General features: G+C 68.3%; 53 protein-coding genes (2 of these 53 only partly in view). 4 read left to right on the top strand and 49 right to left on the bottom strand.

The features are described 5' to 3' along the window. The 6 genes in view from ACIQ0W_RS02850 to rpe are tightly spaced (at most 44 nt apart) and all read right to left on the bottom strand, a layout consistent with a single transcriptional unit that may run on beyond the window. Positions 1-261, bottom strand: the 5' end (the start) of a protein-coding gene (locus ACIQ0W_RS02850) for a Trp biosynthesis-associated membrane protein (RefSeq protein ID WP_396641351.1). It extends 387 nt beyond the left edge of the window; 261 of the gene's 648 nt are visible here — the first part of the coding sequence; the start codon lies at positions 259-261; its stop codon lies beyond the left edge, outside the window. Continuing rightward, complete coding sequence (hisI, locus tag ACIQ0W_RS02855; RefSeq protein WP_396641352.1) at positions 258-674, bottom strand: phosphoribosyl-AMP cyclohydrolase; 417 nt, start codon at positions 672-674, stop codon at positions 258-260. The genes ACIQ0W_RS02850 and hisI overlap by 4 nt, the downstream gene beginning before the upstream one ends. Continuing rightward, on the bottom strand, positions 671-1,435 hold the full coding sequence (gene hisF / locus ACIQ0W_RS02860; protein WP_396641353.1) for an imidazole glycerol phosphate synthase subunit HisF: 765 nt from the start codon (positions 1,433-1,435) through the stop codon (positions 671-673). The genes hisI and hisF overlap by 4 nt, the downstream gene beginning before the upstream one ends. Before the next feature lie 4 nt (positions 1,436-1,439). Next, positions 1,440-2,282 (bottom strand): ATP phosphoribosyltransferase, encoded by an 843-nt coding sequence (hisG, locus tag ACIQ0W_RS02865; RefSeq protein WP_396641354.1) that lies wholly within the window; start codon positions 2,280-2,282, stop codon positions 1,440-1,442. Between the two features lie 44 nt (positions 2,283-2,326). Further along, on the bottom strand, positions 2,327-2,590 hold the full coding sequence (locus tag ACIQ0W_RS02870) for a phosphoribosyl-ATP diphosphatase (protein ID WP_036296246.1): 264 nt from the start codon (positions 2,588-2,590) through the stop codon (positions 2,327-2,329). Positions 2,591-2,607: 17 nt separating this feature from the next. Further along, positions 2,608-3,291: a ribulose-phosphate 3-epimerase gene (rpe, locus tag ACIQ0W_RS02875; protein WP_396641355.1), complete on the bottom strand. Its 684-nt coding sequence runs from the start codon at positions 3,289-3,291 to the stop codon at positions 2,608-2,610. Between the two features lie 178 nt (positions 3,292-3,469). Between rpe and glsA the strand changes: the two genes are divergently transcribed. Then, positions 3,470-4,642, top strand: a complete 1,173-nt coding sequence (glsA, locus tag ACIQ0W_RS02880) for a glutaminase A (RefSeq protein WP_396641356.1) — start codon at positions 3,470-3,472, stop codon at positions 4,640-4,642. Between the two features lie 30 nt (positions 4,643-4,672). Here the strand turns inward: glsA and ACIQ0W_RS02885 are convergent, their stop codons facing one another. From ACIQ0W_RS02885 to ACIQ0W_RS03050, 34 genes are all read right to left on the bottom strand, one after another. Beyond that, entirely contained in the window at positions 4,673-6,040 is a 1,368-nt protein-coding gene (locus tag ACIQ0W_RS02885) for an RsmB/NOP family class I SAM-dependent RNA methyltransferase (RefSeq protein ID WP_396641357.1), read from the bottom strand. After that, a complete protein-coding gene (fmt, locus tag ACIQ0W_RS02890) occupies positions 6,037-6,957 on the bottom strand; it encodes a methionyl-tRNA formyltransferase (protein WP_396641358.1) in 921 nt (306 codons plus the stop codon). Before fmt ends, ACIQ0W_RS02885 begins: the two co-directional genes overlap by 4 nt. An 8-nt stretch (positions 6,958-6,965) precedes the next feature. Continuing rightward, the gene (locus ACIQ0W_RS02895) at positions 6,966-8,975 is read right to left on the bottom strand and encodes a primosomal protein N' (RefSeq protein ID WP_396641359.1); all 2,010 of its coding nucleotides are present in this window, start codon (positions 8,973-8,975) and stop codon (positions 6,966-6,968) included. 2 nt (positions 8,976-8,977) lie between these two features. Then, on the bottom strand, positions 8,978-10,171 hold the full coding sequence (gene metK / locus ACIQ0W_RS02900) for a methionine adenosyltransferase (protein WP_396641360.1): 1,194 nt from the start codon (positions 10,169-10,171) through the stop codon (positions 8,978-8,980). A gap of 123 nt (positions 10,172-10,294) precedes the next feature. Next, positions 10,295-10,570, bottom strand: a complete 276-nt coding sequence (gene rpoZ / locus ACIQ0W_RS02905; protein WP_100810743.1) for a DNA-directed RNA polymerase subunit omega — start codon at positions 10,568-10,570, stop codon at positions 10,295-10,297. A 108-nt stretch (positions 10,571-10,678) separates the two neighbouring features. Beyond that, entirely contained in the window at positions 10,679-11,263 is a 585-nt protein-coding gene (locus ACIQ0W_RS02910) for a CoA-binding protein (RefSeq protein ID WP_396641361.1), read from the bottom strand. Beyond that, positions 11,260-12,597, bottom strand: coding sequence for an O-acetylhomoserine aminocarboxypropyltransferase/cysteine synthase family protein (locus ACIQ0W_RS02915; protein ID WP_396641362.1), 1,338 nt, complete (start codon positions 12,595-12,597; stop codon positions 11,260-11,262). The genes ACIQ0W_RS02910 and ACIQ0W_RS02915 overlap by 4 nt, the downstream gene beginning before the upstream one ends. Before the next feature lie 67 nt (positions 12,598-12,664). Further along, positions 12,665-14,680 (bottom strand): acetate--CoA ligase, encoded by a 2,016-nt coding sequence (acs, locus tag ACIQ0W_RS02920; protein ID WP_396641434.1) that lies wholly within the window; start codon positions 14,678-14,680, stop codon positions 12,665-12,667. 49 nt (positions 14,681-14,729) lie between these two features. Then, positions 14,730-15,578 (bottom strand): ABC transporter permease, encoded by an 849-nt coding sequence (locus ACIQ0W_RS02925; RefSeq protein ID WP_396641363.1) that lies wholly within the window; start codon positions 15,576-15,578, stop codon positions 14,730-14,732. Next, positions 15,578-16,618 carry an aliphatic sulfonate ABC transporter substrate-binding protein gene (locus ACIQ0W_RS02930; RefSeq protein ID WP_396641364.1) on the bottom strand — a complete coding sequence of 347 codons (1,041 nt, stop codon included), beginning with the start codon at positions 16,616-16,618 and terminating at the stop codon, positions 15,578-15,580. The genes ACIQ0W_RS02925 and ACIQ0W_RS02930 overlap by 1 nt, the downstream gene beginning before the upstream one ends. Then, complete coding sequence (locus ACIQ0W_RS02935) at positions 16,615-17,487, bottom strand: ABC transporter ATP-binding protein (RefSeq protein ID WP_396641365.1); 873 nt, start codon at positions 17,485-17,487, stop codon at positions 16,615-16,617. Before ACIQ0W_RS02935 ends, ACIQ0W_RS02930 begins: the two co-directional genes overlap by 4 nt. Positions 17,488-17,668: 181 nt before the next feature. After that, positions 17,669-18,541 (bottom strand): guanylate kinase, encoded by an 873-nt coding sequence (gmk, locus tag ACIQ0W_RS02940; protein WP_396641435.1) that lies wholly within the window; start codon positions 18,539-18,541, stop codon positions 17,669-17,671. Between the two features lie 88 nt (positions 18,542-18,629). Next, complete coding sequence (pyrF, locus tag ACIQ0W_RS02945) at positions 18,630-19,511, bottom strand: orotidine-5'-phosphate decarboxylase (protein ID WP_396641366.1); 882 nt, start codon at positions 19,509-19,511, stop codon at positions 18,630-18,632. Beyond that, a complete protein-coding gene (carB, locus tag ACIQ0W_RS02950) occupies positions 19,508-22,813 on the bottom strand; it encodes a carbamoyl-phosphate synthase large subunit (protein ID WP_396641367.1) in 3,306 nt (1,101 codons plus the stop codon). Before carB ends, pyrF begins: the two co-directional genes overlap by 4 nt. Next, entirely contained in the window at positions 22,813-23,988 is a 1,176-nt protein-coding gene (gene carA / locus ACIQ0W_RS02955) for a glutamine-hydrolyzing carbamoyl-phosphate synthase small subunit (protein WP_396641368.1), read from the bottom strand. The genes carB and carA overlap by 1 nt, the downstream gene beginning before the upstream one ends. Further along, entirely contained in the window at positions 23,985-24,530 is a 546-nt protein-coding gene (locus ACIQ0W_RS02960) for a hypothetical protein (RefSeq protein ID WP_396641369.1), read from the bottom strand. Before ACIQ0W_RS02960 ends, carA begins: the two co-directional genes overlap by 4 nt. After that, positions 24,527-25,843 carry a dihydroorotase gene (locus tag ACIQ0W_RS02965; RefSeq protein WP_396641370.1) on the bottom strand — a complete coding sequence of 439 codons (1,317 nt, stop codon included), beginning with the start codon at positions 25,841-25,843 and terminating at the stop codon, positions 24,527-24,529. Before ACIQ0W_RS02965 ends, ACIQ0W_RS02960 begins: the two co-directional genes overlap by 4 nt. Beyond that, on the bottom strand, positions 25,840-26,862 hold the full coding sequence (locus tag ACIQ0W_RS02970) for an aspartate carbamoyltransferase catalytic subunit (protein ID WP_396641371.1): 1,023 nt from the start codon (positions 26,860-26,862) through the stop codon (positions 25,840-25,842). The genes ACIQ0W_RS02965 and ACIQ0W_RS02970 overlap by 4 nt, the downstream gene beginning before the upstream one ends. Continuing rightward, a complete protein-coding gene (pyrR, locus tag ACIQ0W_RS02975) occupies positions 26,859-27,389 on the bottom strand; it encodes a bifunctional pyr operon transcriptional regulator/uracil phosphoribosyltransferase PyrR (protein WP_036296290.1) in 531 nt (176 codons plus the stop codon). The genes ACIQ0W_RS02970 and pyrR overlap by 4 nt, the downstream gene beginning before the upstream one ends. 362 nt (positions 27,390-27,751) lie before the next feature. Next, positions 27,752-29,338 carry a Rieske 2Fe-2S domain-containing protein gene (locus ACIQ0W_RS02980; RefSeq protein WP_396641372.1) on the bottom strand — a complete coding sequence of 529 codons (1,587 nt, stop codon included), beginning with the start codon at positions 29,336-29,338 and terminating at the stop codon, positions 27,752-27,754. Between the two features lie 103 nt (positions 29,339-29,441). Further along, complete coding sequence (locus ACIQ0W_RS02985; protein WP_396641373.1) at positions 29,442-32,387, bottom strand: DEAD/DEAH box helicase; 2,946 nt, start codon at positions 32,385-32,387, stop codon at positions 29,442-29,444. A gap of 87 nt (positions 32,388-32,474) precedes the next feature. Beyond that, positions 32,475-32,885, bottom strand: coding sequence for a transcription antitermination factor NusB (nusB, locus tag ACIQ0W_RS02990; protein ID WP_036296297.1), 411 nt, complete (start codon positions 32,883-32,885; stop codon positions 32,475-32,477). Positions 32,886-32,889: 4 nt separating this feature from the next. Beyond that, complete coding sequence (gene efp / locus ACIQ0W_RS02995) at positions 32,890-33,450, bottom strand: elongation factor P (protein ID WP_036296299.1); 561 nt, start codon at positions 33,448-33,450, stop codon at positions 32,890-32,892. 114 nt (positions 33,451-33,564) lie between these two features. After that, on the bottom strand, positions 33,565-34,023 hold the full coding sequence (gene aroQ / locus ACIQ0W_RS03000) for a type II 3-dehydroquinate dehydratase (RefSeq protein WP_396641374.1): 459 nt from the start codon (positions 34,021-34,023) through the stop codon (positions 33,565-33,567). A gap of 136 nt (positions 34,024-34,159) precedes the next feature. Beyond that, positions 34,160-35,245 (bottom strand): 3-dehydroquinate synthase, encoded by a 1,086-nt coding sequence (gene aroB / locus ACIQ0W_RS03005; RefSeq protein ID WP_396641375.1) that lies wholly within the window; start codon positions 35,243-35,245, stop codon positions 34,160-34,162. Next, a complete protein-coding gene (locus tag ACIQ0W_RS03010; RefSeq protein ID WP_396641376.1) occupies positions 35,242-35,760 on the bottom strand; it encodes a shikimate kinase in 519 nt (172 codons plus the stop codon). The genes aroB and ACIQ0W_RS03010 overlap by 4 nt, the downstream gene beginning before the upstream one ends. Then, positions 35,744-36,973, bottom strand: coding sequence for a chorismate synthase (gene aroC, locus ACIQ0W_RS03015; RefSeq protein WP_396641377.1), 1,230 nt, complete (start codon positions 36,971-36,973; stop codon positions 35,744-35,746). Before aroC ends, ACIQ0W_RS03010 begins: the two co-directional genes overlap by 17 nt. Before the next feature lie 4 nt (positions 36,974-36,977). Continuing rightward, complete coding sequence (locus ACIQ0W_RS03020; RefSeq protein ID WP_396641378.1) at positions 36,978-37,826, bottom strand: shikimate dehydrogenase family protein; 849 nt, start codon at positions 37,824-37,826, stop codon at positions 36,978-36,980. Position 37,827: 1 nt separating this feature from the next. Then, positions 37,828-39,486 (bottom strand): endolytic transglycosylase MltG, encoded by a 1,659-nt coding sequence (gene mltG, locus ACIQ0W_RS03025; protein ID WP_396641379.1) that lies wholly within the window; start codon positions 39,484-39,486, stop codon positions 37,828-37,830. 3 nt (positions 39,487-39,489) lie between these two features. Next, on the bottom strand, positions 39,490-39,957 hold the full coding sequence (gene ruvX / locus ACIQ0W_RS03030; RefSeq protein WP_396641380.1) for a Holliday junction resolvase RuvX: 468 nt from the start codon (positions 39,955-39,957) through the stop codon (positions 39,490-39,492). Beyond that, positions 39,954-42,620 carry an alanine--tRNA ligase gene (gene alaS, locus ACIQ0W_RS03035; protein WP_396641381.1) on the bottom strand — a complete coding sequence of 889 codons (2,667 nt, stop codon included), beginning with the start codon at positions 42,618-42,620 and terminating at the stop codon, positions 39,954-39,956. The genes ruvX and alaS overlap by 4 nt, the downstream gene beginning before the upstream one ends. 74 nt (positions 42,621-42,694) lie before the next feature. Further along, complete coding sequence (locus tag ACIQ0W_RS03040; RefSeq protein WP_396641382.1) at positions 42,695-43,024, bottom strand: ATPase; 330 nt, start codon at positions 43,022-43,024, stop codon at positions 42,695-42,697. A 116-nt stretch (positions 43,025-43,140) separates the two neighbouring features. Next, on the bottom strand, positions 43,141-43,770 hold the full coding sequence (gene rpsD, locus ACIQ0W_RS03045; RefSeq protein WP_036296063.1) for a 30S ribosomal protein S4: 630 nt from the start codon (positions 43,768-43,770) through the stop codon (positions 43,141-43,143). 169 nt (positions 43,771-43,939) lie between these two features. After that, positions 43,940-45,319 (bottom strand): replication-associated recombination protein A, encoded by a 1,380-nt coding sequence (locus tag ACIQ0W_RS03050; RefSeq protein ID WP_396641383.1) that lies wholly within the window; start codon positions 45,317-45,319, stop codon positions 43,940-43,942. 207 nt (positions 45,320-45,526) lie between these two features. On the opposite strand from ACIQ0W_RS03050, the gene ACIQ0W_RS03055 reads away from it, so the two are divergent. The 3 genes from ACIQ0W_RS03055 to ACIQ0W_RS03065 all read left to right on the top strand — a co-directional run bounded on the left by ACIQ0W_RS03055 (position 45,527) and on the right by ACIQ0W_RS03065 (position 47,797). After that, positions 45,527-45,793 (top strand): dioxygenase, encoded by a 267-nt coding sequence (locus tag ACIQ0W_RS03055; RefSeq protein WP_396641384.1) that lies wholly within the window; start codon positions 45,527-45,529, stop codon positions 45,791-45,793. A 74-nt stretch (positions 45,794-45,867) separates the two neighbouring features. Further along, a complete protein-coding gene (locus ACIQ0W_RS03060) occupies positions 45,868-47,136 on the top strand; it encodes a DUF349 domain-containing protein (RefSeq protein WP_396641385.1) in 1,269 nt (422 codons plus the stop codon). A gap of 64 nt (positions 47,137-47,200) precedes the next feature. Further along, entirely contained in the window at positions 47,201-47,797 is a 597-nt protein-coding gene (locus tag ACIQ0W_RS03065; protein WP_396641386.1) for a type IV toxin-antitoxin system AbiEi family antitoxin, read from the top strand. 9 nt (positions 47,798-47,806) lie between these two features. On the opposite strand, the gene ACIQ0W_RS03070 is transcribed toward ACIQ0W_RS03065, so the two are convergent. From ACIQ0W_RS03070 to ACIQ0W_RS03110, 9 genes are all read right to left on the bottom strand, one after another. Further along, positions 47,807-50,062 carry a RelA/SpoT family protein gene (locus ACIQ0W_RS03070; RefSeq protein ID WP_396641387.1) on the bottom strand — a complete coding sequence of 752 codons (2,256 nt, stop codon included), beginning with the start codon at positions 50,060-50,062 and terminating at the stop codon, positions 47,807-47,809. Positions 50,063-50,165: 103 nt separating this feature from the next. Further along, entirely contained in the window at positions 50,166-51,155 is a 990-nt protein-coding gene (gene secF, locus ACIQ0W_RS03075) for a protein translocase subunit SecF (RefSeq protein WP_396641388.1), read from the bottom strand. Beyond that, positions 51,155-52,873 (bottom strand): protein translocase subunit SecD, encoded by a 1,719-nt coding sequence (secD, locus tag ACIQ0W_RS03080; RefSeq protein WP_396641389.1) that lies wholly within the window; start codon positions 52,871-52,873, stop codon positions 51,155-51,157. Before secD ends, secF begins: the two co-directional genes overlap by 1 nt. A 46-nt stretch (positions 52,874-52,919) precedes the next feature. Beyond that, positions 52,920-53,366: a preprotein translocase subunit YajC gene (gene yajC, locus ACIQ0W_RS03085; RefSeq protein WP_396641390.1), complete on the bottom strand. Its 447-nt coding sequence runs from the start codon at positions 53,364-53,366 to the stop codon at positions 52,920-52,922. A 75-nt stretch (positions 53,367-53,441) separates the two neighbouring features. Beyond that, positions 53,442-54,485, bottom strand: coding sequence for a Holliday junction branch migration DNA helicase RuvB (gene ruvB, locus ACIQ0W_RS03090; RefSeq protein WP_396641391.1), 1,044 nt, complete (start codon positions 54,483-54,485; stop codon positions 53,442-53,444). Beyond that, entirely contained in the window at positions 54,478-55,098 is a 621-nt protein-coding gene (gene ruvA, locus ACIQ0W_RS03095) for a Holliday junction branch migration protein RuvA (protein WP_396641392.1), read from the bottom strand. Before ruvA ends, ruvB begins: the two co-directional genes overlap by 8 nt. A 78-nt stretch (positions 55,099-55,176) precedes the next feature. Then, positions 55,177-55,752 (bottom strand): crossover junction endodeoxyribonuclease RuvC, encoded by a 576-nt coding sequence (gene ruvC, locus ACIQ0W_RS03100; protein WP_396641393.1) that lies wholly within the window; start codon positions 55,750-55,752, stop codon positions 55,177-55,179. Positions 55,753-55,889: 137 nt separating this feature from the next. Further along, positions 55,890-56,648, bottom strand: coding sequence for a YebC/PmpR family DNA-binding transcriptional regulator (locus ACIQ0W_RS03105; protein ID WP_396641394.1), 759 nt, complete (start codon positions 56,646-56,648; stop codon positions 55,890-55,892). Between the two features lie 55 nt (positions 56,649-56,703). Beyond that, positions 56,704-57,223: the 3' portion of a DUF1697 domain-containing protein gene (locus tag ACIQ0W_RS03110; protein ID WP_396641395.1), read on the bottom strand. Its footprint extends 5 nt past the window's final position; 520 of the gene's 525 nt are visible here — the last part of the coding sequence; its start codon lies beyond the right edge, outside the window; its stop codon occupies positions 56,704-56,706.

Raw genomic sequence — 57,223 nt, forward strand, 5'->3', positions numbered from 1 at the left:
GACGCCGAGCAGGACCGCGAGGATCGCGGAGGCGTACGACATGAAGCGACCCGCGATGGAGGTCGCCGCGGCCAACGCGAGCGCGGCCAGCGCGAGGGGCGCGAGCACCGGCATGGCGGCCGATCCGCTGACCTCGAGCGGTGTGTCCGGGCTCTCGCGCAACACGACGACGAACCACGTCTGAGTCGACGCGATGAGCAGCAGTGCGCCGGTCGCGAGCAGCAGCAGCACCGTGATGAAGCGCGCCCGACGAACGGTCACGCGCCGGCCGTCCCGGACCCCACAGGCGAATCCGACGCGGCCTCGACGGCGACGACCGGTGCCAGGTCGTCCGCATCGAAGCACGTGCGGGTACCGGTGTGACACGCGGGGCCCACCTGCTCGACGCTCAGCAGCACAGCATCGCCGTCGCAGTCGAGGCGGGCACCGCGAACGAGCTGGATGTGCCCCGAGGTGTCGCCCTTGCGCCAATACTCGCGCCGCGAGCGGGACCAGAACGTCACACGGCCGCTCGTCAGCGTGCGGCGGAGCGCTTCGGCATCCATCCATCCGAGCATGAGCACCTCGAGGGTGTCGTGCTGCTGGACGATGGCCGCCACGAGTCCGTCGTCGTTGAACGCGACACGAGCGATACGGTCGTCGACATCGGGTGCGGCTGCGGGTGTGTCGCTCATGTACGGACCTCGATCCCGTCTGCGGCCATGGCCGCCTTCACATCCCCCACGGTCAGCTGCCCGGAGTGGAAGACGCTCGCGGCCAGCACGGCATCGGCCCCGGCGCGGATCGCCGGCGCGAAGTCCACGGCCGAGCCCGCTCCCCCGGACGCGATCACGGGCACGCTCGCGATCTCGCGCATCAGCCCGACCAGTTCGAGGTCGAAGCCTTCCTTCGTGCCATCGGCGTCGATCGAGTTGACGAGCAGTTCGCCCGCACCACGCTCGATCGCCTCGCGTGCCCACTCGAGCGCGTCGAGCGTCGTCTCGGTCCGTCCGCCGTGGGTCGTGACGACGAATCCGGACTGGGTCGCGGCGGAGCGTTTCACATCGAGCGAGAGGACGAGTACCTGAGCTCCGAAGCGGTCGGCGATCTCGTCGAGCAGCGCGGGACGGGCGATCGCGGCCGAGTTGACCCCGATCTTGTCCGCACCGACCGCGAGCAGCCGTGCAACATCCTCGGCGGTGCGCACTCCCCCGCCGACCGTCAGCGGAATGAAGACCTCTTCGGCCGTGCGGCGCACGACGTCGTAGGTCGTCGCGCGTTCATCGACGGTCGCGGTCACGTCGAGGAAGGTGATCTCGTCGGCGCCCTGCGCGAAGTAGAGCCGCGCGAGTTCGACGGGATCGCCCATGTCGCGCAGGTTCTCGAAGTTCACGCCCTTGACGACGCGCCCCGCCGCGACGTCGAGGCACGGGATGACGCGGCAGACCAGAGCCACGGCGTCACAACCTCGCGGCGTGGATGGCGGTGACGAGGATGGCGCGGGCACCGATCGCATAGAGCTCGTCCATGACGCGGTTGACGCCGTGACGAGCAACCATGACGCGGACAGCAACCCATTCGGGGTCTCGCAGCGGCGAGATCGTCGGGGATTCGATGCCGGGAGCGACGGCGGCGGCCCTGTCGAGCAGCGCCGCGGGCAGGTCGTAGTCGACGAGGACGAAACGACGGGCCACCATGACGCCGCGGAGGCGCCGCAGCAGCGTCTCGGTCCCGTCCTTCTGGTCGGGGCCGGCGATGAGGACGGCATCCGACTCGAGGATGACCGGACCGAAGATCTCGAGCCCGGCCTGGCGGAGGGTCGTCCCGGTCGACACGACATCGGCCACCGCATCCGCGACGCCGAGGCGCACGGCCGACTCGACCGCACCATCGAGCGGTACGAGGTCCACGGCCACACCGTGCTCGTCGAGGAACCCGTCCACGAGACCCGGGTACGCGGTCGCGACCCGCATCCCCTCGAGGTCCTTGACCGAGTCGAAGCGTCCGGGAGGGCCGGCGAAGCGGAAGGTCGAGCCGCCGAAACCGAGGGATTCGACTTCCTGAGCCCCCGGCATCCGGGCATCGAGAAGCAGGTCACGACCCGTGATCCCGACGTCGAGGGCGCCGGAACCCACGTAGGTCGCGATGTCCTTCGGACGCAGGTAGAAGAACTCGACGTCGTTCTGCGGGTCGATGACGTGCAGGTCTTTCGGGTCGCGGCGGCCGGTGTAACCGGCCTCCGCGAGCATGTCGGCGGCTGTGTCGGCGAGCGAGCCCTTGTTGGGCACGGCGATTCGCAACATGGTGATGCGGGCTTTCGGTTCGGGGGTGGGAGGACGGGAGCGAATCAGAGATGTCGGTAGACGTCGCCGGTCGTCAGACCCTTCGCCAGCATGAGCACCTGCAGGTGGTAGAGCAGCTGCGAGATCTCTTCCGCCGTGGCCTCGTCGGACTCGTACTCGGCGGCCATCCACACCTCGGCGGCCTCCTCGACGATCTTCTTGCCGATCGCGTGCACGCCGCGATCGAGTTGCGCCACGGTACCCGAGCCTTCGGGTCGCTCGGCGGCCGTGACCGTCAGCTCCGCGAACAGCTCGTCGAATGTCTTCACCCTGTCAGGGTACCGGCTCAGTGCATGTGGCGAGCCGCACCCGCACGGAGCGACGCGATCGCGGCATCGGGACGCTCCGCTCCGAACACCGCTGACCCGGCGACGAAGGTGTCGGCTCCCGCCTCGGCGGCCTGCGCGATGGTCGACTCCGAGATCCCGCCATCGACTTGCAGCCACACCTGTGACCCGCGACGACGCGCCTCCTCCGAGAGCAGTCGCAGCTTGGGCATCGTGTCGGCGCGGAACGACTGGCCGCCGAAGCCGGGCTCGACGGTCATGACGAGGATCTGGTCGAACTCGTCGAGCACCTCGAACAGGCCCTCGACCGGGGTATCCGGTTTGACCGCGACGCCCGCGCGCGCGCCGATCTGGCGGAGCTTGCGCGCCAACGCGACCGGGTCTGTCGCGGCCTCGAGATGGAAGGTGACGGATGCCGCGCCGAGCTCGGCGTACCCGGGGGCCCAGCGATCGGGGTCATCGATCATCAGGTGCACATCGAGCGGCACCGGGCTCGTCGCCTGGATCCGGCCGACCATCTGGGGCCCGAACGTCAGGTTCGGGACGAAGTGGTTGTCCATGACGTCGACGTGGACGAAGTCGGCGGCGGCGATCCGCTCGAGATCGGCCTGCAGGTTGACGAAATCCGCCGCGAGGATGCTCGGGTTGATTCGCGGGGCGGAGGGAAGCTCGGTCTGGGGCACCACCTCATTATGCCGAGGCCGCCCGTTGCGCGAGGGCGCCGGCCCCCGGGCCGAACGGACGCAACACGCCGCAGGTGGGCGCGACGCACGGCGTGTTGCGTCCGTTCGCGGCCGGGTGCGGCCGACCTCCGGAGCAATGGGGTCCCGGCCGGGAGCGGCCCGCCGATAGGGTCAGGGCGTGGACCCGATTGTGCGCATGCTCGAGGCCGTGCTGGACGACGTGCGTGGGCGCGACTCCGGAGGCGTCGCCGACTACATCCCGTCGCTCGCCGCGGCCGACCCCGAGCGGCTCGCCTTTGCGGTCGTGGGCCCGAGGGGGCGCGTGACCTCGGTCGGCGATGACGACGTCCCCTTCACGATCCAGTCGGTGTCGAAGCCGTTCGTGCTCGCGCTCGCGCTCGAAGAGCTCGGTCGGGACGCCGTCCTCGCGCGGGTGGGCGTCGAACCGAGCGGCGAGCCGTTCAACGCGATCAGCCTCGAGGCCGGAACCGGCCGTCCTGCTAACCCCATGGTCAATGCGGGCGCCATCGTGACCTCCTCTCTTCTCGGGGAGGGTGATGAATTCTCACGCGCTGCGACGATCGTCGCGGGCCTCTCGCGCTTTGCCGGACGAACGCTGGCCGTCGACGAAGAGGTCTACCGCGGCGAGTCCGAGACCGGCCACCGTAATCGTGCCCTGGCGTACCTCACGCGCTCGCACGACATCATCCGTGGCGATGTCCCGACGGTCGTCGAGACATACTTCCGCCAGTGTTCCGTGCTGGTGACGGTGCGGGACCTCGCCGTCATGGGCGCGACCCTGGCGTTCGGCGGCGTGAACCCCGTCACGGGCGAACGTGTCGTACGCGAGGACGTCGCCCGCGATGTCGTCTCGGTCATGGCGAGCTGCGGCATGTACGACTATTCCGGCGAGTGGCTGCTGCGCGTCGGTCTGCCGGCCAAGAGCGGCGTCAGCGGAGCGCTGCTCGCGATCGCGCCGTCGCAGTTCGGGGTCGCCACGTTCAGCCCGCGGCTGGATCGTCACGGCAACAGCGTCCGAGGCATCCAGATCCTGGAACGGATGTCGGGCGAGTTCGGGATGCATGTCTTCGAGCCGCACGAGGCGATCGCAGCACCAGGCATCCGCGTCGACCGGAGCGAAGGTCGCGTCGTCGTGCACCTCGGCGGAGAACTGGCATTCAGCGGCGCGGAACGGATGATCGGCGTGCTGAGCGACCTTGCCGACAGCGCCATGACCGACGACACGATCCTGGTCGACGGCAGCGAACTCGCGCGCGCTCACCCCGCCGCGCTGGAGCTGTTGCGTCGCCAGCTCGAGGTGCACGGGGGGCGGCTGCACTTCCTCGACTGAGCCCCGTCGCCGTTCCGCTGGCGCCGGGAGTCAGGCGTTGCGCTCGAACAACGCGATGAACATGCCGTCGGTGCCGTGCCGGTGCGGCCAGAACTGAACGTGCAGGGCGTCATCGGATGCCTCGGGCAGGTCGATCGGTGCGCGCGAAACGCCCCGGACCACCGCGCGGGCGTCCAGCTGAGTGATCTCCCCCTCCCAGCGCCGCGCACCCTCACGGGTCACCCCGACGGTCTCGGCGAGGTGCGGCGAACACGTCACGTACGCGAGGATGCCGCCCGGACGGAGTGCGCGGACACCCGCGTCGAAAAGTTCGCCCTGCAGCGTCGTGAGTTGCGGGACATCTTCGGGTCCCTTCCGCCAACGAGCCTCGGGGCGACGCCGGAGCGCCCCCAGGCCCGTGCACGGGGCATCGACCAGCACACGGTCGTACCCGCCGGTGTCCCGCTCGACGCGCGTGCGGCCGTCCTCCTCACTGACCTCGATGGTCGCCGGGATGCCCTCGAGCGCCCGCCGAACGAGCCCCGCTCGCGCCGGAGAGACCTCGTTGGCGTCGACGGATGCCTCTCCCCGCGCCTCGGCGGCGAGCACCGCGGTCTTACCGCCGGGTCCGGCGCACAGATCGAGCCAACGCTCCCCCGCCCGGATGTCGCGCGCCCGGGTCAGTGCCAGCGCCGCGAGCTGGGAGCCCTCGTCCTGAACACGGAGGCGCCCGCCCGATCCGATCACGAGAGGTTCGGGGTCGCCACCCCCGGCGCGGAAGCCCAGCGGCGAATACAGCGTGCGTACGGCGTCCTCAGGCACATCGGCCAGACCCGTCAGCGCCGCCATGGTGACCGACGGCGAAGCGTTGTCCGCCGCGAGGAGGTCCTCGAGCTCGTCGCTGCGGCCCTCGGCGGCGAGGGCCCGACGGAAGGCCCGCACGATCCACGTCGGATGCGCGTGTTCGAGCGAGAGGCGTTCGTCCGTGTTCCGGGCCGTGGCCAGCACGCGTTCCCGCCATGTTCCGGGATCGTCGCGGGCGATCGAACGCAGTACCCCGTTCGCGAAACCCGTCGCACTGCTGCCGCCGTAGACCCGCACGAGCTCGACGCCTTCGTGCACGGCCGCGTGGGAAGCGACTCGGGTGGACAGCAACTGGTGCGCCGTCATCCGGAGCGCATCGAGCACGGGCGCATCGATCGCGGCGACCTTGCGCCGCGACGCGAGCTCGATGACGGCGTCGTAGTATCCGCGGCGCCGCAGCGTCCCGTAGGTCAGCTCGGTGGCTAGGCCTGCGTCGGCTGGGCCGAGGCCCGCGCGACCGATTCCGACGGGCAGCAGCAGGTTGGCGTAGGCATCCGACTCCGAAACGGCACTCAGGACTTCGTAGGCGACGCGGCGCGCGGGTTGGATCTTCATTCGCCCGCCCTCAGTTCGGGGGTTCGCAGCCCACGCCACCAGTCGCCGGCTGCCATGGCCGGTCGTCCGGCCGGCTGCACGCGATCGACATGAATCGCGTCCGTGCCGGTTCCGATGAGGATGTCTCGACCCGCGGCCGCGATTTCGCCCGGACGCAACGCGATGTGTGCCGCTCCGGAACGCGCCGCGAGCACCTTCAGACGCTGCCCGTTCACCGTCGTGAAGGCCCCCGGCTCGGGTGTCGTGCCATGGATGCGCCCGAGGACCCGATCGGCGGGCTCGGCCCAGCGAATCCGGCCATCGTCCAGTGTGAGTTTGGGGGCGAACGTGGGCTCGCCCACCTGCGGTGCGGCCGTCATCCGTCCGCTTTCGATGCCGGCGACGACATCGCGCAGGAGTTCGGCCCCGAGACCGGCCAGGTCTACCAAGACCTCTCCGGCCGTCGCATCCCGCGGCACGCGATAGCTGCGCTCGCCGAACACATCGCCCGCGTCGAGTTCGGCCACGAGCTGAAAGACGCTCGCGCCGGTGAGTTCGTCGCCCGCGATGAGGGCGTGCTGCACGGGTGCCGCACCGCGCCAGCGCGGCAGCAGCGAGAAGTGCAGATTGATCCAGCCGTGCGTGGGCGCGCTGAGAAGCGGCTCGCGCACCAGCCCGCCGTACGCGACGATGACGCCCAGCTCTGGTTCGAGCGCGGTGATCGCATCCGTTGCCGCGTCGTCGAGGCGTGCGGCACGGATGACCCTCAGACCGTGCTTTTCGGCGGCCGCGGCCACGGGAGAGGGCGTCAGCACGCGCTTGCGCCCGAGAGGAGCATCGGGTCGGGTGACGACGCCGACGATGTCGTGCCCCTCCGCCGCAAGCACCCCGAGCGAGGGCACCGCGGGTTCGGGCGTCCCGGCAAAGACCAGCCGCATGACGCCTCCTAGAGCTCCGGGTCGGCCAGATCGACCCGCACTCTGAGTGTATTCCGTGGCGCAGTACTGCTCGATCCACTCTTCCTCGGTCCGCGGCGTCCGCGCAGGGCGGCCGCAACGACGGCCGCCCGCAAACTCGTGGTGACGGCCGCGCCGTGCGCGTAGTCGAAGCGCACCAGCACACGGGCCGCGGGGCCGGGCCGCGTCGCCATCGGGTCGGCCGGGATCTCGACGGGCCCGATGACGGCTTCGGGATCGAGGGTCACCGCCGAGCGCAGTTCGGTCACGGCGCGCTCGACGGCGTCGAAGTCGCCCTCGAGCGATGCCACGCGGTACGTCGGGGGCATGCGGAGCGGAGCACGGTCCTCGAGTTCCGCGCGCGCATATGCCGGCTGCGTCCAGGTCGCGAGGGCGCGTCCGACCGCGCCCGCCACGCCGACCAGATGCACAGGGGCGCCGGGGGCTGCCAGAGCCGCCGCATCCGACCACCAACGCAGGCAGGCCTCTCCGATGCGCAACGCATCGGACATGAGCATCCGGTCGCCGTCGAGCAACACGACGGCGCGATACCCGCCCGCGGCGAACGGCTCGGCGCCGCGGGTCGCGATCACCAGCGCCGGGCGGTCGTCGACCTCCAGGACGGGATGCGAGCCGTCCGAGATGATGACGCGCGTGTCGGGGAACGCACGCCCGAGTTCGTCGGCCGTGCGAGTACTCCCGGCCGAGGCGAGCCGGAATTTCGTCTGATCGCAGTGCGGGCACTGCCATCCCGTTGCGACGCGTCCGCACCACCGGCACGTGGGAATCGCGCCGCGGCGCTCGGCCTGCAGGGGCCCTCCGCAGTGCGCACAGCGTGCGGCGCGACGGCAGCCGTCGCAGATGAGGACCGGTGCGTATCCGGGGCGAGAGACTTGCACGAGGACGGGACCGTGCGCCAGTGCCTCGCGAGCAGCCGCGAATGCCGCTGACGGTACGCGCACCCCGGGCCGCTCTCCCTCGCGGGTGGCGCTCAGAACGACGCGCGGGGCGGTGCGGCGCGTTGCCGCGAGATCGCGCACCCAACCGATCGAGACCAGGCGTTCGACGTCCGTCGTGCGGGTATGCCCGGCGAAGATCAGCGCACCGCCCTCGAGACCCTGTCGCACGAGTGCCGCGTCGCGCGCGTGCACATACGGTGCGAGGGGCTCTTCGAGCAGAGGATCGCCGTCGTTCCAGATGGCGACGAGCCCGAGGTTCGCCGCGGGGGCATACACGGCCGAGCGGTTCCCGATGACGACGACGGGGGCGTCCTCCACAAGCCGCAGGTACCCGCGATACCGCTCGGCGGCGCTGCGAGACGAGTCGTCGCGCACGATCGCTTCGGCCGGCACCGCGCCCGCGAGGGCCCGCGCGAGTTGGTCGAGATCCCGGTGATCGGGTGCGACGATGATCGCGCTGCGCCCGGAGGCCAGGGTGCGGGTCGCCGCGGCTGCGAGCAGAAGTGCCCACTCGCCCACCGGTTCACCCGCCGTGGTGCGGGTGGGTCGCGGCGGCGCGTCGAGCGCTATCCGTCCACCCTCGTCGATCGTGGGCCAGAGCCCCGGGTAGAAGCCCAGCGTGCGTTCGGCCGCGGCGACCCGATCCTCGCCGACCTCGGGCACGATGGGGCGCTCACCCGCCACCCACGCCTTCTCGACACGCACCTGACGCTTCGGGATCACCAGGCGCAGGATGTCCGATGCCGAGCCTGCCGCTCGATCCGCCACGCGCCGGGCGAGCGTGTAGAGGCGCTCGGGCAGCAGCCGCACATCCGTGACGACGGTGTCGATCTCGGACAGGGGTCGGTCCGGATCGACGGCCTCGCCACGCTCGACGACGTAGGCATCGACGAGTCGACCGACGGTGCGCAGGGGCACGCGAACGCGCACACCGGGCACGATGGCGTCATCCATCGCCGGCGGGACCGCGTAATCGAGCAGACGGTCGAGCTGCGGCAGCGGAGAATCCAGCAGCACCCGAGCCACCGGACGTCCTGCCACGGTCAGAATCCGGCTGCGGCGCGCAGCTCCTCGACGCGGTCGAGGCGCTCCCACGTGAAGTCCGGCAGCTCACGCCCGAAGTGGCCGTAGGCGGCCGTCTGCGCATAGATCGGACGCAGCAGATCGAGCTGCTCGATGATCGCTGCCGGACGCAGGTCGAAGACCTCCGTGATCGCGCGGGTGATCTCGGCATCCGGGACCCGCCCGGTTCCGAACGACTCCACGTAGATGCCGACCGGGCGTGCCTTGCCGATCGCATACGCGACCTGGACCTCGAGACGGTCCGCGAGACCGGCGGCAACGGCGTTCTTGGCGACCCAGCGCATCGCGTAGGCGCCGGAGCGGTCGACCTTCGACGGATCCTTGCCGCTGAAGGCGCCTCCGCCGTGCCGCGATGCCCCGCCGTAGGTGTCGATGATGATCTTGCGCCCCGTGAGGCCCGCGTCACCCTTCGGCCCGCCGACGAGGAAGGGACCCGCCGGGTTGATGTAGTACTTCACGTCGGGCATATCGAGACCCGTGCTCTCGAGCACCGGGTCGATGACCTCGGCCTGCACCAGGGCACGCAACTCTTCCTGCGAGATGTCGGGATGGTGCTGTGTCGACAGCACGACCGAGTCGACCGTCTTGGGGGTCGGCCCGTCGTAACCGAGCGTGACCTGCGTCTTCCCGTCCGGCCGAAGGAACGGCAGACGACCCTCCCGGCGGACGTCGGCAAGACGCTCCGCCATCCGGTGCGCGGTCCAACTGGCCATCGGCATGAGCTGCGGCGTCTCGGTCGTTGCGTAACCGAACATGATGCCCTGGTCGCCCGCGCCTTGCTCGTCGCGGGGATCGGCCGATCGCTGTTCGCGCTGCTCGAACGCCTTGTTGACTCCGGCAGCGATGTCGGACGACTGCGCCCCGATCGAGACGCTCACCCCGCACGAATCGCCGTCGAAGCCGGTCTCGCTGGAGGTGTATCCGATGCGATTCACGACCTGGCGGACGATCGCGGGGATCTCCACGTAGGCGGATGTCGAAACTTCTCCGGCGACGTGCACGAGACCCGTCGTCACGAGGGTTTCCACCGCGACACGACCCACCGGATCCTCTGTCAGGATCGCGTCCAGAATGCTGTCGCTGATCTGGTCGCAGATCTTGTCGGGGTGGCCCTCGGTCACGGATTCGGACGTGAACAGTCGCAGATCGCTCATCGGTGCTCCAGTCGGGTGCTCACGCACCAGTGTGCCGCTCAGTATGACGCGGCCCGCCGACATCGCTCGGCCGCGTCCGCCGGGGACGAGGTCTCGGCGGGCGGTCGGGGATGCTCCGAGTCTTTACGCCTCGGTGCCGCGCAGGCGCAGCTTGTCCTCGTTGATCTCGTGCATCGCGATGGTGAGCGGCTTGTCTTCGACGGAGGAGTCCACGAGCGGGCCCACGTTGTCGAACAGGTTGCCCTCGTGCAGATCCGAGTAGTAGTCGTTGATCTGACGCGCGCGCTTGGCTGCGTAGATCACGAGCTGGTACTTCGAGATCGCGTCGCCGTTGGCGTCCTTCTTCTGCAGCAGCGCGTCCAAGGACGGGTCGATGATGCCTTCGCTCGTTCCAGCCATGGCGGATCCTCTCGATCGGGGCCCGGATGCAGTCGCTCCGGAAGTCTATGAGCGCGCGCCGGAGCGCACGCATCCGTTCATTCTACGCGAGTGGCGTGCCGGCGAGCTTCAGCGCGACCGGAGTTGCCGTTTCGAGCTGATCACGCCGGTATCGAAACCGGCCAGATGCAGTCCCCCATGGAAGCGGGCGTGCTCGATCTTGATGCAGCGATCCATCACGACCGAGAGGCCCGCTGTCTCGGCGATCGCCGCTGCGTCCTCGTTCCACGAACCGAGCTGCAGCCAGAGCGCCGCTGCACCGACGTCCACCGCTTCCTGCGCGACGCCCGGCAGGTCATCGTGTCGGCGGAAGACGTCGACGATGTCCGGAACGACGGGCAGGTCGGCCAGTGAGGCGTACACGGGACGACCGAGGATGCTCGTCGCCCGCGGATTGACGAAGTACACGTCATAGGGCGAACTGCCGAGCAGATAGGTGGCGACGAAGAAGCTCGCGCGAGCCGGGTTCTCGGATGCCCCCACGATCGCGACCGACTTGGCCGTGCGCAGGATCTCGTACCGGTCCTGCGCCCCGGGCGCCGTCCATCTCCGCTCGGGTGCGCCGGCGACCACGGCGCCGGGCAGCGCACAGGCCGCTCCGGTTTCGGGAGTGGGCGCTACCGGCTGCTGCGGGAGTTCGCACGAATCACTCATCGCTGCACCCCCGTCGCCGTGGTGAGAGCCTGATCGAGGTCCCACAAGATGTCTTCGGGATCCTCGAGACCCACCGAGATGCGGATCAGATCGGCGGGCACGCCCGCGTCGACCAGCTGGGCCGCGCTCAGCTGCTGGTGCGTTGTCGATGCCGGGTGGATGACGAGGGTGCGGGCATCGCCGATGTTGGCCAGGTGCGATGCCAGGCGCAGGGCCTCGATGACGGACTCCCCCGCGGCCCGGGCCGCGACGAGACGTTCCTCATCCGAGGCGAAGTCTACCGAGGGCCGCACTCCGAAGGCGAACACCGAGCCCGGACCGAGCGGCAGATACTTCGCCGCGCGATCGTGGTGCGGGTGCCCGTCGAGCCCGGCCCACGTCACGAACGAGACACGGGGGTCGGAGTCGAGCCACTCGGCCACGATGCGGGCGTTCGCGAGGTGCGCATCGATGCGCTGGGGCAGGGTTTCGACGCCCTGCAGCAGCAGGAAGGCGGAGTGCGGGCTGAGCGCCGGGCCGATGTCGCGGAGCTGCTCGGAGCGGAGCTTGGTGAGGAATCCGTACTCACCGAAGTTGTCCCACCAGCTGATGCCCCCGTAGGAGGCGACGGGCTCGGTCATCTGCGGGAACTTGCCGTTGCCCCAGTCGAACGTGCCCTTCTCGATGACGACGCCACCGAGGGTCGTGCCGTGTCCGCCGAGGAACTTGGTGACCGAGTGGATCACGATGTCGGCACCGTGCTCGAGGGGACGAGCGAGATAGGGGGTCGCGAGGGTCGAGTCGACCACGAGCGGGATGCCCGCCGCGTGGGCGACCTCGGCGAGGCCCTCGATGTCGGCGATCTCGCCCGAGGGGTTTCCGATCGTCTCGACGTAGAGCACCTTGGTCTCGGGACGGATCGCCGCGGCGTAGTCGGCCGGGTCGCTCGAGGGCACGAACGTCGTGTCGACCCCGAACCGGCGGAGCGTCACGTCGAGCTGGGTGACCGTGCCGCCGTACAGCTGCCCCGACGCGACGACGTGGTCACCGTGTCCGACGAGCGCGGCGAACGTGATGAACTCGGCGCTCATTCCGGATGCCGTGGCCACCGCACCGATGCCGCCCTCGAGCGACGCCAGCCGCTCCTCGAGCGCAGCGACCGTCGGGTTGCCGATGCGCGAGTAGATGTTGCCGTACTTCTGCAGGGCGAACAGGTTGGCCGCATCCGTCGCGTCATCGAAGACGAACGACGACGTCTGGTAGATCGGCACCGCGCGGGCACCCGTGGAAGCGTCGGGGGTCGCGCCGGCGTGCAGGGCACGCGTGCGGAATCCGAACCGGTGATCTTCGGTCATGTTCTCTCTCTGTATACGGAGGCTCAGGGCGGTGCTGTGTTCTCGGCGTCGTCTCTGCTTGACTGCGTCAGGCCGAGGCGAGCGCGGCCGCGATGTCGTCGACGGCCCAGGGATTCTGCAACGAGGTGGTGTCGCCGAGGGCGCCGGGTTCACGACCCGCGCGGCGATCTTGTTCAGCCTCCCACAGCTGTGCGAGCAGGCGGCGCAGGATCTTGCCGGACCGCGTCTTGGGCAACTCCGGAACCACCAGGAGGTGCTTCGGCTTGGCGATGGGGCCGATCTCTCGTGCGACGTGGGCCCGCAGGTCCGCCACCGACAGGCCGTCGGTACCCGACGCGACGACGAACGCCGCAACGGCATGCCCGGTGACGGAGTCGGTGACCGCAGTCACCCCCGCCTCCCCGACGGTCGGGTGCGACACCAGCGCCGATTCGATCTCGATCGTCGACATCCGGTGGCCCGACACGTTCAGCACGTCGTCCAGGCGCCCAAGGATCCAGACGTAGCCGTCGGCGTCGACCGTCGCGCCATCCCCGGCGACGTAGAAGCCGCCGTGGTCGCCCTTGCCCGCATACTGCGCCCAGTACGAGTCGCGGTAGCGCTCCGGGTTGCCCCATACCGTCCGCGCCATTCCGGGCCACGGGCGCCGGACGACGAGCGTTCCCGAGCGGCCGGGTGCGACATCCGCTCCGTCTTCGTCCACGACGGCGACGTCGATTCCCGGCAGACCGATGGATGCCGAGCCCGGCTTGAGCGTCGTGACCCCGGGCAGCGGCGCGATCATCGCGGCACCCGTCTCGGACTGCCACCACGTGTCGACGATCGGCAGCTCGTCGCGACCGAACGTCTCGTGGAACCAGACCCACGCGGCGGGATTGATGGCCTCACCGACCGTTCCGAGCAGGCGCAGGCTCGACAGATCGTGCCCCGCGGGCAGCGTGTCACCGAACCAGGTCATGAAGGTGCGGATGAGGGTCGGCGACGTGTAGTAGACCGTGACGCCGTACCGCTCGATGATCTCGAGATGACGCTCTCGCGTCGGCGCATCCGGTGTTCCTTCGTAGATCACCTGCGTGAGGCCGTTCGAGAGCGGACCGTAGATCTCGTACGTGTGCGCGGTAACCCAGGCGAGGTCGGCGGTGCACCAGTGCACGTCGTCCGGCTTGGCGTCGAAATGCGCCCAGTGCGCCCAACTCGCGTGGGTCAGGTAACCGCCGCTCGTGTGCACGAGACCCTTCGGCTTTCCCGTCGTGCCCGAGGTGTAGATGATGAAGAGCGGATGCTCCGCGTCGAACGCCTCTGGTGCGTGCTGGTCGGACGCGGTGTCGACGACGTCGTGCCACCACACGTCGCGGCCGTCGGTCCACGGCACGTCCTGGGCCGTTCGGCGCACGACGAGGACGTGCTCGACGTGATCGAGGCCCGCCACAGCCTCGTCGGCGGCGTGCTTGACCTGCACCGCCGAGCCGCGTCGGTACTGACCGTCGCTCGTGACGAGCAGCTTGGCCTTCGTATCCTCGACGCGGAACCGCACGGCCTCGGCCGAGAACCCCCCGAAGACGAGCGAGTGGACGGCACCGATCCGGGCGCAGGCGAGGGCGATGACGACGGTCTCGACGAGCACCGGCAGATAGACGACCACACGGTCACCCGGCTCGATGCCGAGCGCCAGCAGGGCGTTCGCCGCCTGCGATACGCGGCGCTGCAGGTCGGCATAGGTGACGGTCGTGCGGTCACCCGGCTCGCCCTCGAAGTGCAGCGCGACCTTCGCGCCCCGGCCGGCGGCGACGTGGCGGTCGACGCAATTGGCGGCGACATTCAGGCGTCCGCCGACGAACCAGCGCGCTGCGGGAACCGAGAGCTCGCCCGACGCGTTGCGCACGGGCGGCTCCCACTCGTGCGTGCTGTGCCAGGGCGTCGTCCAATCCAGCCGGGAAGCGGCGCGCTCCCAGAACGCGACCGGGTCGGCCGCCGCATCCGCGTACGCCTCGACGGTGACGTTTGCCTGCGCGGCGAACGCTTCCGGTGCGGGGTACTCGCGCGTCTCGACGAGCCGTGTCTCAGCCAGGCGCGTCTCCGGCATGCGCGCCTGTACGATCGCCCCGTCCGTGACGGGAATCGTTGCGCTCACGTCAGATCCACCGGCGCAGCAGGTACTTCTGCACGAGGCTCAGGATGCCGTTGGTCAGCGTTCCGAGCAGCGCCAGCAGTACGATCGCGAGCAGGATCCGGTCGACGCGTCCCGTCGACTGCGAGTCCGTCAGGAGCCAGCCGAGACCCATGGACGCCGCGATCAGTTCGGCCGCGACGAGGAACAGCCAGCTCTGCGCCAGCGCGAGCCTGAGTCCCGACATAATCGAGGGCACGACGGACGGCAACTGCACGGTGCGGAACAACGCGAACCCACGCAGGCTGAACGAACGGGCCATCTCGACCGAGTGCGGGTCCACCTGGCGGAGCGCAACACTGACCGTCGTGAAGACGGGGAAGAACGCGCCGATCGCGATCAAGGTGACCTTGGAGTCTTCGCCGATCCCCATCCACAGCAGCAGGAGCGGAACGAGGGCAAGCGACGGGATCGCCCGGAAGGCCGCGAGTATCGGGCTCAGGAGGACGTCACCGGCCTTCGTCAGCCCGACGACCGCTGCGCCCGCCAACCCGATCACCGATCCGATGGCGAACCCGAGCAGGACGCGCTGAACGGAGATCGCGATGTGGATCCACAGGTCGCCGCTGTCGGCGAGCTGAATCGCGGCCTGAACGACCGTGGCCGGCGGGGGTAGTCGATAGGGCGGGATGAGACCCGAGGCCGTCACCGCCTGCCAGATAGCCAGGATGGCGAGCGGCACGACAACGCCGCCGATGATCCGCACCGACCGCCGGTCCCAGAATGAGCGCGCCGCGGAGTCCGAACGCGCCGCGAGGCCCGGATGCACAGTGGCGTCCGGGCTCGCGGTCGTGCTGGTTGGTGGAACGGTCATCAGCCCTTGGTGGCCTTCTCCGCGAATGTGGCGTTGATGATCGTGTCGAGTGCCGCGTTGATCGCGTCCTCGCCGCCCTGCACGGCATCCGACGCGACCAGAACGGGCGCGATGATCTCGAGCACGGCCAGCTGGTCGTCTCCGGGTACGCCGCTGACGTCGAGGTTGGAGCGTTCCTGGATTACGGTGTTCGCGACCTCGACGTCGATGCCGGCAACCTCGGCGAGGAGCGCCGCGGTCTCTTCGGGGTTCTCGAGCGCCCAGGCACGTGCCTCTTCGTACGCGTCGACCACGACCTGCGCGACGTCGGCGTGCTCGCTGATGAACTCCTCCGTCGCGTTGAGGAAGCCGTACGAGTTGAAGTTGACGTTGCGGTAGATCAGCTGCGCACCGGACTCGACCTCGGCCGCGGCCATGATCGGGTCGAGGCCCGCCCAGGCGTCGACCGAGCCGGCTTCGAGGGCCGAGCGTCCATCGGCGTGCTGCAGGTTCTGCACCTCGATGTCGTCGACCGTCAGGCCCTCGGTCTCGAGCGCCTGCAGCAGGAAGAAGTACGGGTCGGTTCCCGCCGTGGCCGCGACGGACTTGCCGGCGAGGTCCGCGACCGACGTGATGTCGCTGTCGGCGGGCACGACGATCGCCGACCATTCCGGCTGCGAGTAGATGTCGATGACCTGGATGGGCGATCCGTTGGCACGGGCGAGCAGAGCGGCGGAACCGGCGGTGGAGCCGACGTCGATCGAACCGGCGCGCAAGAACTCGTTCGCCTTGTTGGAGCCCGCGGACTGCACCCACTCGACCGTCACGCTGTCGCCCAGCGCCTCTTCGAGCAGACCCTGGTCCTTGATGATCAGGCTGAGCGGGTTGTAGGTGGCGAAGTCGATCGACAGTGTGTCGGTCGACCACTCCTGGGCGCCGCCCGAGGCGACGGTCTCCTCGGATGCAGCGGCGTTCTCGCCCGCGACGCAACCCGTGGCGAGCATCATCATCGCGCCGGCCACGATGATCGCGGGAACGGTGCGGCGGATGGTGGTACTCATCGGGTCTCCTCGGAGGGGTTGTTGTGGTGATGGGTGTCGACGCCGAGCCCCTGGAGGAGTTCGGCGCGCAACTCTGTGAGCGCACGGTCGGCGCGGTCGCGGGGGCGCTCCCCCGGGACGTCGATGGTCCGGGCGATCGATCCGGCGGATGCGTCGGTGCCCGAGGTCGCGTCGAGGGAGCGCAGGAGCAGGACGCGGTCGGCGAGGAACAGCGCCTCTTCGACGTCGTGGGTGACGAGGACGACCGTCGTCGGTTGCGCCGCGTGGATATCGAGGAGCAGATCCTGCATCCGCAGCCGCGTGAGTGCGTCGAGCGCTCCGAAGGGCTCATCCAAGAGCAGGACTTCGGGGTTGCGAGCCAGTGCGCGAGCGAGCGAGGCGCGCTGCGCCATTCCGCCCGAGACCTCGCGCGGCCTCTGATCGGCGGCGTGCGCCAACCCGACGAGTTCCAGCAGTTGCCGTACCCGCTCGCCGCCCTCTCGCCTGCTTGCGCCGCGATTGGCGCGCGGCAGCCCGAGCTGCACGTTCTGCGCGAGGGTCCGCCAGGCCAACAAGCGCGGTTCCTGGAATGCGACGGCGGTCCGCGCATCCGTATCGGTCACCGGCGCCCCACCGACGCGGATCGAACCGCTGGTGGGAGTGTCCAGTCCCCCGAGCATCCGCAGCAGGGTGGATTTGCCGCACCCGGACGGACCGACGACGGCCACGATCTCTCCGTGGCGAACGTCGAGGTCTATGCCCCGGAGCACCTCTCGCGAACCGCGCGCCGTCGGGAACGTACGCGAGACACCTGTGAGCAGCACGCCCTCCGTCCGCGGTGCGGATTCGGGAAGGCGTGCCTCAGCGAGGTCGAGAACGGTTGCGGGCACGTCCTCATCGTGGACGACCTCGCAGCAAAGGTCACATCGGGTCGTAACTTTCCGAAATCGAACGCGGATGCGTGCTATACCGCGCCGCGGTCACTGAGCTTGTCGAAGTGACCCGTTGTGACCCGCGCCCGGGCTGCTCCCTTCGACAAGCTCAGGGAGCGTCCGTCGCCGTGACTACGGGTCAGACCTGGGCCAGGGCAGCCACCTCGGCAGCTGCCGCCGCGACGTTCTCGTTCACCACGAGGTAGTCGAACTCGGGTTGCGCCGCGAGTTCGCGCTTCGCCGTTTTCAGGCGACGCGCGCGCTCTTCGGAGTCCTCGGTGCCACGACCCACCAGACGGTTGACCAGCTCATCCCAGCTCGGGGGCAAGAGGAACACCAGCATGGCGTCGGGCATGCTCCGCCGCACCTGGCGCGCACCCTGCAGGTCGATTTCGAGCAGCACGGTGCGTCCGTCGTTCAGAGCGCGCTCGATGGGCTCACGGGGTGTGCCGTACCGGTACTGATTGTGAACGGTCGCGTGCTCGAGAAGTTCGTCGACCTCGACCATCCGGTCGAACTCCGCGTCGTCGACGAAGTAATAGTGCCGGCCGTCCTCCTCACCCGGACGGGGCGGGCGCGTGGTCGCGGAGACCGACAGAAGGATGTCGGGGTGGTGTGCCGCGATGTGCGCGGCGACCGTCCCCTTGCCGACGGCGGTGGGGCCGGCCAGCACGATGAGTCGGCTGCGCCCGGGACGCGGAACGGGCTCGGGCAACCGCTCGTCGAGGAAGGCGCTGAGGTCCTTGCGCTGACGGGTACCCAGCCCTCCGAGGCGCTTGACCGGCGAAATGCTCAGCTGCGCCAGGATGCGATCGCGCTTCCCTTCACCGATCGCGGGGATCGACGTCAGGAAGTCGGGTGCCCGCATCGCCGCAGCGGCGGACTCGGGAGCAGCCCATGCCCGTCGAAGCAGTTCTTGCGGTGTGATGACGCGTGTCGTGACATCGCGCTTCAGTGCCGCGCGTTCCCGTCGTGCTGCGATGGCGCGTCGGGATGCGGCGGCGCGATCCACCTCGGGCGGGGTGCCGCCGCGTCGGTCATCGCCGCGTCGGTCATCGCCGCGTCGGTCATCCGTGCGTCGCTCGTCCCCTGCCGGCGCGTCAGTCACCGATGATCTCCTCCGTGCGTCGTCTGTCATCCATCGCCCGCGCCAAATCGGTGCGATCCGGTCCCGCAGCAAGGATGCTGCGGGACTCGGCCACGATCACCGCGGGCGCGAGGCGTCCGAAGATCGTCTCACGATCCTCCGACCGCGCGCCCTGGTGGCCGAAGCCGGGTGCGAGGATCGGCGCGACCGGCTCCAGGTCAACGGGAACTCCCCGTTCGGTGAGGTTCACGGTCGCGCCGATCACCAGACCGATACTCCCCCACGATCCGCGAGGCGTCGTGGCGGCGTTGAAGGCCGCCACCTCTGACGCGATTTCACCCGCGACGGTCCGGGATGTCACGGTAGCGCCATCGGCATCCGGGAGCATCCGAGCGCTCTGCAGACCGGCCGCTTCGGGGTTGCTCGTCGCCCCGAGCACGAACGCGCCCTTGCCGTGCGAGACGGCGTAGCGAAGCGTGTTCTCGAGCGCACCGACACCCAGGTACGGGCTGAGAGTCACGGCGTCGGCCTCGAGCGGTGAGCCGGGCGTCAGCCAGGCGCGCGCATAAGCGTCCATCGTCGATCCGATGTCGCCGCGCTTCGCGTCCGCGATCACGAGCAGACCCGCCGCCCGGGCGGCCGCAAGCACCTCCTCGAGCGCCGCGAAACCGGCCGAGCCGAACCGCTCGAAGAACGACACCTGGGGCTTGACGATGCCGCAGTGCCCGTCGGCGGCTTCGACGACGCGCAGCCCGAACGTCCGCACGCCGTCGGCCGAGACATCCAGTCCCCAATCCGCGAGCAACTGCTCGTGCGGATCGATGCCGACGCACAGGCGTCCGCGCTCGCCGAAGGCCGCGCGCACGCGATCGCCGAACGTCGGGCCTGCGTTCACCCGCGTGCCGCCCGGTCCGCCGCGTACTCCTGCAGGCTCTTGACGTCGAAGCCCTGACGCACGGCGTCCATGGCGCTCACCGCGGCACCGAGAACGGCGATCGTCGTGAAGAGTGCCTTGTCGGCGGCGACGGCCGCAGCGCGGATCTCGTAGCCGTCGGCACGCGCAGAACGCCCACTCGGCGTGTTCACGATGATGTCGATTTCGCCGTCGTTGATCAGGTCGACGATGTTCCGCGCGCCGGAGGTCTGCGTCTCGCTGTACTTGTTCACGATGCGGACGTTGATGCCGTTGCGGGCCAGGATCTCGGCCGTGCCCTCGGTCGCGACGAGCGAGAAGCCGAGCTCCTGCAGCCGGTGAGCGGGCAGGATGACCGCGCGCTTGTCGGAATCGGCGACCGAGATGAAGACCGTGCCCGACAGCGGCATGCCGCCGTACGCGGCCGCCTGGCTCTTGGCGAACGCGGTCGGGAAGTCCTTGTCGATGCCCATGACCTCACCGGTCGAGCGCATCTCGGGCCCGAGCACGGAATCGACCGTCTGCCCGTCCTTCGTGCGGAACCGCTTGAAGGGAAGCACGGCCTCCTTGACCGAGACCGGAGAGTCGAGCGGCACGCGCGAACCGTCGGACGCCGGCAGCAGACCTTCCGTCTTCAGCTCGTCGATCGTCGAGCCGGACATGATCCGCGCCGCCGCCTTCGCGAGCGGGATACCGAGCGCCTTGGACACGAAGGGAACCGTGCGGCTCGCGCGGGGGTTCGCCTCGATGACGTACAGGATGCCCGCGCTGATCGCGAACTGGACGTTCAGCAGACCCCGCACGCCGACGCCCTCGGCGATCGCGAGCGTCGCCGTGCGCACCCGGTCGATCTCCGAACGACCGAGTGAGATCGGCGGGAGCGTGCACGCCGAGTCGCCCGAGTGGATACCGGCCTCTTCGATGTGCTCCATGACGCCGCCGATGTACAACTCGGTGCCGTCGTACAGCGCGTCGACGTCGATCTCGACCGCGTCGTCCAGGAAGCGGTCGACCAGCAGCGGCATTCCGGGGCCGATGATGACCTCACCCGCGGTCCGCACGAAATAGTCGTACAGGCTCGGGGTGTCATAGACGATCTCCATGCCCCGCCCACCGAGCACGAAGCTCGGACGGACGAGAACGGGATATCCGATGTCCTCCGCGACCGCGACAGCACCCTCGGCGTCCGTCGCCGTGCCGTGGCGGGGCGCCACGAGGCCCGCGGTGTCGAGGATCTCGCTGAACAGCTGGCGCTCTTCGGCCAGGTCGATGGCCGCGGGGCTCGTGCCGAGGATGCGGTATCCCGCCTCTTCTATGCCCTTCGCCAGTCCGAGCGGCGTCTGACCACCGAGCTGGCACACAACGCCGAAGATCTCACCGGACGCGGCTTCGGCATGCAGAACCTCGAGCACGTCCTCGAGCGTGAGCGGCTCGAAGTAGAGGCGGTCCGAGGTGTCGTAGTCGGTCGAAACCGTCTCCGGGTTGCAGTTGACCATGATCGTCTCGTAGCCCGCATCCGACAGCGCGAACGACGCGTGCACACAGGAATAGTCGAACTCGACACCCTGACCGATGCGATTGGGGCCCGATCCGATGATCACGATCTTCTGGCGATCGGACGGCGTGACCTCGGTCTCGAAGTCGTAGCTGGAGTAGTGGTACGGCGTGAGCGCGGGGAACTCGCCCGCGCAGGTGTCGACCGTCTTGTAGACCGGGCGGATCGAGAGGGCGTGACGGATGCCCCGGACCTCGACCTCCGGAATACCCCGCAACTGCCCGAGCTGGATGTCCGAGAAGCCGTGGTCCTTCGCGAGCAGAAGCGTCTCCGCGTCCAGTTCCGGTGCGTCGCGGACGAAATCGGCGACCTCGTTGATGAGCACGATCTGGTCGAGGAACCACGGGTCGATGCCCGTCGCCTCGAACATCTCGGGAACTGTCGCGCCGGCCCGCAGCGCCTGCTGCACGACGACGATCCGGCCATCCGTGGGCGTCTTCGACACCTCGACCAGTTCGTCCTTTGTCCGCGCGGTCCCTGAGCCTGTCGAAGGGTCGCCCCAATGGAAGCTGGACCCGCGCTTCTCGAGCGAACGCAGCGCCTTCTGCAGGGCTGTCGAGTAGTTGCGTCCGATCGCCATCGCCTCGCCGACGGACTTCATGGTGGTCGTCAGCGTGGTGTCGGCGGCCGGGAACTTCTCGAAGTTGAACCGCGGCACCTTCACCACGACATAATCGAGCGTCGGCTCGAAGCTCGCCGGCGTGACCTTGGTGATGTCGTTCGGGATCTCGTCCAGCCGGTAGCCGAGCGCGAGCTTCGCGGCGATCTTCGCGATGGGGAACCCCGTCGCCTTCGACGCCAGCGCCGACGAGCGCGAGACACGCGGGTTCATCTCGATGACGATGATCCGGCCGTTGGACGGATCGACCGCGAACTGGATGTTGCAGCCGCCCGTGTCGACTCCCACGGCGCGAATGATGTCGATGCCGATGTCGCGCATCTTCTGGTACTCGCGGTCGGTCAGCGTGAGTGCCGGCGCGACCGTGATCGAGTCGCCCGTGTGCACGCCGACCGGGTCGACGTTCTCGATCGAGCAGACGACGACCGTGTTGTCGGCGGTGTCACGCATGAGCTCGAGCTCGTATTCCTTCCACCCGAGGATCGACTCCTCGAGCAGCACCTCGGTCGTCGGCGAGTCGCGGAGGCCGGCGCCGGCGATACGACGCAGGTCGCGCTCGTCGTAGGCGAAACCTGAACCGAGTCCGCCCATCGTGAAGCTCGGCCGCACGACCAGCGGGTATCCGAGCTCCGCTGCGCCCGCGAGCACCTCGTCCATGGTGTGGCAGATGCGGCTGTCGGCGACATCGGCGCCGGAGTCCAACACCAGCTGCTTGAAGATCTGGCGATCCTCGCCCTTGTTGATCGCCTCGAGATTCGCACCGATCAACTCGACGTCGTACTTATCGAGGATGCCGTGCTTGTCGAGCTCGATCGCGGCGTTCAGGGCCGTCTGTCCACCAAGTGTGGGCAGGATCGCATCCGGCCGTTCCTTCGCGATGATCGTCTCGATGACCTGCCAGGTGATCGGTTCGATGTAGGTCGCGTCGGCGAAGTCGGGATCGGTCATGATCGTCGCGGGGTTGGAGTTGACGAGGATGACGCGGACGCCCTCCTCGCGCAGCACGCGGCAGGCTTGGGTGCCCGAGTAGTCGAATTCGCAGGCCTGGCCGATCACGATCGGGCCGGACCCGATGACCAGGACGCTCTTGATGTCGTCGCGCTTAGGCATCAGTTGTTGTCCTCAATTTCCGGTCCCTGAGCTTGTCGAAGGGCCGCGAGCACCATGTCGCGGAACCTGTCGAAGAGGTAGTTGGAGTCATGCGGGCCCGCGGCAGCCTCGGGGTGGTACTGCACGCTGAAGGCAGGGATGTCGAGGGCACGCAGGCCCTCGACCACCTGATCGTTCAGCCCGATGTGGCTGACCTCGACACGCCCGTACCCCTGAGGGCTGTCGAAGACGCTGTCGACCGGCGCCTCGACCGCGAAGCCGTGGTTCTGCGAGGTGATCTCGACGCGGCCCGTTGACTTGTCGAGCACCGGCTGGTTGATGCCGCGGTGGCCGAACGGCAGCTTGTACGTGCCGAGTCCGAGGGCCCGCCCGAGCAGTTGGTTGCCGAAACAGATTCCAAAGAACGGCGTGCGGTCATCGAGCACGGCGCGGAGCAGCTCGACGTGCTGATCTGATGCTGCGGGGTCGCCGGGGCCGTTGGAGTAGAACACCGCGACCGGGTCGAGGGCGCGGAGCTCCTCGATCGTGACGTGCTGGGGCAGCACGTGGACGTCGAATCCGCGGGCGGCGAGGTTGTGGATCGTCGCGCTCTTGACACCGAGGTCGAGCACCGCGAGGTTTCCGATGCGCTCCGCTGTGGCGGGGTAGACCTCGACGGCCGTCACCGAAACCTCGGCGGAGAGGTTTCGACCCGACATCGCGGGAGCCTCGCGCACGATGCGCAGCTGCTCGTCGGCGTCGAGCGCCGCCTCCGCGCCAGAGAAGATCCCGCCGCGCATGCTGCCGGCGGAGCGGATGTGGCGGGTCACCGAGCGCGTGTCGATTCCGCTGATGCCGACGATGCCGTCGTTCACAAGAGCGTCGTCGAGCGACTCATCCGCTCGCCAGTTCGAGACGACACGCGAGGGGTCCCGCACGATGTAGCCCGACACCCAAATGCGGCGTGATTCGGGATCTTCGTCGTTCATGCCGGTGTTGCCGATGTGCGGCGCCGTCTGCAAGACGATCTGGCCCGCGTATGACGGGTCGGTGAGCGTCTCCTGGTAACCGGTCATGCCGGTCGCGAAGACGACTTCGCCGAGGGTCGTGCCGCGGGCGCCGTAGGCCCGACCGGCGTGGCGGGTGCCGTCTTCGAGGACGAGGACAGCGGGGTCTTTCGTGAGGTGCGAGATCATTCGGCTTTCCCTGTCGGGGTGGGCTGGAGAAGGATGCGGGTGACGGCGGCGAGCAACTCACCGGAGGTGTTGCCGGGCGCGTCACCCGTCATTCGGACGTAGGAGTCGGCGATCGTGCCGGGGTCGGATTCTGAGGTGCCACCGGGCCCGACGCGCCAGGCGAGACGGACGAGCCCGTCGCGCTCGACAACCCGATCGATGGTCCAGGTCGCGCGATCGACACCGACGATGCGGGAAGCCGCGAGGAACACGGGAGCCTCCCCGGTGATCGCGAGCAGAACACCCGCCGACGAGATCTCGATCCCGACGCGTCCCCGGTATCGCAGGTGGCGGATCGCCAGGCGGTCGAGAGGCTTGTCATGCCGCGTGGTGGCGACGTAGAGGCCGGAGAAGGATGCCTCGGCGACGAATCCCTCGGGAATGTCGGTCGGCGCGACCAGACCCCGGTCGCGCCGGACGCGGCGAGTCCATCCCCAGGCGATACCGGCGATCACCAGGACGCCGAAGCCGATGATGACGGCCATTGCTGCACCGAGAGTCATGGGCGAACCTCCTGTGCCAGGTCGGCGACGAGCGATCCCTCGGCGAGTGTCGGGCGCCCGCGGTGGATGGTCCAGAGCACGCGTCCCGGCAACGGCCGCCCGAGGTACGGCGAATTCGAGCTCAGGCCTTGCAGATCGGATGCGCCGAACACATCGCGCACCTCTGGGTCGTACAGCGTGAGCTCGGCGGGCTGTCCGGCCGCCAGGGGTGTGCCGTGGCCGGCGAGCATTCCGATGCGTGCGGGGGCGTAGGACATGACCCGGGCGACGTCGGCCCAGTCGAGCAGGCCCGTCTCGACCATCGACGCGTGCACGACCCGTAGGGCGCTTTCGAGGCCCACCATGCCGTTCGCGGCGGCGGCCCACTCGCAGCTCTTGTTCTCTGCCGGGTGCGGGGCGTGATCCGTCGCGACAATGTCGATCGTGCCGTCCGCGAGTCCCTCGCGCACGGCGAGCACATCCTCTTCGCGGCGCAGGGGCGGGTTGACCTTGTAGCGGGCGTCGTAGCCGCGCACGAGTTCGTCCGTCAGCAGCAGGTGGTGCGGGGTGACCTCAGCGGTCACGTCGATGCCGCGCTTCTTCGCCCAGCGGATGATGTCGACCGACCCCGCGGTGGAGAGATGGCAGACGTGCAGACGGGAGCCGACGTGTTCGGCCAGGAGGACGTCACGCGCGATGATCGATTCCTCGGCAACGGCGGGCCACCCGGTCAGTCCGAGTTCGGCGGAGACCGAGCCCTCGTTCATCTGGGCTCCCTCGGTGAGCCGCGGATCCTGCGCGTGCTGCGCGATGACCCCGCCGAACGCCTTGACGTACTCCAGCGCGCGCCGCATGATGAGCGGGTCCCAGACGCAGAAGCCGTCGTCGCTGAAAACGCGGACGCGAGCGCGGGAGTCGGCCATGGCACCGAGCTCGGCGAGTCGCTCGCCCTTCTGCCCGACGGTGACGGCACCGATCGGCTGCACAGTCGCGTAGCCCGCTGCCTCGCCGAGCGCGAGTTCCTGCTCGACGACGCCGGCAGTGTCGGCCACGGGCGACGTGTTCGGCATCGCGAATACGGCCGTGAAGCCACCCGAAGCTGCGGCACGCGTTCCCGTCAGGATCGTTTCGGATGCCTCGTATCCGGGTTCACGCAGGTGTGTATGGAGGTCGACGAGGCCCGGCAAAGCAACCAGCCCATCCGCGTCGATCCGTGTCGCGCCCGCGCGGCTCAGCCCGGTGCCGACCTCGGCGATGCGACCGTCTTCGACGATCAGGTCGACGGCGGATCCGCCCTCGATGCGGGCACCGGCGATGAGGAGAACTTCGCTCATCTCTCCTCCTCGTTTGTCACGCCGGCAGTCATGATGCCGGCTTTCGTGCCGCCGTTCGTTAGCTGCTCGTCCAGGCCGGGACGCTCGCCCGCGAGCAGCAGGTACAGCACCGCCATCCGCACGGACACACCGTTCGAGACCTGCTCGAGAACGGTCGAGCGGGGCGAATCGGCGGCGGCCGCCGAGATTTCGAGACCGCGATTCATGGGTCCGGGATGCATCACCATCGTATCGGCGGGCAGGGACGCCAGGCGCCGCGGGTCGAGACCCCAGCGCCGGGAATACTCCCGCTCAGTGGGAAAAAAAGCAGCACCCATCCGCTCGAGCTGAATGCGCAACATCATGAGCGCATCCGGCCCGGCCGCAATGGCCTCGTCGAGGTCGTACACGATGCGTGCGGGCCAGGCCGACACATCCTGCGGCACGAGCGTCGGCGGGGCGACCAACGTGACGTCTGCGCCGAGCGTCGACAGCAGCCACACGTTCGAACGGGCCACCCGCGAGTGCAGGACGTCCCCCACGATCGTGACCTTGACACCGTCCAGGTCGCGCCCGCGGCTGTCGCTGCCGAAGGTGCGCTTGCGAATCGTGAAGGCGTCGAGCAGGGCCTGGGTCGGGTGCTCGTGCGTGCCGTCGCCGGCGTTGACGACGCCCGCGGTGATCCAGCCGCTCGACGCGAGCGTGCGCGGAGCCCCGGATGCTCCGTGTCGGATGACGACCGCGTCCGCACCCATCGCCTGCAGCGTCTGGGCCGTGTCCTGCAGGCTCTCGCCCTTGGACACGCTCGAACCCTTGGCGGCGAAGTTGATGACGTCGGCACTCAGGCGCTTCGCGGCCGCCTCGAACGAGATGCGCGTGCGGGTGGAGTCCTCGAAGAAGAGGTTGACGATCGTTTTTCCGCGGAGCGTCGGCAGCTTCTTGATCTCGCGACGCTGCGTGTCCGCCATGTCCTCGGCGACGTCGAGGATCTCGAGCGCGAGCGCGCGGTCGAGGGTCTGGGTGTCGAGCAGGTGCCTCATGATCCGACCGTCACCTCTTCGATGCCGTCGGTTTCGGCCAGACGCACGTTGACGCGTTCCTCCCGCGAGCTCGGCAGGTTCTTGCCGACGAAGTCGGGCCGGATCGGTAGCTCGCGGTGGCCCCGATCGATCAGGGTCGCGAGGCGAACCGCGGCGGGCCGTCCGATGTCCTGCAGCGCGTCGAGGGCGGCCCGGATGCTGCGGCCGGAGAACAGCACGTCGTCCACCAGAACGACGGTCTTCCCGTCGATACCTCCCGCGGGGATCGACGTGGGCTGCGGGGTGCGCGTGGGATTGCGGGCGAGATCGTCGCGGTACATCGTGACGTCGAGCGCGCCGACCGGGACGGTCGTGCCGCTGAACTCCGAGACCAGGGTCCCGATGCGATGGGCGAGGGTCACACCGCGTGTGGGGATCCCCAGAAGGATCAACCCATCGGCACCCTTGTTGGACTCGAGGATCTCGTGAGAGATCCGGGTCAGGGCTCGTGCGATGTCGGCCTCGTGCAGCACGGTTCTCGTGCTCATGTGCCGCTCCCTTCTCCGCCTCACAGGACGGTGTTAAAGGTTGCTGTGCTCTTTCACCTTACCGGACTGTGACGGTCGCCGAGGCGGCGTGACGGTCGCTGAGCCTGTCGAAGCGACCCGCCGCGTCGCGCACCCTTCGACAAGCTCAGGGAGCGTCACCAGGTCCGCGGTCGATGAGCCTGTCGAAGCGACCCGCCGCGTCGCGCACCCTTCGACAAGCTCAGGGAGCGTGACCAGGTCCGCGGTCGCTGAGCCTGTCGAAGTGACCCGCCGCGTCGCGCACCCTTCGACAAGCTCAGGGAGCGTCACCAGGTCCGCGGTCGCTGAGCCTGTCGAAGCGACCCGCCGACCGGCGGGGCGGATCAGACGGTGGCGGGAGCGGATGCGGCGACGTCGATCGGATCCGTCGCGTCGGGGGTCGCGTGCGCCCGGATCGGGTGACCCTGCGACGTCAGGCATCGGCCCGACGTGAGGTCCCACTTCCAGTCGTGCAGGCTGCAGGTGAGCACGCCGTCCTCGATCTTGCCGGTCTTGGTCAGGTCGGCCCGCAGGTGCGGGCAGCGACGCTGCACGACCCAGTCACCGAGCTGGACGTCCTCGGTCTGGTCGGACTGCTCGGCGTACCAGTTCTCGACGTACTCGATGCGATCGCGAGAGAGGCACTTGAGGAACGTGGTCAAGAACTCGTTGAACTTGCCGCTGCGCCCGACCTCGAACTGCATCGACAGGAAGATCGAATTCGACCAGTCGATCTCGTGGTCACGGATATTGGTCGACACCAGGTCGGCGGGAATGGTGTACCAGTAGATGCACTCTTCGCCCGCGTACTCACGGACCTTCGCCTTCGGGAAGTCCACCACCATGTCGAGGTCTCCGATGCGGAAGCGGACGTTACCGCCGACGCCGTCGCGAATGGTGCGGGCGCGGCGCAGCAGCGGCTCCCACCAGCTCTTGATCTCGGCGAGCATCTCGTCGGGAGGGAGAACCGGGGCGCGGGATGCCTCCTCCGCGCGCACCTCGTCTTGGCGCGAATCGCGCTGCTCAGCGAGGTAGTCCCACTTCTCGCCGTACATGTGCTCGATCTCGGCCTCGCTGTAGAGGGTCTGGGTGACCTCGAGCTCGCCGTTGTTCAGGTCGACCTGTGTCCCGGGGATGAAGAGGTGCCCCTTCTGCTCCGGACGAACCTCTGCCATGTGCTCGAGGAACTGGCGCGAGTCGGTGAAGATCGAGTCGTTCTGCTCACCGACGCCGTTGTAGCGGAAGAGCTCTTCGCGCAGGAACATCGGCGGACCCGCCATGGGGAACACGTGCGGGGCGTCGACCTTTTCGATGTAGTACATGGCGCGCTTGTTCTGCGCGTCGCGCTTGAGCTGAGCGAAGTGCACCTTCGAGTCCTGGGGCAGGTCGTAGACCATCGGCCACCAGATCGCGCCGGACACCTGGGTGAAGTAGGCCTCGGGCTTGGAGAACGACAGCAGCTTGTCGAGGTCGAGCGGGTGCGAGTCGTTCTGGTTCAGGATGCTGGCGGTGCCGTCGTCGACGCTCAGCGACGAATCGCCGATGGGCCCGTCGCTCGGCGCACGAAGCGGTGTGACCATGACCTTCAGCTCGCCGAACTTCAGCGTTTCCCCGTTCGGGGTGTACACGATGTTGTCGTAGCCGAGCGCCCGCAGGTCGTTCTCGAGATCGTCGGTCGGATAGTCCGGCAACAGCACGGTGATGTCCTTGCGGACATAGCGCTCGAGCATCCGCGGGTCGAAGTGATCCCGATGCCGGTGAGAGATGTACAGGAAGTCCGCGGCGCCGAAGCGCTCCCAGTCGAGCGCTCGGTTATCGGGGAACGGGAACCACGACCCGAAGAAGCTCGGGCCGATCACCGGGTCGCAGAGGATCGAGCCCCCGAGCGTCTCGATGAACATTCCCGCGTGGCCGAGGCCCGTGATGCGCATGTCTGCCCTTCCCTCTCAACAGCCCTCGAGTCTACGCGCGGGCTCCTGGGACCCGGGTGAACAGCGCCGTGAGAAACGAGCGCCGTGAGAAAGAGGGGCCCGGTCACCCGTCCAGCAGCGAGCGGATGTCGTCTGCCGTGAGGTCCTGCGCGAACAGCGCGTCGTCGTCGATGACGGCGTCGAAGAGCCGGGCTTTGCGTCTTTGCAGGGCGAGCACCTTCTCCTCGATCGTGTCCGCCGCGATCAGCCGGTAGACGATCACGCGCCGATCCTGCCCGATGCGATGGGCCCGATCCACCGCCTGTGCTTCCGCCGCGGGGTTCCACCACGGGTCGAGCACGAATACGTAGTCCGCCTCGGTGAGGGTGAGCCCGAAACCACCGGCCTTGAGGCTGATCAGGAACGCGGGCGCATCGCCCTGCCGGAACCCCTCGATCACCTCGCTGCGGTTGCGTGTCGATCCGTCGAGATAGGCGTGTGCGATCCCCGCGGCGTCCAGGCGCTCCGCCGCGAGCCGCAGGAACGAGGTGAACTGGCTGAACACGAGTGCCCGGTGACCTTCCGCGGCGACCTCGACGAGGCGATCGAGCAGAGCATCCAGTTTGCTCGCCGGGATGTGCGCGTTCTGCGGGCTGATCAGCGCTGGCGACAGGCTCAGCATCCGCAACAGCGTGAGCGAGCGGAACACGATGAAGCGGTTCCGGTCCAGATCCTGAAGCAGCCCCATGACCTTCTGCCGTTCGCGCTGCAGGGTCAGGTCGTAGAGCTCGCGGTGCTCAGGGTCGAGTGCGACGCGCAACTCCAGTTCCTGTTTCTCGGGCAGTTCGGGTGCGACCAGCGCTTTCGTGCGGCGGAGCAGGAGCGGACGGATGCGGCGACGCAGCCGCGCGAGCCGCGCCGCGCGATACGGCCCACCTTCGGCGTTCTCCGGCACCTTGCCCTGCTCGATGGGCTTCACGTACGCCTCGGTGAAGCGCGGGGCGGAGGGGAACAAACCGGGTGCGGTCAGCGAGAGCAGCGACCACAGGTCGGGCAGCCCGTTCTCGAGCGGTGTTCCCGTCGCCGCGAACACCGCGTCCGCTCGCAGCGCGCCCACGGCACGGTGGAGCTGTGTGCGCGGATTCTTCACGAACTGCGCCTCGTCGAGGATGACGACGGACCAGTCGACACGTTCGAACTCTTCCCGGTCGAGTCGGACGAGCGCGTACGAGGTCACGACGATGTCGGCATCCGTCGTCGCCTCGGCGAGAGAGTATCCGCGCTTGGTGCTGGTTTCTTCGATCATCCGCACCCGCAACCCGGGCGTGAACCGCGCGGCCTCGGCGGTCCACGCTCCGACGACCGAGGTGGGCGCCACGACGAGCAGCGGTCGTCGCTCTCCGTGCTCGTGGATGTGCGTCGCCAGCGCCAAGAGTTGCACGGTCTTACCGAGCCCCATGTCGTCGCCGAGAATTCCGCCGAGGCGATTGCGCCAGAGGAAGGCCAACCAATCGAATCCGGCCTGCTGGTACGTCCGCAGCGTCCCCGCGAGTCCGGTCGGAGGCGGCGTGTGCGGCACCGTTTCGGTTCCCCGCAGCCCCGCCGCCAGCTCTCGCCACGCGGTGGCGGGCTCGGACTGGTCGGCGAGGTCCTCGAACTCGCTCCACAGATCGGTCTGGTGCCGGTTGATGCGGGGCGAGGTCTCCCACTCCGCCAACTCGCCCGCTTCGTCGATCAGGTCACGCAGGCGTTGGAGCGCGGGATGCGCGAGCGAGAAGTATGCCCCATCCGAGAGAAGCATCTTCTTACGACCACGCACGAGGGCGCGAAAGAGCGGACCGAACGGCACCGCGCGGCCTTCGATCGAGACGAGCACGCCGAGTTCGAACCAGTCGGGGTCGTCGGTCTCGAGCGTGCTGACGCTGATCGCCGGCTCGCCGGTCAGCTCGGTGTAGACGCGCCGGGGAGCGTTGCCCTCCACCCGAACCCGCGCGAGCGTACCCCAGCCGGGCAGGATGCGCGTGGCGAATTCCGCAGCATCCGTGTCACTCAGTCGCCCCGTGGGAGCGAACCGCGCGTCGGATGTCTCTCGCCACACGGCCTCCAGGCCGGAGCCGATGTCGGCTTCGGCCGCGGGGTCACGATCGGGGTGCGCGCCGGACTCGTAGGGCAGTCGGGTGAGACCCGGATAGGACCATTCGATCCGGTACTCCACGTCGTCGTCGCCGAAGGTCGCCGTGACGACGGCCGTCGGCTGCGGCGGTGCGGGGAGCGTGATTCCCCGCCCAGCGGTGACGCGTGCGCGCCGCACCAATCGGGGCAGGCCATCGGCGAGAAAATCTTCGCGCTCGTCCGCGGGAATCAGCAGCCCCTCGTCGTGCGCGAGGAGGGAACGGACGGCGCCGGGAAGCTTGCAGGGAGCGAGCAGGATCGGAAGGGGGTCGCGGTCGAGCGTGGCGACGTACACCCCGATATGACCGATCGGGCGGATCACCGCATCCTCGATCGGCACCCCGTCGACCGTGACGTGCGTCCGCAGACGAAGAGCCTCGCCGGCATCCGTCACGTCGATCGCGGCGGTCGCCTCGTATCCGAGGGTGACGCTCTGCTGCTCGCTCGTCGCGACGAGGGGAATGCCGGCCGCGCGTGCCGAGCGCAGGTGCGGCCAGAGCAGGCTCGATTCGATCGCGTCGAGATTCAGCCACTCCCCCGGGTCGGCGACAGGCCCGACGGTCCGCACACCGAGCAGCAGGGTCGCGAGCTCGGAGAACCACCGGGCGTGTGCGGGGTCGAAGCCGAAACCGGGTCGTCGTACGGCGTCCCACGAAACCTGGCCCTTGATCCACGCGCCCGTGCTCTCGCTCCGCATGAGCGGGCGGACACCGAGCGACAGGTCGTCGCGACGACCGATGAGCGCGCGCGGATGCACTGTCTCGACGCGGCGCGGCGCCCAGTCATCCGGCCGGTAGGGCGTTCGCTGGCGCAGCTCGACGCCGAGCGCGAGCGGGATCCCCGGGATGGCATCGGCGATCTCGATGAGACTGCGCCAGGTGGAATCCACACTGTCCATCCTCGCAGCCCCGGTCATTGAGCAAGACCCGACCGACACCGGTCATCGAGCGGGGCCCGCAGGACCGGCACGACAAGACGCTGCGCGTCAGGCAGAGCGGGATACGCGCGCGAGCACTCCGTGCACGAACGAGCCGGAGTCGTCCGTGGAGAACTCCTTCGCAAGCTCTACGGCCTCGTCGATCACGACGGCGGTAGGCACCTCGTCGTTGTGCAGCAGCTCCCACACGCCCATGCGCAGCAGTGCGCGGTCGACCGCGGGCATCCGCTCGATCTTCCAGTCCTTGCTGTGCGTCGCGATCAGCTCGTCGATCTCTTCGTGGTGATCGATCACGCCGTCGACGATCTCGCGCGCGTAGAGCCAGGATGCCTCGCGGGCGGGCTCGCTCGCGGCCCGCTGAGCTTCTGCCGCCAGGATCACACCGGGTTCGTCACCGCGTACATCCGCCTGAAAGAGGATGTCGAGGGCGCGCTTGCGCGCCTTGGTCCGAGCGCTCACCCGGTCAGCTCACGCGGCCGAGATAGTCACCCGTGCGGGTGTCGACCTTGACCTTGGTGCCGGTCTCGAGGAACAACGGCACCTGGATCTCGTAGCCGGTCTCGACCGTCGCCGACTTGGTGCCGGCCGACGACCGGTCGCCCTGCAGGCCGGGCTCTGTGTACGTGATCTCGAGGATCACGGATGCCGGGAGCTCGACGTACAGCGGGTTGCCGTTGTTGAGCGCGATCTGCACCTGCTGGTTCTCGAGCAGGAAGTTCTTCGCGTCGCCGACGGTCGCAGCCGCAACCGTGAGCTGGTCGTAGTCGGCCGTGTCCATGAAGACGAAGTTGTCGCCGTCGTTGTACAGGTACGTGAAGTCGCGGCGGTCGACGTTCTCGATCTCGATCTTCGCGCCGGCGTTGTACGTGCGGTCGACGGTCTTGCCCGAGACGACGTTCTTCAGCTTGGTGCGCACGAAAGCGCCACCCTTGCCGGGCTTGACGTGCTGGAACTCGATGACGTTCCACAGCTGTCCGTCGATGCTGAGGACGACGCCGTTCTTGATGTCTGCGGTGGATGCCATGTTCGAAGAGTTCCGTTCGTGTGTGGGGCGCGGCTCGTGCTCGCGAAGCGAAGAATGAGCGGTCGCTGAGCCTGTCGAAGCGAGCCGACGTTCGATTCTACGGGATGACTCCGCTCAGCCGTCCGCCGCACCCGTGATCACGGGGATCAGCAGACGAACGGCCTTCGCGTATCCCTCGACGCCTTCGCCGACCACATGGACCTCGGCGACGTCGTGGACGTATGAGTGGTGGCGGAATTCCTCGCGCTCGTACACGTTCGAGATGTGCACCTCGGCAACCGGCAGCGCGACACCGGACAGCGCGTCCCGCAGCACCACCGACGTGTGCGTGAGCCCGCCGGGGTTGATCACGATGCCGGCGCAGTCCGCGCGGGCCGCATGGATCGCGTCGATCAACACGCCCTCGTGGTTGCTTTGGACGGCGCGGACCTCGAGCCCGTGCGCCGCGGCGGCATCCGAGGTGATCCGCTCGACATCCGCGAGCGTCGAACTGCCGTAGATCTCCGGCTCGCGCGTGCCGAGAAGGTTCAGATTCGGGCCGTTGACGAGCAGGATGCGGCGGGGCACGGTCATGCTCACCAAACTAGCGCCCCACGCTCCCTGAGCCTGCTCACGCTGCCTGACCCACCTCACGCTCCCTGAGCCTGTCGAAGGGAGCACCGGAACCTTCCCACCACGGATCGCTTCTACAGGCTCAGCGACCGAGAGCTCAACCGCCCGCGACCTCTTGATAGGCGGCGAACAGGAGCGAGTCATCCGGCGCCTGCAACACCGTCGGGCGCGCGATGTCGTCCAGGACGATGAAACGGAGCAGACCGCCGCGGCTCTTCTTGTCGCGCTGCATCGACGCAAGCAGGGTCGGCCACGCCCCCGCCCGGTAGGTCGTGGGAAGCCCGAGGAGTTTCAGGATGTCGCGGTGACGGGAGGCCGCCGCATCCGGCAGCCGCCCCGCCAGGCGTGACAACTCCGCCGCGAACACCATGCCGACCGAGATGGCGGCGCCGTGCCGCCAGCGATAGCGCTCGGCGTGCTCGATCGCGTGGCCGAGAGTGTGCCCGTAGTTGAGGACTTCGCGCAGGCCCGACTCGTGGAAGTCCTCGCTCACGACACGGGCCTTCATCCCGATCGCGAGTTCCACGCATTCGCGGAAGACGGGGCTCGTGACATCCGTCGCCGCGGCGGGGTCTGCCTCGATCGCGTCGAGGATCTGCGGGTGCCAGATGAAGCCGGCCTTGACGACTTCGGCGAATCCGGCGACCGCCTCGTTCTTCGGGAGCGATTCGAGCAGGTCCAGGTCGCAGATCACCGCACGCGGGGCCCAGAACGCCCCGACGAGGTTCTTGCCCTCGGCCGTGTTGATGCCGGTCTTACCGCCGACCGCCGCGTCGACCATCCCGAGCACGGTCGTCGGCACCTGTACCAGGTCGACGCCGCGCAGCCAGGTGGCCGCGACGAAGCCGGCCAGGTCGGTGACGGCCCCGCCGCCGAAGCCGATGACCGCGTCGGTGCGCGTGAAGTCGGCCTGGCCCATGATCTGCCAGCAGAACGCGGCGACCTCGACGCGCTTGCCTTGCTCGGCATCCGGGATCTCGGCGAGCAGGACTTCCCGCCCGCCCTCGTCCATCAGACGCTGACGCAGCTCGGCCGCGCGCGCTCCCAACGTCGGCGGGTGCACGATCAGCACCTTGCGCACGGTCTGCGCGAGAGCCGCGCCCACACGATCGAGGATGCCTCGGCCCACGGTGATGTCGTAGCCGGGCTCACCCGTGACGGTGATGGTGGTGACGTCGTTCATTCGTCTGCTTTCAGCCAGTCCAGGACGGCCGTCGCGACACGCGTGATCGGCCCGGAGGATGTGTCAAAGGTCACATCGGCGACCTCTTCGTAGAGGGGGCGGCGCTCAGCGTAGATGCGTTGCCACGCGCCGACCGGATCGTCGCCCGCGACGAGCGGCCGATTGGCGTCCCGGATGCGCGAGGCAACGGTTTCAGGCGAGACCGTCAGGTAGATCACGCGGTGCGCCGCGAGCGCAGAACGCGTCGCGGGATCCAGCACGGCTCCCCCGCCGAGGGAGACGACGGAACCGGTGGTCAAGGCATCCGCGACAGCATCGCGCTCGAGCGTGCGGAAGTGCGGCTCCCCATGCTGCGCGAAGATCTGGGGTATCGGGCCATTGTCACGAACGATCACGCGGTCGGTGTCGACGAACGGAAGATGCAGCGCACGGGCGACCCGGCGACCGATGCTCGTCTTACCCGCACCCATCGGACCGATGAAGACGATGGCCCGGGCGTCAGCCGAAGAGTTCATGCTCGACGAGTGCCGCCTCGGACGCGGGCGTCGTGCGCAGGGTCTCGGGAATCGCCGCGAGGTAGCTGTCGAGGTTTCGGCGCGTCTCGCCGACGCTGTCGCCGCCGAACTTCTCGAGCACGGCGTCGGCCAGCACGATGGCGACCATGGCCTCGGCCACGACCCCGGCGGCCGGTACGGCGCAGACATCCGACCGCTGGTGGTGAGCGGATGCCGTGTCGCCCGTGGCGACGTCGACCGTGCGAAGCGCGTGGGGCACGGTCGCGATGGGCTTCATGCCTGCGCTGACGCGCAGCACCGTGCCGGTGGACATGCCACCCTCGGTTCCGCCCGCACGATCGGTCGAGCGCGAAATGCCGTCAGCCGTGGCGAACAACTCGTCGTGGGCGGCCGAGCCGCGGCGCGTCGTGGTGAGGAAGCCGTCGCCGACCTCCACCCCCTTGATCGCCTGGATGCTCATGAGTGCCTGTGCGAGCTTGCCGTCGAGCCGCCGGTCCCAGTGCACGTGAGACCCGAGTCCCGGCGGCAGACCGTAGGCGAGGACCTCGACGATCCCGCCCAGTGTGTCGCCGTCCTTTCGGGCTGCATCCACCTCGGCGACCATGCGCGTCGAGGTCTCGGCGTCGAAGCAGCGCAGGTCGTCGGCGTCCAGCGCGTCCACGTCGTCCGGCGTCGGCAGCGCGGCGCCATCCGGGACATGCACGGTACCGATCGAGAGCGTGTGGCTGACCAGACGGATGCCGAGCTCGGCCAGAAACGCGCGCGCGACCGCGCCGAGGGCGACGCGGGCTGCCGTCTCACGGGCACTTGCGCGCTCGAGGATCGGACGCGCCTCGTCGAAGTCGTACTTCTGCATGCCGACGAGATCGGCGTGACCGGGGCGCGGACGTGTGAGGGCCGCGCTTCGTCCACGAGACTTCTCGGTCAACTCGACCGGTTCGGCGTTCATGACCTCGACCCACTTGGGCCATTCGGTGTTGCCGACGCGTAGCGCGATCGGGCTGCCCAGGCTCAGACCGTGGCGAACACCGGCCGAGATCGTGAGCTCGTCCTGCTCGAACTTCATGCGCGAGCCGCGGCCGTAGCCGAGCTTGCGGCGTTGCAGGTCGGCCTGGATCGCATCTGACGAGATGGGCACGCCGGAGGGCAGACCCTCCATGATGGCGATCAGTTCGGGGCCGTGCGATTCGCCGGCGGTGAGGACGCGGAGCATCCTCCTAGTCTCCCATGAGCGCGGAGCGCATCGCGGCGAACACCGCGTGCTCGTCCGTCAGCGGCGCATCGACGTCGCCCGACACGAAGAAGCGCACCTGCAACAGCGCCTGGTGGAGCAGCATCGGGAGTCCCGACATCACACGCGCCTCTCGTGCCGACCACACGTCGGCCAGGGCCGACGGCCACGGGCTGTAGGCCACATCGAGAAGCGAGCCACCCGCGTCCGCCACCGACGCCACGAGGTCGGGCGGGAGCACCGTGCCGCCCGGCAGTGTGCTGATCGTGACGTCTGCCGCCGCGTGCGGGGTCGTGCCGAGGGGGTACGGATGCACATCGACGCCGATGCGGTCGCCGAGATCGACGAGCGGAGCAGTCGACACGAGCCGACGGGCGCACACGTCCACGCGTCGCGTGCCGAGTTCTCCCAGTGCGACGATCGCGGAAGATGCCGTGGCCCCGGCACCGATCAGGCGTGCGACATCCGGCGATGAGACGCCGAGTTCACGCAGAGCGCCCACGAGTCCCCCGACGTCCGTGTTGACGCCGTGCGGGTCGGCATCGGGACTCAGGCGGAGCGTGTTCACGGCGCCGGTGAGTTCGGCGCGACGATCGCGACGAGACGCGGCTGCGAAGGCGCGTTCCTTGAGAGGCATCGTGAGCGACAGGCCTCGCCATTCCGCGCCGAGGCCCGCCAGTGCGGCGTCGAAGCCCTCCGCATCGACCTCGCGCCGGGTGTAACTCCAGGGCAGATCGAGCACGCCGTACGCGGCGGCATGCAGCTCGGGCGAGCGGCTGTGCGCGACGGGACTGCCCCACACGGCGAGAGCCGTGGGGCCCGAGACATCCGTCACGTCAACAACCCGAGTCGGGGTTGTCTGCGCACCACTGCTGCCACTGCTCGACCGCCTGCTGGTGCTCGGCGTTCGTGTTGGTGAAGATCGTCTCGCCGGTGTCGAGGTTGACGGTCACGAAGTACATCCACGGACCATCGGCCGGCTTCATGGCCGCGTCGATGGCGACGTCACCGGGATTGGCGATCGGCCCGACCGGCAGACCCGTGACCTTGTAGGTGTTCCAGGGGTTGTCGTCCTCGAGCGCCTCGGCCGACGAGCTCACGGTGCCATCGTGCATCTCGCCGTAGCCGTACTGGGCCGTCGAGTCCATCTGCAGCAGACCGAAAGTCTCCTGGTTGTCGGGCTGCATCCGATTCACGATCACGCGCGACACCTTGTAGAAGTCCTCCGCCTCACGGGCTTCGCGCTGGATGATCGATGCGATCGTGAGGATCCGCTGACGGTCGTCCACGGGCACACCCGCGCTGTCGAGCGACGTCACGGTGCGGTCGACCATCCGCTGGATCACCTGGGTCGCGGTGACGCCCGGATCGAATTCGTACAGGGCGGGGAAGAGCCATCCCTCGAGACTCGACGCGCTCACGCCGTACGCTGCGGGGTCGGCGACGGCGGCCTGGAAGTCCTCGATCGGCAGGCCGATGCCCTCCGCGAGGATCGGCAGGGTCTGCTCGACCGTCAATCCTTCGCGGATGAGTGCAGAGTTCTCGAGCTTGCTCTCCGGATTCTCGAGCGCTGCGAGAGCCGCGGCCGACGTCATCTTCTGTTGCAGCTTGTACACACCCGGATAGAACGTGGGGACAGCGTCGAGTTCGAGCAACAACGAGTAGAACGCGCCGGGGGTTTTTGTCACGCCGGCGTTGAAGAGGCTCTGCGAGATCGCCTGTCCCCCGTCGCCTGCCGAAATCGTCAGGAGCGCTTCGCCCTCCGCGATGCCGTCCTCGTAGTCGCGCGGCTCTTCCCAGCCCATCAGGGCACGAATGGGGCCCTCATAGTTGCTCCATGCCCACGCGACGCCGAGACCGATTCCGCCGAACAGCACCATGACGACACCGAGCGCGATCCACCCGCCCACGCGGCGGTTGCGACGCTTCTCCTTCTTGGACGGGACGATGCGCTTCTCCTCGGCGAACAGCTCGTCGAGCGTCGGAGTAGACGTCGCGCGACCCGCGGGCGACACATCCTCGAGCGTGAGGGTGGCGGAGCGACGCAGCTGCGGTTGCGAGCCCGACGCAGCGCCCGCGGCGACTCCGCCCGGGATAGGCTCCGCCGCGCTCGGGGCGCGGGGCGTGGCTCTTGGTTCGGGGGCGGGTTCGGTGGTTGGCTGCGGCGTCGCGGAGACGGGGTCCGGCGCAGCCGGTGCACCTGATGTGGACGGCGCGGTTACCGGAGCCGGGGCATCCGATTCCCGACGGGAGGGAGGGACGATCGTGGGGCTCTCTCCCGTGGCGCGCTGTCGCAGCTCACGGCGCGAAAGCGGGACCTGCCGCGCCGCGGCGTCCTCGGCGGAGGATGCCGGCAACGGCGGGGAGGCCGGCTTCTCTTCGGTCGGGGAGGCGGACTCGTCGACCGCGCGCCTGCGCGGGTCGGGCAAGCGCCCGAACAGGTCGGCGAGCCGGTCATCGCCGGAATGCTCGTCGGGACGCTTGTCGTCAGACATCAACTACTCCTCGGGCAGGACGGGTTGACCGGCCGGAAGCCCCGTTCGCTTCTCGACATCGAGCGCTTGCTGCAGGAGCACGACGGCGGCGACCTGGTCCACAATGCTACGTGAACCACGCTGGGAGCGCCCGGAACGGCGGAGGGCGTCGTTCGCGGTCACGGTCGTCAGGCGCTCGTCGAGCAGCCTCACGGGCAGAGCGGATGCCGCTGCCACCCCCCGCGCGAAGTCGCGGGCATCGGCGGTCGACGCCGTTTCACGCCCCGCGAGACTGATGGGCAGGCCGACCACGATCTCGACCACCTCGAGCTCCCGCGCGATCTCGACCACCCGGGCAACGGGATCACCGCTCGCGCGCGGCACGGTCTCGACCGGCGTCGCCAGGAGGCCGTCGCGATCGCAGCGCGCAACACCGACACGGGCCGTGCCGACGTCGATTCCGAGTCGCACGCCCGGTCGGAAGCCACTCACGTGGTGAGTGACTCGAGGGCGGAGCGGACCGCGGCCAGGCCCGCGGGTATGGCCGAAGGGTCCGTGCCGCCACCCTGGGCGACGTCATCGCGCCCGCCGCCGCCCCCGCCGAGGGCCGCCGCTGCGCCCTTCGCGAGGGCACCCGCCTTGGCGCCAGCGGCACGCGCGGCCTCGTTGGTGGCCACGATCACGACGGCGCGACCGTCCACGCTGCCGCCGAGCGCGACAACCGCGGGTGCGGTGCCCAGGCGGTCGCGAACGGCGGTGACGAGCTGCCGCAGGTCATCCTGCGACGCGACGGCTCCGACGGACTCGGCCACCAGGGCCGTGCCCGAGACGGCCGCTGCGGTCTGCGCAAGGGCCGGAACCCGTTCGCGCAAGGCGCGCGTCTCGAAGGCCGCGACCTTCTTTTCGGCCGCCTTCAGGTTGGCGGTGAGCTCGGCGATGCGGGCCGGCAGCTCGTCGCGCGGTGTCTTCAGCGTCGCGGTCAACTGCGAGACGATCGCTCGTTCTGCCGCGAGCTCGCGGAACGCGTCGAGACCGACGAGCGCCTCCACGCGTCTGTTGGATGCGCCCACCGACTGCTCGCCGACGAGGTTGATGAGACCGATCTGCGCGCTGGTCGACACGTGGGTACCCCCACAGAGCTCGCGCGACCAGGGCCCGCCGATGTCGACCATCCGAACGACGTCACCGTACTTCTCGCCGAAGAGAGCCTGGGCGCCCGCCGCCTTGGCCTCGTCGAGCGACAGCACGCGCGTCGTGACCTCGAGGTTGTCGCGCACCGCGTTGTTCGCGATCTCTTCGATCTCGGACTTGGTCGCGTCGGACAGCGCCTGCCCCCACGCGAAATCGAAGCGGAGGTAGCCCGCACGGTTGAGCGATCCGGTCTGGGTCGCCGACGATCCGAGGGTATCCCTCAGCGCCGCGTGGATCAGGTGCGTCGCGGAGTGCGCCTGCTGGGCCGCGCGACGGTTGATGGCGTCGACGACGGTGGTCGCAGGCTGGCCGACACCGACCTCGCCGGTGGTGACCTCGACCGTGTGGCTGATGAGGCCGGGCACGGGCCGCTGCACGTCGAGGACCTCGAGCTCGTAACCCGGGCCGACGATCACGCCCTTGTCGGCGACCTGCCCACCCGACTCGGCATAGAGCGCCGTCTCAGCGAGGAAAACCTCGGCGATCTGGCCCGCGCCGGCGCGATCGGCGGGTAGACCGTCGACCAGCAGCCCGAGCACGCGAGACTCCGTCTCGAGATCCGTGTAGCCCGTGAATGCGGTCTCCCCGAGAGCGCGCATCTCGCGGTAGATGCTCGTGTCGGCGAGCTGACGCTTGCGCGAGCGCGCATCCGCCTTGGCCCGTGTGCGCTGTTCGAGCATGAGCGCGTCGAAGGCGTCGCGGTCCACCGACAGTCCCGCCTCCTGCGCGATTTCGAGGGTGAGGTCGATCGGGAAACCGTACGTGTCGTGCAGCAGGAACGCCTCGGATCCGGAGATCGTCGTGCCCCCCGCATCCTTCATCTGAACGACCGAGTCATCGAGCAGGCTCGAACCCGCCGCGAGCGTACGCAGGAATGTCGCCTCTTCCGCGAGGGCGTACTGCTCGAAGCGCGGGTAGTCGGTCGCGACGATCGGATACGACTCCTTCATGGCGTCACGGGACGCGGCGAACAGCTCCCCGAACGTCGGGCCGTCGACCCCGAGCAGCCGCATGGAACGGATCGCGCGGCGCATCAGACGGCGAAGGATGTATCCCCGGCCCTCGTTCGAGGGCGTGACGCCGTCCGAGAGCAGCATGAGCGACGAGCGCACGTGGTCGGCCACGACGCGGAAGCGGATGTCGTCCTGATGATCCGCGCCGTAGGTGCGGCCCGAAAGCGCGACCGCCCGGTCGAGCACGGGACGCACCTGATCCGTCTCGTACATGTTGTCGACGCCCTGCTTGATGAACGCGACGCGCTCGAGCCCCATGCCGGTGTCGATGTTCTTGTTCGGCAGCTCCCCGACGATGTCGAAGATGTACTTCGACTGCACGTTGGTGATCTCGTACTGCATGAAGACGAGGTTCCAGATCTCGACATAACGATCGTCGTCCGTGGCCGGCCCGCCGTCGATGCCGTAAGCGGGACCGCGATCGAAGAAGATCTCGGAACATGGACCGGCGGGGCCCGGTAGGCCCGTCGACCAGTAGTTCGTGTCCTTGCCGAGACGCTGGATGCGTTCCTCCGGCAGATCCGTCAACGAGCGCCAGAGGTCGTGCGCCTCGTCGTCTTCTTCATAGACCGTGACCCACAGGTCCTTCGGGTCGAAGCCGAGCCCGCCCTCCGCATCGGGCGTCGTGAGGAGTTCCCACGCGAACCGGATCGCGCCTTCCTTGAAGTAGTCGCCGAACGACCAGTTGCCGAGCATCTGGAAGAAGGTGCCGTGCCGGGGCGTGTGTCCGACCTCTTCGATGTCGAGCGTGCGGATGCACTTCTGTACGTCGGCAGCGCGCTTATACGGGGCCGGGACATCCCCGCTCAGGTACGGGATGAACGGCACCATGCCCGCAACAGTGAACAACAGGGCGGGGTCGTCGGTGACGAGCGAGGCGCTCGGGACGATCACGTGACCGTTCTTCTCGAAATAGTCGAGGTAACGCTGAGCGATCTCGGCGGTCTTCATGAGCGGGATTCCTCGCAGGGGTAAGCGCGTGAGTAAGCGGCCGCCCGGCGAGGGCGGCCGCACAACGGGTGGGATCAGTCCTTGGCCGACTCGGCGGCGTCGGTCACGGTGTCGGAGGCCGTCTCGGCAGCGTCCGAGACGGCGTCCGACGCTTCGGCCTTCGTCGAAGAGGCAGCATCGACGACGGCGGAAACGGCGCCGGATGCGGCATCCTTCGCTCCGCTGACGAACTCGTCGAGCTTCGCCTCTTGACCCCGATAGGCCTCGCCGATGCGATCCGTGAACTCACCGATGCGCGCGTCCACCTCGGCGAGGAGCTCGTGGCCGGTCGGATTCTTGTTGATCACGTGCGCGGCCGCGAAACCGCCGACGATACCGATCAGGAACCAGAGCAGGCTCTTCATGTCACCACTTCCTCGCACTCATGGACCGCACGCGCGGCATCCGTCCATCGTAGTGTCCGACGACGAAGGGCGCCCGGATCCTCGCGGATCGGACGCCCTTCGGTGAATCGCGGTGCTTAGCGCGCCGCGTAGTACTCGACGACGAGCTGGACCTCGCACGTGACAGGAACCTCGGCCCGCTTCGGGCGACGGACCAGACGGGCCTGGAGAGTCGACAGGTCGACCTCGAGGTAGCCCGGAACCGGGGGCAGAACGTCGGCGTGACCACCGGCGGCGGCAACCTGGAACGGCTCGGTGCCCTCGCTCTTCGGCTTGACGTGGATCATCTGACCCGGCTTCACGCGGAACGACGGGCGGTCGACGAGCTGGCCGTCGACGAGGATGTGGCGGTGCACGACGAGCTGGCGGGCCTGCGCCGTGGTGCGGGCGAAGCCCGAGCGCACGACGAGCGCGTCGAGACGCTGCTCGAGCAGCTCGACCAGGTTCTCACCGGTCAGGCCGGACTGGCGGCGGGCCTCGTTGAACGTGTTGCGCATCTGCGCCTCACGGATGCCGTACTGGGCGCGAAGACGCTGCTTCTCCCGGAGGCGGACGGCGTAGTCGCTGTCCTGCTTGCGCTTGGAGCGGCCGTGCTCGCCCGGTGCGTAGGGGCGCTTCTCGAGGAACTTGGCGGCCTTCGGGGTGAGGGCGATGCCGAGCGCGCGGGAGAGGCGGGTCTTGCTGCGGGTCCGTGACTTAGTGGACACGTTTACCTTTCGGGACGTATGAACGTGGACTACCCCGGCTCGCACGCGGCGGACCGAGGGAAGTGAAGAGGGGTGTGCCAGGGGCGTCCGGCTACAGGACGACACCCGTCGTTTCTTCTCGCGCAGCCGCACGCTCGACAGAAACTAGGCCAGCGACGATCTTAGCACGTCAGTCTTCTGAGCCCAGGATTCGGCGGATCTTGTCGAGGCGCGTCCGGATGTCTCGTTCCGCACCCCGCGGGGTCGGCTCGTAGTAGCGGACGCCGCGCAACGGGTCGGGCAGGTACTGCTGTGCGGCGACGCCGACCTCCGTGTCGTGCGGGTAGACGTATCCCTTGCCGTGGCCGAGCCGCTTGGCGCCGGCGTAGTGCGCGTCGCGCAGGTGCAGGGGCACGGTGCCGGCACGTCCACCACGCACATCGGCGATGGCCTTGTCGATCGCGAGGTAGGCGGCGTTGGACTTCGCCGCGGTCGCCAGGTACGCGGTCGCCTCGGCGAGGGGGATGCGCCCCTCCGGCATCCCGATGAATTGAACGGCGTCCGCCGCGGCGACCGCCATCGGAAGGGCCTGGGGATCGGCGAGCCCGATGTCCTCGGCCGCGGAGATGATCAGGCGCCGCGCGATGAATCGCGGGTCCTCCCCCGCCTCGATCATGCGCGCCAGGTAGTGCAGCGAGGCATCCACATCCGATCCTCGGATGGATTTGATGAACGCACTGATGACGTCGTAGTGCTCGTCGCCTTGACGGTCGTACCGCAGCAAGGCCCGGTCGACGGCCTGCGCGACGACATCGTCGGTGATGACGGGCGGTTCGCCGGCTTCGTCGTCCTGCCCGTCGACGTCGAGCTCGTCGTCCGTCCGCACGTCACGAACCGCGCCCACCATCGACGCGGCGGCTTCGAGCGCGGTCAGGGCACGCCGCGCATCGCCGGACGACAACCTGATCAGCGCCGCTCGGGCGGACGCGTCGACCGCCACGGCCCCCGCCAGGCCCCGCGCATCCGTCACCGCACGATCGAGAAGCTGCCCGAGCTCCTCGTCCGACAGCGGGCGAAGAGTGAGCAGGAGCGAGCGCGAGAGCAGGGGCGACACGACCGAGAACGACGGGTTCTCCGTGGTTGCGGCGATCAGCACCACCCACCCGTTTTCGACGCCGGGCAACAGCGCATCTTGCTGGGCCTTGGTGAATCGGTGGATCTCGTCGAGAAACAGGATGGTGGAGGTGCCGTACAGATCGCGCTGCGTCAGCGCCTCTTGCATCACCTCGCGGACATCCTTCACTCCGGCGGTCACGGCGGACAGCTCGACGAAACGACGACCCGACGACCGCGCGATCGCCTGCGCGAGCGTCGTCTTGCCGGTACCGGGCGGCCCCCACAGGATCACCGAGACGGCGCCGGTCGACGCCCGGTTCGGGTCGGCCAGCGCGACGAGGGGCGAACCCGGGCGCAGCAGGTGCTCCTGTCCCGCGATCTCGTCGAGGGATGACGGACGCATGCGGACCGCGAGGGGTGTCGACCCCTGGAACAGCGCTTGCGTACCCGTCACCGTCCCAGGCTAGTCGGGGCCTCCTACACGCGGCTCCCGCGTGCGCCACCCCAGCCGCTGCGTGATCTTCCGCCATCGAACGGACGCGACTCGCCGTTGGGTTGCGCGACGCACGGCGAGTCGCGACCGTTCGCGGGGTGCCCACGAGTTTGGTCGCCCGAAGTGCTCCTGCGTAGAGTTCAGGCGATCGACCTCGGGAGCAGACGGATGGCCAAGCCGGACAAAGACCGCGCAGAGCGCGAGCGAGCACGCGTCTATCAGGCGCGCCTGCAGCTGCGCGCCTCGCAACTCGGGCGTCGCCGGCGCGACACGATCGTGGCATCGGTGGTCGGCGGCATCGTCATCCTCGCCGCCATCGGCGGTCAGTTCGCGTACTACGGCGCCGGTCCCGGCGCTCCGCTTCCCGAGGTCTCGCCCTCTCCCTCACCGAGCGTCTCGTCCGATCCGGTTCCCGGCCCGACCACGACCCCCTGAGCACAACCCCTGAGCAGCACGGGGCGTCGTACTAGGCTGGGGGAGTTTCCGCCCCCCACAGCAAGAGGTGCACCGTGTCCCCCGAGCCTGCTTCCGCCCCCGACCTGGCGTGGGGCCGCGTCGACGACGACGGCACCGTCTCCGTCCGCGAGGTCTCCCCCGTAGACGGCACCGACAGCTGGCGCGTCGTCGGTCAGTACCCCGACGGCACACCCGACGAGGCCCTCGCCTACTTCGCGCGCAAGTTCAGCGATCTGGCCGACAAGGTCCGTCTGCTCGAGCAGCGTCAGCGCGGCGGTGGGGCTTCGGCATCCGATCTCACAACTGCGGCCAAGCACCTGCGCGCCGAGATCGCCGGCGCTTCAGCGGTCGGCAATCTCGCGAACCTCATGGGGCGCGTCGACGCGATCCTCGAGACGCTGAGTGCCGCCACCGCCACCGAAGCTGCCGCCGCGAAGGAGGCCGTGAACGCCGCCGTCGTCGAGCGCACGGAACTGGTTGAGAAGGCCGAGGCCCTCGCTGCGCGCGACCCCAAGTCCGTGCAGTGGAAGCAGGCGACGCAGGAGCTGAACGACCTGTTCGAGGCTTGGCAGGCGCACCAGCAGAACGGGCCGCGACTGCCCAAGCGCGAGTCACAGGATCTCTGGAAGCGATTCCGCGACGCCCGCGCCACCGTCGAGAAGCACCGGCGCGAGTTCTTCGCCGAGCTGGACGAGACGCACAAGGGCGCCCGTGACCGAAAGGCTCGCCTGGTCGAACGCGCGGAAGCCCTGCTGCCCCAGGGCGAGGACGGCATTCCGTTCTACCGCGCTCTGCTGGATGAGTGGAAGGCCGCAGGCCGTGCCGGCAAGAAGGTCGATGACGCGCTCTGGGCCAAGTTCAAGGCCGCGGGTGACGCGCTGTACGCGACGCGTGCCGAGAAGGAGGCCGCAGAGGTCGCCGAATCCGAGCCCAAGATCGAGGCCAAGCAGGCCCTGCTTCAGGAGGCCGCCGCCGTCGCCGACGAGCGGGACCTGACCGCCGCCCGTTCGCTGCTCGCGTCGATTCAGCGCCGCTGGGACGAGATCGGACGCGTCTCGCCGCGCGAGCGAGACCGCTCACTGGACGATGCGATGCGCAAGATCGAGCAGGCCCTCAAGTCACGCGAAGAGGTCGACTGGAAGCGCAACAACCCCGAGACGAAGGCCCGCGCCGGCGACATGGCCCGTCAGCTCGCCGACGCGATCGACAAGCTCGAGACCGAACTCGCCGCCGCTACGGCGAAGGGGGATGCCTCGGCCGTCAAGCGGATCTCCGCCGACCTCGACACGCGCCGCGCATGGCTCAAGGTCGTCGACGGCTAGAGCTTGTCCACAGATGTGCCCACGAAGCGCGTGAGTGCACGGGGCGTGCGATTCAATCGATCGCATGCGCTGGCCTCTGATCTATCTTCCCGGTGAGCGACTCTCGATAGCCGAACTGTCCGCCGCACGGCTCGACGGCGACGTCGTCGAGATCGGCGAGGGCTACATGCCGGCGGACGCCATCGAGAGCACCGCGACGCGAGCCGCTTCGCTGCGGTCGATCTGCGGACCCCGTCTCGTGGTCGGTTCGTGGAGTGCCGCCTGGGTCTACGGCGCGCTGCCCGAACCACCGTCGCGGCACAGCGTCCTGCGAGGCGCGGCGCATCGGGTCGGAAACCTGATCGACCGCCGGGCGATCTTCCACGACGTCGGCGTCGACGATCAGGACGTGTCGGATGTCGAGGGTGTGCTCGTCACCTCCCCGTTGCGCACGCTGATCGATGTCGCCCGACGCATCCGCGAGCCCGAACATCGCGAGCGCGCCACCTCCGTCGTCGACACGTTGATCGACGCCGGCCTGGTCGATCCGCGGGACGCGATCTCGCGAATCGACTCGGTTACGCGTCTTCCAGGTTCGAAGCAGGCGCGGCGCGAGCTGGCGCGCCATCTCGAGGAACCTTCGAGCAGATCGCTGGCCGCCCGTTCTAGCCAGTCGTTCTAGCCAGTCGTTCTAGCCAGTCGTCACCCGATAGACGTCGTAGACCGCGTCGATACGGCGGACGGCGTTCAGCACACGGTCGAGATGCACGATGTCGCCCATCTCGAAGACGAACTTGCTGAGCGCGAGCCGCTCGTGGGTGGTCGCGACCGTCGCCGACAGGATGTTGACGTGATACTCGGTCAGCACGCGCGTCACGTCCGAGAGCAGACCCGAACGATCCAGTGCCTCGACCTGGATCTGCACCAGGAAGATGCCCTTGGGCGTGGGCGCCCACGAGACCTCGATCATGCGGTCGGGATCCGCGGTCAGCGCGTCGACGTTGGGGCAGTCGGTACGGTGCACCGACACTCCACTGCCCCGCGTCACGAAGCCGACGATGTCGTCGCCAGGCACCGGCGTGCAGCACTTGGCCAGTTTGACCAGGATGTCGGCGGCACCGCGCACGAGAACGCCCGTGTCGTTCGACCGCGGCGTGCGCGGCCGACCCAGGTGCGGAAGTTCGACGGGACCGGTCGAGGTGTCTTCCTCGGTCGCGACGAGGGCCGTGACCTTCTCGATGACGGACTGCGTCGACACGTGCCCCTCGCCGACGGCGGCGTAGAGCGCCGAGACATCCTCATAACGCAGCTGGTGCGCGACTTCGCCAAACGAATCCTGGTTCATCAGGCGTTGCAGGGGCAGGTTCTGCCGCCGCATCGCGCGGGCGATGGCTTCCTTGCCCTGCTCGACAGCCTCTTCGCGGCGCTCCTTCGTGAACCATCCGCGGATCTTGTTGCGCGCACGGGTGCTCTTGACGAAGCTCAGCCAGTCCTGGCTGGGCCCGGCATCGGGGTTCTTGGATGTGAACACCTCAACGACATCACCGGACGACAGGGAGGAGTCGAGGGGCACGAGGCGCCCGTTCACCTTGGCCCCCATGGTGCGGTGACCGACCTCGGTGTGCACGGCGTACGCGAAGTCGACCGGGGTCGCCTCGGCCGGCAGCCCGATGACTCGGCCCTTCGGCGTGAAGACGTACACCTCTTTCGCGCCGATCTCGTAGCGCAGGGAGTCGAGGAACTCGCCCGGGTCGGCTGTTTCGGCCTGCCAGTCCGAGATATGCGCCAGCCACGCCATGTCGGCGTCCTGGGCCTTCGGGTCGGACTTGCCGCCGTTGACCCGCTCCTTGTACTTCCAGTGTGCCGCGACACCGTATTCGGCCTGCTGGTGCATCTCGTTCGTACGGATCTGGATCTCGACGGTACGACCGCCCGGTCCGATCACGGTCGTGTGGAGCGACTGGTACAGGTTGAACTTCGGCGTTGCGATGTAGTCCTTGAACCGCCCGGGGATCGGCGTCCAGCGCGCGTGGATGGCTCCGAGAACCGCGTAGCAGTCGCGCACCGTCGAAACCAGGACGCGGATGCCGATCAGGTCGTAGATGTCGTCGAACTCGCGTCCGCGAACCACCATCTTCTGGTACACCGAGTAGAGCTGCTTCGGGCGTCCCGCGACACGTCCGCGGATCCGCAGCTCCCGCAGGTCTTCCTCGACCGAGCCGATGACGTTGTCGACGTATTCCTCGCGCTGGGGCGTGCGCTGTTTGACCAGGCTCTCGATCTCGGCGTACAGCTTCGGGTGAAGCACCGCGAACGACAGGTCCTCGAGCTCGGCCTTGATGGCCTGGATACCGAGTCGGTGCGCCAGCGGTGCGTAGATCTCGAGGGTTTCCGTGGCCTTCTTCTGGGCTTTCGCCGGCGGCACGAAGCCCCAGGTGCGCGCATTGTGCAGGCGGTCGGCCAGCTTGATGACGAGCACCCGGATGTCCTTGGACATCGCCACGATCATCTTCCGGACCGTCTCGGCCTGGGCCGCGTCTCCGTACTTGACCTTGTCGAGCTTGGTGACGCCGTCGACGAGCATCGAGACTTCGTCGCCGAAGTCGGCCGAGAGCTGATCGAGGCTGTACGCGGTGTCTTCGACGGTGTCGTGCAAGAGGGCAGCCGCGATCGCCTTCGGCCCGAGACCGAGCTCGGCGAGGATCTGCGAAACCGCGACCGGATGGGTGATGTACGGCTCGCCACTCTGGCGCAGCTGACCCTGATGCGCGCGCTCGGCAACGACGTATGCGCGCTCGATCAGGGCGAAGTCACCCTTGGGGTGATTGGCGCGCACGGTGCGGATGAGGTGTTCGACTCCGCCGCGGCGCGTCGACCGCGAGAAGATGCGGGGAACGAGCCGGCGCAGGCTCGAAGCCTGGGGTGCCGGGGGCAGGATTTCGGTCATGCCGCGCCCTCCCCCGCCTCGATAGCGCGGTGTGGCACCACCCCGCCGGATCGGACCATCCTACGCCCGCGCACGGGACTGACCGGCGGCACGCACGTTCCGCTCAGCTGTCCACGGCGGCGAGTTCTCGGGCCGCGCGGACGCGCTCGTCGCGCTCACGCAGTTGCGGCTCACCCTCCCGGAACAGCGAGTACAACGGTGCGGCGACGAACAAAGTCGAGTAGGCCGCGACGATGATGCCGACCGTGATCGAGAGCGAGATGTCGCTCAGCGTGTCGGCGCCGAGCCACAGAGCACCGATGAACAGGATCGCCGCAACGGGCAGCACCGCGACGACGGACGTGTTGATCGAACGCACGAGCGTCTGATTGACAGCCAGGTTGACGGACTCGCCGAAGGTGCGGCCCGTGGTGAGTCCGTCCTCCGTCGTGTTCTCTCGAATCTTGTCGAACACGACCGTCGTGTCGTAGAGCGAATAGCCGAGGATCGTGAGGAACCCGATCACAGCGGCGGGAGAGATCTCGAAGCCCGCGAAGGCGTAGACACCGACCGTGATCACGAGCACATCGACCAGACCGAGAATCGCGGCGGCGGACATCTTCCATGTTCGGAAGTAGATCGCCAGGATCAGGAAGGTCAGTGCGAGGAAGATCGCGAGTCCCCAGAGGGATTGGCGCGTCACGTCTTGGCCCCATGTCGGTCCGATGAACGAGGTCGTGACCTCTTCGGTCGGCACGTCGTAAGCCGTTGCGAGGGCAGCGCTGACCGCAAGCGTGTCGTCCGCGCTCATCTGGTCGGTCTGGACACGGATCGCGGTGCCACCGATCGTCGTGACCTTCGTCGTCGCGTCGGGAACGACCGTCCGCACAGCGTCCGTCGCGACGAGCTGGTCGGGCTGCTCGAGGCCCGAAACGGTGAACTGCGAACCACCGGTGAACTCGATCGAGAACTGCGGCGGCTTGACCAGCAGACCCAGTGCGGAACCGATGACCAGCACGATCGCGACGATGAACCACAGTCGTCGCCGGGGGACGAAGGGCACAGAGAGCTTGCCCGTGTAGAGGTCGTTGCCGAACTGGCTCATGGAGCGCATCAGTCGTTCCCTCCCGGGTTCTTCGGAGCGGGTTTGGACGCGGCGGCGATCTCCGCCTGCTTGCGTTCGGCGATCGTCTGGCGTCGCTCCGCCTCACCGCGTGAACGCGCAAGACGCTTGGCCTTCGTGCCCTCGGTTGCGACGGGCGCCCGGAATTCCGAGCGGCTGTGGTAGACCGCCCCCAGCGCCGTCGGGTCGAGACCGGAGAGCGGATGTCCCTGGCCGAAGAACCGCGTCCGGGCGAGCAGCTGCATCACCGGGTGCGTGAAGATCACGAAGATCAGGATGTCGATCAGCGTGGTGAGGCCGAGCGTGAAGGCGAAGCCCTTCACGGTGGCGTCGGCGAGGATGTACAGCACGACGGCTGCCAGGATGTTGATCGACTTGGAGATGTAGATCGTGCGCTTGGCTCGCGCCCAGCCATCCTCGACGGCGCCGGTGATGCTCTTACCGTCACGCAACTCGTCGCGTATTCGCTCGAAGTACACGATGAACGAGTCCGCGGTGAACCCGATGGTCACGATCAACCCCGCAACACCGGCGAGCGAGAGGCGGAAGCCCATGCGCCACGACAGGATGCAGAGCATCACGTAGGTCAGCACGCCCATCACGATGAGGGAGGCGATGATCACGAAGCCGAGTGCTCGGTACGAGATCAGCGAGTACAGCGCGACGAGAGCGAGGCCGATGAGGCCCGCGATCAGACCGATCTGGAGCTGCTGCGAACCGAGGGTCGCCGAGATCGTGTCGGAGCTGACGACGGTGAAACTCAGCGGCAGGGCACCGTACTTCAGCTGATCCGCGAGGGCCTTCGAGCTCTCCTGGTCGAAGTTTCCGGTGATGCTCGGGCGGCCGTCGAGGATCAGGCCGTTCATGGACGGCGCCGAGATGACATTGCCGTCGAGCACGAAGGCGAACTGGTTCAGGGGTGCGGTCGCACCGTACAGCCGCTGGCTGACCTCGCCGAAGACTTCGGTTCCTTCGGTGTCCAGCGTGAGCTGCACCGACCACTGGTTGTTGGTCGTGTCGAGACCGAACGTCGCATCGTCGATGGCCGTGCCATCGATCTCGACAGGCCCGAGGATGTACTTGACGCTGCCGTCCGTCTCACATGTGATGAGCGGCTGGTCAGCCGGCGCATTCGCCGGGTCGTTGTTCTCATCGGCACAGTTATAGGCCAGGAACTCCGCCTGCAGCGCGGGCGTGACCCAGCTGGGATCGCTGGCGTTCGAGGGCTGCGCGGTGGGCGTCGCCTCGAGCGATGGGTCGGGCGTCGGGTAGGGCGTCGTCTCGCCGTCTTCGCCGACGAACTCAGTGGCCGGGCTGCCCGTGAAGATCACCGGACGCAGCTGAAGCTGGGCGCTCGCCTGGATACGCTCGCGCGTTTCTTCGTCGGCCGTTCCCGGGATCTGCACGACGATGTTGCGGCCGCCCTCGGTCGCCACATCCGCCTCGCCGACGCCCGAGGCATCCACGCGCTGGCGCATGATCGTGACGGCCTGTTCGAGCTGCTCCGAGGTCGGCGCAGCGCCGTCCTCGGTCTGCGCCGCGAGGATGATCTGGGTGCCGCCCTGCAGATCGAGCGCAAGCTCGGGCGCCCAGGTGCTCTGCTGGAACACGTACACGCCGAGCGCGTTGACACCGAAGAGGATGCCGATGATCGCCAGCAGGCCGATCAGGGCCCGCCAGGCATGGCGGACAGGTGAAGAAGTCGCCACCAGGGCTCAGCTTTCTCGAAGAAAAAAGGGGGCCACGCGAGGCGGGTCAGGCCTCGGGGTTGTTCTTACGCTCGGCCGCACGCTGGTCGGACTCGGCCTGGGCTCGCAACTCGGCCTTGTGGTCGTCGCTCAGCGACGAGATCTCGCCGTCCGCAACGCCCGCGATGTACTCGGCCTCGGATGCCTCGGACTCGATGAACTCGTCCTCCGAAACGACACCCTCGTCAGGGTCGACCACGCGAAGGATGGCCTGGCTGTGGACCTTGATCTCGACGCCAGGAGCGATCTCGATCAGAGCAGGCTGGTCGAGGTTCTCGGGATCGAACTCGACGATCGTGCCGTAGAGGCCACCCTGCAGCAGGACCTCGGCACCGGGGACCGTCTGACGTGCCTTTTCCGCCTGCTCGACCTTGGCCCGCTGCATCCGTCGACGCGAATTCCAGAACATGAAGCCGAGCAAGCCGACCAGGACGACGATGAGCAGGATGTCCATGAAGAATGGTGCCTTTCGGGTGCGCACGGCGCGAATGAGGGCATACGGCAAGAGAGGCGCGTAAGCCTTCAGCGATTATAGGTCATCGAGTCTGAGCGCACCCTGCGCCTGCGGGGCCCCGAGATGGGTGTAGGCCGCGGGTGTCGCGACACGACCCCGGGGTGTCCTGCCGAGGAAGCCGATGCGAACGAGATAGGGCTCGACGACGCTTTCGACGGTCTCGGATTCTTCCCCGACCGCGATGGCCAAAGTGCTGAGACCGACGGGCCCGCCGCCGAAGCGGAAGACGAGAGCATCGAGCACGGCGCGGTCGAGACGATCAAGACCGATCGAGTCCACGTCGTACAGCTCGAGAGCGGACCGCACCGCGGCGAGGTCGCCCTCTTCCGAGTGCACCAGCATGAAGTCGCGCACGCGCCGCAGCAGCCTGTTCGCGATTCGGGGTGTCCCGCGCGAACGCAGCGCGATCTCTGCCCGAGCCTCGGGGCTGAGGTCGACGCCCAGCATGCTCGACGAACGCCCGATGACGCGTTCGAGGTCCGAGGCCTCATAGAACTCAAGATGTCCGGTGAAGCCGAACCGATCCCGGAGGGGGTTCGGCAACAAGCCCGACCGTGTCGTAGCGCCCACCAGGGTGAACGGCGCCAGATCCAACGGGATGCTCGTGGCTCCGGCACCCTTCCCGACCATGATGTCGATCCGGAAATCCTCCATGGCGAGGTAGAGCATTTCTTCCGCAGACCGAGCCATCCGATGGATCTCGTCGATGAAGAGGACCTCGCCGGGTGTCAGGCTTGACAACAGAGCAGCCAGATCGCCGGCGTGTTGAATCGCGGGGCCGCTCGAGAGGCGGAGTGGCCGCTGGCTCTCGTGCGCGACGATCATGGCCAGCGTCGTTTTACCGAGACCGGGCGGGCCCGACAGCAGGATGTGGTCGGCTGGACGCTGCTGCATGCGCGCGGCATCGAGCAGGAGCTGCAGCTGACCGCGCACCTTCGGCTGGCCGACGAAATCGGCGAGCGACCCGGGCCTCAGAGCGCCCTCGATGGCGAGTTCGGATTCTTCGGCCACCGGGTCGACCTCGCGGAACGCGTCGTCGCCCGATGCAGCGTCAGCCACGGGTACTCCCCTGGCGTGCGGGTCCGAGTGCGGCGAGCGTCACGCGCAGAAGCGCCGACACACTCGCACGGTCGGCTTCCGTGGCCTCTTCTGCAGCTGTGGCGACGGCCTCCGTGGCGACGCGCTCCTGCCAGCCGAGTCCGACGAGTGCCTGTGCGACCTGCGTCAGCACGTCGGCACTCGCCACGGAGAACGACGGCGAGCGAGGAACGACCGGCGCGATCTTGCCCGACAGCTGCAGGACGATGAGCTTGGCGGTCTTGGGACCGATGCCCGAAACCTTGCGGAAGGGGGCGTCGTCTTCCGCGTGCACGGCTTCGGCGATCCTCTCGGCCGTCAGCTGAGACAGGACGCCGAGCGCGGATTTCGGTCCGACGCCGGTGACCTGGAGAAGCAGCGAGAACAGTTCGAGCTCTTCGCGCGTCTCGAAGCCGAAGAGCGACAGCGAGTCCTCGCGGACGATCAGGCTCGTGTGCAGCGCCAGCGTCTGACCCGCGTGAGCCGTGCGCGCGACGTCGACGGGCACCGCAACGCTGAGGCCGACGCCGCCGACCTCGATCACGACGGAGTCCGCACCGGCATGCAGCACGACGCCGCGCAGTGACGAGATCATGAGGCGATCCTAGTTCGGATCATCGTAGGTATGTTCGAGCGACACGCAGCGCCAGGCGACAGGTGGATCGACGCACGGCTAACGGGATGTGCGGACCAGGCGTTCGGCGTCGGCCCACGCACGCTGGGCCGGTGTCAGGGGCGTAGCGCCGGGGCCGGCGACCGCGCCACCCGACCGCCACGCGTGACAGAGGGCGAGAGCCAAGGCATCCGCTGCATCCGCCGGCTGCGGCAGTGCATCGAGCCGCAGCACGCGCGCGACCATGGTCTGGACCTGACGCTTGTCGGCTGAGCCGTAACCGGTGATCGCGGCCTTGACCTCGCTCGGCGTGTGGGTCTCGGCGGGCAATCCGTGCTCTGCCGCCAGGAGCAGCGCGACACCGCTCGCCTGCGCCGTACCCATGACGGTTCGCACGTTGTGCTGCGCGAAGACACGCTCGACCGCGACGACATCGGGGCTGTGCTCGGCTAGAACGGCGCGGATACCGGCCGCGATGATCGCAAGCCGTTCCGGCAGCGGCATCTCGGGCGAGGAACGGATGACACCGACGTGGACGAGCCGACCAGACCGGTCCGGCGCGACATCCACGACGCCCACGCCGCAGCGAGTCAGCCCGGGGTCGATACCGAGCACGCGAAGGGATCGGGTGCGCACTCCCCCACGCTAGGCGGGCAGACCGTCACGGGCGCCGCGGCGCGCGGAGGGATGTCGCTTCGACAGGCTCAGCGACCGTCACGCTCCCAGACTTGCCTCACGCTCCCTGAGCCTGTCGAAGGGAGCAGCCAGGCGCCCTACTCGTCGTTCTCGAGCTCGGCCTGGACCTCGGGGGTCAGGTCGAAGTTCGAGTAGACGTTCTGCACGTCGTCGCTGTCTTCGAGCGCGTCGATCAGACGGAAGACCTTCCGTGCGGTCTCGGCGTCGACCTCGACCTTGAGGCTCGGCACGAACTCGACATCGGCGGACTCATAGTCGATGCCCGCATCCTGCAGCGCCGACCGGACCTTCACGAGGTCGGTCGCCTCGGTGATCACTCCGAATCCGTCGCCGTGCGGCTCGATCTCCTCGGCACCGGCGTCGAGGACCGCGAGCATCACGTCGTCTTCGCTCGCGCTGTCGGAGGAGACGACGATGACGCCCTTGCGGTGGAAGTTGTACGCGACGCTGCCCGGGTCGGCCATCGTGCCGCCGTTGCGGGTCATCGCGGTACGCACCTCGGCCGCGGCCCGGTTCTTGTTGTCCGTCAGACACTCGATGAGCAGCGCGACGCCGTTCGGGGCGTAGCCCTCGTACATGATCGTCGTGTACTCGATCGACTCACCGGTCAGCCCGGCGCCGCGCTTGATCGCGCGGTCGATGTTGTCGTTCGGAACAGAGGTCTTCTTCGCCTTCTGGACCGCGTCGACCAATGTCGGGTTGCCCGACATGTCGGCGCCGCCCATCTTGGCGGCGACTTCGATGTTCTTGATGAGTTTGGCGAACGACTTGGCACGGCGCGAATCGATGATCGCCTTCTTGTGCTTGGTCGTGGCCCACTTGGAATGGCCGGACATTCCTCCAGTTTACGACGGCGACCGATCTCGCACCGAACGCCCGCAAGTGTCGGTTCTACGCGACGATCTTCTGGAGCGTCCGGAGGTTGCGGTTCGTCGTCCGGGCTTTGTAGGTGCTCCTGGCGATCACCTTCGCGAACGGGGTGTCGGTGGTGCGCCCCTTCGGCGGGTTCCAGTAGACGACTGCCGGGCCGGGAGCGACAGGGTCGGTCGTCGTGTCACCGGATGCCCCGGCTTCCGTCAGCTCGTCGCGTGTCACGTCGTCGACGCAGAAAATCACCCAAGGCTGTCGCGTTTCGTCGTCCGAGTCGAAGGGGAAGGATGCGATGGCCGCTTCTATATCCGGGCGTGCGACCAGCACGATCCAGGCGTCGTAGCCGAACCGCTCCCCCAACGCCGCCTCGATCGCGGGCTTCAGGTCTTCGTGCGATCGCGGCGACCGGAACGCCGCGTTGCCGCTGGCGAGAAAGGTGCGCACGTCCTCAAGGCCCATCCCGGTCAGGAGTTCACGCAGATCCGCGCTGCGGATCGAGATCCCGCCCACGTTCACCCCGCGCAGCAGCGCCACCCATTCG

The organism is Microbacterium sp. (assembly GCF_044340635.1).
Taxonomy (GTDB): Bacteria; Actinomycetota; Actinomycetes; order Actinomycetales; family Microbacteriaceae; genus Microbacterium.

What these genes read in the sequence shown, in the direction of transcription:
- hisI (WP_396641352.1), bottom strand. Translation starts at nt 674, where the DNA reads ATGAGCGACACACCCGCAGCCGCACCCGATGTCGACGACCGTATCGCT.
- hisG (WP_396641354.1), bottom strand. Translation starts at nt 2,282, where the DNA reads ATGTTGCGAATCGCCGTGCCCAACAAGGGCTCGCTCGCCGACACAGCC.
- ACIQ0W_RS02885 (WP_396641357.1), bottom strand. Translation starts at nt 6,040, where the DNA reads ATGAAGATCCAACCCGCGCGCCGCGTCGCCTACGAAGTCCTGAGTGCC.
- fmt (WP_396641358.1), bottom strand. Translation starts at nt 6,957, where the DNA reads ATGCGGCTGGTCTTTGCCGGGACGCCCGAACCCGCGGTGCCCTCGCTC.
- metK (WP_396641360.1), bottom strand. Translation starts at nt 10,171, where the DNA reads ATGAGCGATCTGCGACTGTTCACGTCCGAATCCGTGACCGAGGGCCAC.
- rpoZ (WP_100810743.1), bottom strand. Translation starts at nt 10,570, where the DNA reads ATGGCTGGAACGAGCGAAGGCATCATCGACCCGTCCTTGGACGCGCTG.
- ACIQ0W_RS02910 (WP_396641361.1), bottom strand. Translation starts at nt 11,263, where the DNA reads ATGAGTGATTCGTGCGAACTCCCGCAGCAGCCGGTAGCGCCCACTCCC.
- ACIQ0W_RS02915 (WP_396641362.1), bottom strand. Translation starts at nt 12,597, where the DNA reads ATGACCGAAGATCACCGGTTCGGATTCCGCACGCGTGCCCTGCACGCC.
- acs (WP_396641434.1), bottom strand. Translation starts at nt 14,680, where the DNA reads ATGCCGGAGACGCGCCTGGCTGAGACACGGCTCGTCGAGACGCGCGAG.
- ACIQ0W_RS02925 (WP_396641363.1), bottom strand. Translation starts at nt 15,578, where the DNA reads ATGACCGTTCCACCAACCAGCACGACCGCGAGCCCGGACGCCACTGTG.
- ACIQ0W_RS02930 (WP_396641364.1), bottom strand. Translation starts at nt 16,618, where the DNA reads ATGAGTACCACCATCCGCCGCACCGTTCCCGCGATCATCGTGGCCGGC.
- carB (WP_396641367.1), bottom strand. Translation starts at nt 22,813, where the DNA reads ATGCCTAAGCGCGACGACATCAAGAGCGTCCTGGTCATCGGGTCCGGC.
- carA (WP_396641368.1), bottom strand. Translation starts at nt 23,988, where the DNA reads ATGATCTCGCACCTCACGAAAGACCCCGCTGTCCTCGTCCTCGAAGAC.
- ACIQ0W_RS02960 (WP_396641369.1), bottom strand. Translation starts at nt 24,530, where the DNA reads ATGACTCTCGGTGCAGCAATGGCCGTCATCATCGGCTTCGGCGTCCTG.
- ACIQ0W_RS02965 (WP_396641370.1), bottom strand. Translation starts at nt 25,843, where the DNA reads ATGAGCGAAGTTCTCCTCATCGCCGGTGCCCGCATCGAGGGCGGATCC.
- ACIQ0W_RS02970 (WP_396641371.1), bottom strand. Translation starts at nt 26,862, where the DNA reads ATGAGGCACCTGCTCGACACCCAGACCCTCGACCGCGCGCTCGCGCTC.
- pyrR (WP_036296290.1), bottom strand. Translation starts at nt 27,389, where the DNA reads ATGAGCACGAGAACCGTGCTGCACGAGGCCGACATCGCACGAGCCCTG.
- ACIQ0W_RS02980 (WP_396641372.1), bottom strand. Translation starts at nt 29,338, where the DNA reads ATGCGCATCACGGGCCTCGGCCACGCGGGAATGTTCATCGAGACGCTC.
- ACIQ0W_RS02985 (WP_396641373.1), bottom strand. Translation starts at nt 32,387, where the DNA reads ATGGACAGTGTGGATTCCACCTGGCGCAGTCTCATCGAGATCGCCGAT.
- efp (WP_036296299.1), bottom strand. Translation starts at nt 33,450, where the DNA reads ATGGCATCCACCGCAGACATCAAGAACGGCGTCGTCCTCAGCATCGAC.
- aroQ (WP_396641374.1), bottom strand. Translation starts at nt 34,023, where the DNA reads ATGACCGTGCCCCGCCGCATCCTGCTCGTCAACGGCCCGAATCTGAAC.
- aroB (WP_396641375.1), bottom strand. Translation starts at nt 35,245, where the DNA reads ATGAACGACGTCACCACCATCACCGTCACGGGTGAGCCCGGCTACGAC.
- ACIQ0W_RS03010 (WP_396641376.1), bottom strand. Translation starts at nt 35,760, where the DNA reads ATGAACTCTTCGGCTGACGCCCGGGCCATCGTCTTCATCGGTCCGATG.
- aroC (WP_396641377.1), bottom strand. Translation starts at nt 36,973, where the DNA reads ATGCTCCGCGTCCTCACCGCCGGCGAATCGCACGGCCCCGAACTGATC.
- mltG (WP_396641379.1), bottom strand. Translation starts at nt 39,486, where the DNA reads ATGTCTGACGACAAGCGTCCCGACGAGCATTCCGGCGATGACCGGCTC.
- alaS (WP_396641381.1), bottom strand. Translation starts at nt 42,620, where the DNA reads ATGAAGACCGCCGAGATCGCTCAGCGTTACCTCGACTATTTCGAGAAG.
- ACIQ0W_RS03040 (WP_396641382.1), bottom strand. Translation starts at nt 43,024, where the DNA reads ATGAAGAGCCTGCTCTGGTTCCTGATCGGTATCGTCGGCGGTTTCGCG.
- ACIQ0W_RS03055 (WP_396641384.1), top strand. Translation starts at nt 45,527, where the DNA reads ATGGCCAAGCCGGACAAAGACCGCGCAGAGCGCGAGCGAGCACGCGTC.
- ACIQ0W_RS03065 (WP_396641386.1), top strand. Translation starts at nt 47,201, where the DNA reads ATGCGCTGGCCTCTGATCTATCTTCCCGGTGAGCGACTCTCGATAGCC.
- ACIQ0W_RS03070 (WP_396641387.1), bottom strand. Translation starts at nt 50,062, where the DNA reads ATGACCGAAATCCTGCCCCCGGCACCCCAGGCTTCGAGCCTGCGCCGG.
- secF (WP_396641388.1), bottom strand. Translation starts at nt 51,155, where the DNA reads ATGCGCTCCATGAGCCAGTTCGGCAACGACCTCTACACGGGCAAGCTC.
- yajC (WP_396641390.1), bottom strand. Translation starts at nt 53,366, where the DNA reads ATGGACATCCTGCTCATCGTCGTCCTGGTCGGCTTGCTCGGCTTCATG.
- ruvA (WP_396641392.1), bottom strand. Translation starts at nt 55,098, where the DNA reads ATGATCTCGTCACTGCGCGGCGTCGTGCTGCATGCCGGTGCGGACTCC.
- ACIQ0W_RS03105 (WP_396641394.1), bottom strand. Translation starts at nt 56,648, where the DNA reads ATGTCCGGCCATTCCAAGTGGGCCACGACCAAGCACAAGAAGGCGATC.